The 53,296-nt window shown below is 37.8% G+C and carries 48 protein-coding genes; 27 read left to right on the top strand and 21 right to left on the bottom strand.

The window, feature by feature from the left end; all coding sequences use genetic code 11:
- Window positions 1-199: 199 nt before the first annotated feature.
- Together FXW07_RS18340 and FXW07_RS18335 are read left to right on the top strand one after the other, a co-directional pair.
- The gene (locus FXW07_RS18340; RefSeq protein WP_229397054.1) at window positions 200-805 is read left to right on the top strand and encodes a hypothetical protein; all 606 of its coding nucleotides are present in this window, start codon (window positions 200-202) and stop codon (window positions 803-805) included.
- 700 nt (window positions 806-1,505) lie between these two features.
- The gene (locus FXW07_RS18335; protein WP_229397053.1) at window positions 1,506-2,231 is read left to right on the top strand and encodes an RAD55 family ATPase; all 726 of its coding nucleotides are present in this window, start codon (window positions 1,506-1,508) and stop codon (window positions 2,229-2,231) included.
- Window positions 2,232-2,343: 112 nt separating this feature from the next.
- Here the strand turns inward: FXW07_RS18335 and FXW07_RS18330 are convergent, their stop codons facing one another.
- Window positions 2,344-4,266: a PINc/VapC family ATPase gene (locus FXW07_RS18330; protein WP_229397052.1), complete on the bottom strand. Its 1,923-nt coding sequence runs from the start codon at window positions 4,264-4,266 to the stop codon at window positions 2,344-2,346.
- A gap of 742 nt (window positions 4,267-5,008) precedes the next feature.
- Here FXW07_RS18330 and FXW07_RS18325 point away from each other — a divergent pair.
- On the top strand, window positions 5,009-5,464 hold the full coding sequence (locus tag FXW07_RS18325) for a hypothetical protein (protein ID WP_229397051.1): 456 nt from the start codon (window positions 5,009-5,011) through the stop codon (window positions 5,462-5,464).
- Between the two features lie 286 nt (window positions 5,465-5,750).
- Here the strand turns inward: FXW07_RS18325 and FXW07_RS18320 are convergent, their stop codons facing one another.
- From FXW07_RS18320 to FXW07_RS18310, 3 genes are all read right to left on the bottom strand, one after another.
- Window positions 5,751-6,059, bottom strand: a complete 309-nt coding sequence (locus tag FXW07_RS18320) for a hypothetical protein (RefSeq protein WP_229397050.1) — start codon at window positions 6,057-6,059, stop codon at window positions 5,751-5,753.
- On the bottom strand, window positions 6,031-6,399 hold the full coding sequence (hisI, locus tag FXW07_RS18315; RefSeq protein ID WP_229397049.1) for a phosphoribosyl-AMP cyclohydrolase: 369 nt from the start codon (window positions 6,397-6,399) through the stop codon (window positions 6,031-6,033). The genes FXW07_RS18320 and hisI overlap by 29 nt, the downstream gene beginning before the upstream one ends.
- Before the next feature lie 91 nt (window positions 6,400-6,490).
- Window positions 6,491-8,470, bottom strand: a complete 1,980-nt coding sequence (locus FXW07_RS18310) for an amylo-alpha-1,6-glucosidase (protein ID WP_229397056.1) — start codon at window positions 8,468-8,470, stop codon at window positions 6,491-6,493.
- 183 nt (window positions 8,471-8,653) lie between these two features.
- On the opposite strand from FXW07_RS18310, the gene FXW07_RS18305 reads away from it, so the two are divergent.
- The 3 genes from FXW07_RS18305 to FXW07_RS18295 all read left to right on the top strand — a co-directional run bounded on the left by FXW07_RS18305 (window position 8,654) and on the right by FXW07_RS18295 (window position 10,855).
- Entirely contained in the window at window positions 8,654-9,808 is a 1,155-nt protein-coding gene (locus FXW07_RS18305; protein ID WP_229397048.1) for a hypothetical protein, read from the top strand.
- 294 nt (window positions 9,809-10,102) lie between these two features.
- A complete protein-coding gene (locus tag FXW07_RS18300) occupies window positions 10,103-10,423 on the top strand; it encodes an iron-sulfur cluster assembly accessory protein (protein WP_229397047.1) in 321 nt (106 codons plus the stop codon).
- A gap of 69 nt (window positions 10,424-10,492) precedes the next feature.
- Window positions 10,493-10,855 carry a nascent polypeptide-associated complex protein gene (locus tag FXW07_RS18295; RefSeq protein WP_048120564.1) on the top strand — a complete coding sequence of 121 codons (363 nt, stop codon included), beginning with the start codon at window positions 10,493-10,495 and terminating at the stop codon, window positions 10,853-10,855.
- A 761-nt stretch (window positions 10,856-11,616) separates the two neighbouring features.
- Here FXW07_RS18295 and FXW07_RS18290 read toward each other — a convergent pair.
- From FXW07_RS18290 to FXW07_RS18280, 3 genes are all read right to left on the bottom strand, one after another.
- Window positions 11,617-12,048 (bottom strand): response regulator, encoded by a 432-nt coding sequence (locus FXW07_RS18290; RefSeq protein WP_048155682.1) that lies wholly within the window; start codon window positions 12,046-12,048, stop codon window positions 11,617-11,619.
- A 38-nt stretch (window positions 12,049-12,086) separates the two neighbouring features.
- The gene (locus FXW07_RS18285) at window positions 12,087-12,236 is read right to left on the bottom strand and encodes a hypothetical protein (RefSeq protein ID WP_229397046.1); all 150 of its coding nucleotides are present in this window, start codon (window positions 12,234-12,236) and stop codon (window positions 12,087-12,089) included.
- Between the two features lie 521 nt (window positions 12,237-12,757).
- Window positions 12,758-13,432, bottom strand: coding sequence for a class I SAM-dependent methyltransferase (locus tag FXW07_RS18280; RefSeq protein WP_229397045.1), 675 nt, complete (start codon window positions 13,430-13,432; stop codon window positions 12,758-12,760).
- A 562-nt stretch (window positions 13,433-13,994) separates the two neighbouring features.
- Here FXW07_RS18280 and FXW07_RS18275 point away from each other — a divergent pair.
- The 3 genes from FXW07_RS18275 (at window position 13,995) to FXW07_RS18265 (ending at window position 19,074) form a co-directional block, all read left to right on the top strand.
- Window positions 13,995-14,957 carry a glycosidase gene (locus FXW07_RS18275; protein WP_229397044.1) on the top strand — a complete coding sequence of 321 codons (963 nt, stop codon included), beginning with the start codon at window positions 13,995-13,997 and terminating at the stop codon, window positions 14,955-14,957.
- Window positions 14,958-15,419: 462 nt separating this feature from the next.
- Complete coding sequence (locus FXW07_RS18270; protein WP_229397043.1) at window positions 15,420-17,846, top strand: plasma-membrane proton-efflux P-type ATPase; 2,427 nt, start codon at window positions 15,420-15,422, stop codon at window positions 17,844-17,846.
- Between the two features lie 328 nt (window positions 17,847-18,174).
- Window positions 18,175-19,074 carry a mechanosensitive ion channel family protein gene (locus FXW07_RS18265; protein ID WP_229397042.1) on the top strand — a complete coding sequence of 300 codons (900 nt, stop codon included), beginning with the start codon at window positions 18,175-18,177 and terminating at the stop codon, window positions 19,072-19,074.
- 174 nt (window positions 19,075-19,248) lie between these two features.
- On the opposite strand, the gene FXW07_RS18260 is transcribed toward FXW07_RS18265, so the two are convergent.
- Entirely contained in the window at window positions 19,249-20,166 is a 918-nt protein-coding gene (locus FXW07_RS18260; RefSeq protein ID WP_229397041.1) for a mechanosensitive ion channel domain-containing protein, read from the bottom strand.
- Window positions 20,167-21,225, bottom strand: coding sequence for a hypothetical protein (locus FXW07_RS18255; protein WP_229397040.1), 1,059 nt, complete (start codon window positions 21,223-21,225; stop codon window positions 20,167-20,169).
- Window positions 21,226-21,643: 418 nt separating this feature from the next.
- Here FXW07_RS18255 and FXW07_RS18250 point away from each other — a divergent pair, with 418 nt between their 5' ends.
- A complete protein-coding gene (locus FXW07_RS18250) occupies window positions 21,644-22,948 on the top strand; it encodes an ISNCY family transposase (RefSeq protein ID WP_229397039.1) in 1,305 nt (434 codons plus the stop codon).
- Between the two features lie 544 nt (window positions 22,949-23,492).
- Here the strand turns inward: FXW07_RS18250 and FXW07_RS18245 are convergent.
- A complete protein-coding gene (locus FXW07_RS18245) occupies window positions 23,493-23,852 on the bottom strand; it encodes a metalloregulator ArsR/SmtB family transcription factor (protein WP_229397038.1) in 360 nt (119 codons plus the stop codon).
- A gap of 285 nt (window positions 23,853-24,137) precedes the next feature.
- The gene (locus FXW07_RS18240) at window positions 24,138-24,338 is read right to left on the bottom strand and encodes a hypothetical protein (RefSeq protein ID WP_229397037.1); all 201 of its coding nucleotides are present in this window, start codon (window positions 24,336-24,338) and stop codon (window positions 24,138-24,140) included.
- Window positions 24,339-24,478: 140 nt separating this feature from the next.
- On the opposite strand from FXW07_RS18240, the gene FXW07_RS18235 reads away from it, so the two are divergent.
- Complete coding sequence (locus FXW07_RS18235) at window positions 24,479-25,060, top strand: thioredoxin family protein (protein ID WP_229397036.1); 582 nt, start codon at window positions 24,479-24,481, stop codon at window positions 25,058-25,060.
- 3 nt (window positions 25,061-25,063) lie between these two features.
- Window positions 25,064-25,699, top strand: coding sequence for a cytochrome c biogenesis CcdA family protein (locus tag FXW07_RS18230; protein WP_229397035.1), 636 nt, complete (start codon window positions 25,064-25,066; stop codon window positions 25,697-25,699).
- Window positions 25,700-25,973: 274 nt separating this feature from the next.
- Here FXW07_RS18230 and FXW07_RS18225 read toward each other — a convergent pair whose 3' ends face one another.
- Window positions 25,974-26,417 (bottom strand): universal stress protein, encoded by a 444-nt coding sequence (locus FXW07_RS18225; RefSeq protein WP_255679157.1) that lies wholly within the window; start codon window positions 26,415-26,417, stop codon window positions 25,974-25,976.
- Between the two features lie 702 nt (window positions 26,418-27,119).
- Window positions 27,120-27,266, bottom strand: a complete 147-nt coding sequence (locus tag FXW07_RS18220) for a hypothetical protein (RefSeq protein WP_229397034.1) — start codon at window positions 27,264-27,266, stop codon at window positions 27,120-27,122.
- Between the two features lie 436 nt (window positions 27,267-27,702).
- Here FXW07_RS18220 and FXW07_RS18215 point away from each other — a divergent pair, with 436 nt between their 5' ends.
- The 8 genes from FXW07_RS18215 (at window position 27,703) to FXW07_RS18180 (ending at window position 37,753) form a co-directional block, all read left to right on the top strand.
- Window positions 27,703-29,181, top strand: a complete 1,479-nt coding sequence (locus FXW07_RS18215; RefSeq protein WP_229397033.1) for a flippase — start codon at window positions 27,703-27,705, stop codon at window positions 29,179-29,181.
- 122 nt (window positions 29,182-29,303) lie between these two features.
- Complete coding sequence (locus FXW07_RS18210; RefSeq protein WP_229397032.1) at window positions 29,304-29,642, top strand: metalloregulator ArsR/SmtB family transcription factor; 339 nt, start codon at window positions 29,304-29,306, stop codon at window positions 29,640-29,642.
- 249 nt (window positions 29,643-29,891) lie between these two features.
- Window positions 29,892-30,956, top strand: coding sequence for an ACR3 family arsenite efflux transporter (arsB, locus tag FXW07_RS18205; RefSeq protein WP_346655677.1), 1,065 nt, complete (start codon window positions 29,892-29,894; stop codon window positions 30,954-30,956).
- Window positions 30,957-32,007: 1,051 nt separating this feature from the next.
- Entirely contained in the window at window positions 32,008-32,712 is a 705-nt protein-coding gene (locus tag FXW07_RS18200; protein WP_229397028.1) for a methyltransferase domain-containing protein, read from the top strand.
- A 126-nt stretch (window positions 32,713-32,838) separates the two neighbouring features.
- Window positions 32,839-34,581 carry a hypothetical protein gene (locus FXW07_RS18195; RefSeq protein WP_229397026.1) on the top strand — a complete coding sequence of 581 codons (1,743 nt, stop codon included), beginning with the start codon at window positions 32,839-32,841 and terminating at the stop codon, window positions 34,579-34,581.
- Between the two features lie 420 nt (window positions 34,582-35,001).
- Window positions 35,002-35,466, top strand: coding sequence for an N-acetyltransferase (locus FXW07_RS18190; protein WP_346655676.1), 465 nt, complete (start codon window positions 35,002-35,004; stop codon window positions 35,464-35,466).
- Window positions 35,467-35,845: 379 nt separating this feature from the next.
- A complete protein-coding gene (locus FXW07_RS18185) occupies window positions 35,846-36,178 on the top strand; it encodes a carboxymuconolactone decarboxylase family protein (RefSeq protein WP_048117413.1) in 333 nt (110 codons plus the stop codon).
- Between the two features lie 105 nt (window positions 36,179-36,283).
- Window positions 36,284-37,753, top strand: a complete 1,470-nt coding sequence (locus FXW07_RS18180) for a right-handed parallel beta-helix repeat-containing protein (RefSeq protein ID WP_229397022.1) — start codon at window positions 36,284-36,286, stop codon at window positions 37,751-37,753.
- A 200-nt stretch (window positions 37,754-37,953) separates the two neighbouring features.
- Here the strand turns inward: FXW07_RS18180 and FXW07_RS18175 are convergent, their stop codons facing one another.
- Both FXW07_RS18175 and FXW07_RS18170 read right to left on the bottom strand, forming a co-directional pair.
- Complete coding sequence (locus tag FXW07_RS18175) at window positions 37,954-38,934, bottom strand: radical SAM protein (protein WP_229397020.1); 981 nt, start codon at window positions 38,932-38,934, stop codon at window positions 37,954-37,956.
- A gap of 256 nt (window positions 38,935-39,190) precedes the next feature.
- Complete coding sequence (locus FXW07_RS18170) at window positions 39,191-40,021, bottom strand: hypothetical protein (protein WP_229397019.1); 831 nt, start codon at window positions 40,019-40,021, stop codon at window positions 39,191-39,193.
- 257 nt (window positions 40,022-40,278) lie between these two features.
- Here FXW07_RS18170 and FXW07_RS18165 point away from each other — a divergent pair, with 257 nt between their 5' ends.
- The 4 genes from FXW07_RS18165 to FXW07_RS18150 all read left to right on the top strand — a co-directional run bounded on the left by FXW07_RS18165 (window position 40,279) and on the right by FXW07_RS18150 (window position 43,674).
- Window positions 40,279-40,518, top strand: coding sequence for a hypothetical protein (locus FXW07_RS18165; protein WP_229397017.1), 240 nt, complete (start codon window positions 40,279-40,281; stop codon window positions 40,516-40,518).
- An 18-nt stretch (window positions 40,519-40,536) separates the two neighbouring features.
- A complete protein-coding gene (locus tag FXW07_RS19565; RefSeq protein ID WP_346655679.1) occupies window positions 40,537-41,421 on the top strand; it encodes a radical SAM protein in 885 nt (294 codons plus the stop codon).
- A gap of 217 nt (window positions 41,422-41,638) precedes the next feature.
- Window positions 41,639-42,664: an L-histidine N(alpha)-methyltransferase gene (locus FXW07_RS18155; protein WP_229397014.1), complete on the top strand. Its 1,026-nt coding sequence runs from the start codon at window positions 41,639-41,641 to the stop codon at window positions 42,662-42,664.
- 32 nt (window positions 42,665-42,696) lie between these two features.
- Window positions 42,697-43,674: a dimethylarginine dimethylaminohydrolase family protein gene (locus tag FXW07_RS18150; protein WP_229397012.1), complete on the top strand. Its 978-nt coding sequence runs from the start codon at window positions 42,697-42,699 to the stop codon at window positions 43,672-43,674.
- A 530-nt stretch (window positions 43,675-44,204) separates the two neighbouring features.
- Here FXW07_RS18150 and FXW07_RS18145 read toward each other — a convergent pair.
- Window positions 44,205-44,564 carry a hypothetical protein gene (locus FXW07_RS18145; protein ID WP_229397010.1) on the bottom strand — a complete coding sequence of 120 codons (360 nt, stop codon included), beginning with the start codon at window positions 44,562-44,564 and terminating at the stop codon, window positions 44,205-44,207.
- Window positions 44,565-44,962: 398 nt separating this feature from the next.
- Between FXW07_RS18145 and FXW07_RS18140 the strand changes: the two genes are divergently transcribed.
- Window positions 44,963-45,565 (top strand): YigZ family protein, encoded by a 603-nt coding sequence (locus FXW07_RS18140; protein WP_255679154.1) that lies wholly within the window; start codon window positions 44,963-44,965, stop codon window positions 45,563-45,565.
- Between the two features lie 203 nt (window positions 45,566-45,768).
- On the opposite strand, the gene FXW07_RS18135 is transcribed toward FXW07_RS18140, so the two are convergent.
- From FXW07_RS18135 to FXW07_RS18120, 4 genes are all read right to left on the bottom strand, one after another.
- Window positions 45,769-46,479 carry a cupin domain-containing protein gene (locus FXW07_RS18135; protein WP_229397006.1) on the bottom strand — a complete coding sequence of 237 codons (711 nt, stop codon included), beginning with the start codon at window positions 46,477-46,479 and terminating at the stop codon, window positions 45,769-45,771.
- Between the two features lie 95 nt (window positions 46,480-46,574).
- Complete coding sequence (mtaA, locus tag FXW07_RS18130) at window positions 46,575-47,600, bottom strand: methylcobamide:CoM methyltransferase MtaA (RefSeq protein WP_229397004.1); 1,026 nt, start codon at window positions 47,598-47,600, stop codon at window positions 46,575-46,577.
- A 393-nt stretch (window positions 47,601-47,993) separates the two neighbouring features.
- Window positions 47,994-49,691, bottom strand: a complete 1,698-nt coding sequence (locus tag FXW07_RS18125) for a histidine kinase N-terminal 7TM domain-containing protein (protein WP_255679151.1) — start codon at window positions 49,689-49,691, stop codon at window positions 47,994-47,996.
- A gap of 661 nt (window positions 49,692-50,352) precedes the next feature.
- The gene (locus tag FXW07_RS18120) at window positions 50,353-51,429 is read right to left on the bottom strand and encodes a hypothetical protein (RefSeq protein ID WP_229397001.1); all 1,077 of its coding nucleotides are present in this window, start codon (window positions 51,427-51,429) and stop codon (window positions 50,353-50,355) included.
- Between the two features lie 343 nt (window positions 51,430-51,772).
- Here FXW07_RS18120 and FXW07_RS18115 point away from each other — a divergent pair, with 343 nt between their 5' ends.
- The gene (locus FXW07_RS18115) at window positions 51,773-52,306 is read left to right on the top strand and encodes a GNAT family N-acetyltransferase (RefSeq protein ID WP_229396999.1); all 534 of its coding nucleotides are present in this window, start codon (window positions 51,773-51,775) and stop codon (window positions 52,304-52,306) included.
- Window positions 52,307-52,536: 230 nt separating this feature from the next.
- Window positions 52,537-52,854, top strand: a complete 318-nt coding sequence (locus FXW07_RS18110) for a hypothetical protein (protein ID WP_229396997.1) — start codon at window positions 52,537-52,539, stop codon at window positions 52,852-52,854.
- A gap of 22 nt (window positions 52,855-52,876) precedes the next feature.
- Here the strand turns inward: FXW07_RS18110 and FXW07_RS18105 are convergent.
- Window positions 52,877-53,296 (bottom strand): transposase (locus FXW07_RS18105; protein WP_229396995.1); only part of this gene is annotated, 420 nt, incomplete at its 5' end.

Raw genomic sequence — 53,296 nt, 5'->3', positions numbered from 1 at the left:
GTATATTCATAATCGTTTCCAAAACAACCAAAAACATCTAAGAGAGCAGGGAGCTCCGAAAAGTTATTAAGAGTAAGGTTTATAGTTACCATTGTTTTTGCCGTAACATCATTACATAATTATAGAATTATAATTTTGTGTAGTGATGTTACACTTACTTTTATCACTAGATTTTGGGACTGAGTCCAACATAAAGCTCGTGAAATCAAAAAGAACAAAACTTGTTCTCGGGTTTCGGTCTGTGTTTCTTTTGCTTGGTTTATTTATTTCTCCGTCAGCAGCTAAGACTGACTGGCAGATTTCTCCCTCCAATCCGACTGTGGGAGATACTCTGAAAATAAAAGGTACGGCTTCTCCGGGAGCGGAACTTGGAGCTCAAGTTTCTTTTGTAAAGGAACTCTCTGTTACCGATGGCAGATACCAGTATTCGCTTGATAAGATAAAGATCCCGAAAGGTAAAAATGCCCGCTTTACGGTCACGACCGAGGAAGTAAAGAACCTGAACATACACATAAAAAAACTATTCTGGATCGAGCGGTCTTCTGATGCATCACCCGAAGGAATTGCAGTTATTTCTAAGAGACATATTCCGCCCTTTACTTACAAGGTTCTTATTGATGGCGATGCTGTCCCGAGCGTAGACTCTGTAAACCTTAAAGTTGAGGCATCTCAGACCCTGAAAGCTAATTCAAAAGGGAAATTCGAATTCAATTACCACACTTCCGGGATGCCGGCAGGCAAGTACACCATAAAGATCGGAGATTTGGAAAAAACAATCGAACTGAAGCCTGGAAATAAGAAATAACCCTTCTGAAATCCGACTTCATGAAAAACACTATTAAAAATTGAATTTGCTAATAAAAGTCCTGTGACGCTATTAACATGCAATAGAATGAATAAATAAGCAAAAATAAGCAGAAAATAAGCAGAAAATTAGAAATACAAGGATTTATTCTCCCTGAGTTTCATCTTGCCTGAATTTTTCTCGGGAAGGAAAAATCCTTGTTTTTTTAGTTGCGATGCAATTGTAATAGTAAACAGTTAATCTCACTTCCACAAGTCCTCAGATTCGAAATAATCAAGTTTTTGATCGTGAAAAATAGCTCTGAAATTCTTATTGATAAACTCTTACTGATAAACTTTTATTGATAAACTCTTATTGATAAACTCTTATTGATAAACTCTTATTGATAAACTCTTATTGATTAAAAATGAATCAAAGTTGCTCTGGTGCACCCTTCGCGCCCTCATTATGGTTATAATGATTTCTTGAAATCGATTATTTTCATTTGGTAATATGATTTTTTTCCTTCCGTTTTTCCTGATTTTCAACATAGCTTTTGATTACATTGGAATTTGCATTCACATAACTTGTCATGTTATCTCAAGCATTGCTTTTTCCTTTGATGATCCAAACCAACTTATAAACTTTTTAAAGGAAGAGTATATTACTTAAAACACCTTAAAATAACTAAGAAATATACCTGAGTTTAAGATGTGATAGTATGGAAAGTTTATCTACAGGGATTGAAGGGTTGGATACGCTAATGGACGGAGGTTTTCCTAAAGGAAAAAGCATTCTGGTTACGGGTCCTCCAGGCGCCGGAAAAACAATTCTTGGAATTCATTTCCTGCACAGAAGCTGCAATGAAGGCAAGAAGTGCATACTAATTCTTACAAGAGAGCTTACGGAAGATATCCTCAGCCAATCCCAAAGCATTAACCTTGACCTCAAGCCTTTCGTTGAAAGTAAACACCTCAGTATCAAGAATATCTTTGAAGATAAAATGAACAAAATCAAAAGCGCTTCGAAATTTGGTAAAGGGCTATGTGCTGTGGATATTGATATAATCGAGTATTTAAGTTCCATGTCTTCGGAAGTTGATGTCATGGTTATCGACAACATAGGGGTAATGGCCATAAACCATGACATAAGAGAATTTGCCGATGAATTCAGTTCGATAAGCATTATACTTCTAAAAAACGGGTGCACAAGTCTTTTTGTTATGGATGAGGATTCCTATAATCTCACCCACAGGCTTACTGGCTACATGGTTTTCGGGTTAATCAGGCTTACTTCACAGGAGAATTTCAACTACGGAAAGACAAAGAAATATCTTTACATTGAGAAAATGCGGGACAAGGCTGTCCCGATCAAGTATTCCCTATTTGATATTACCCCAGAAGGGATAAAAATTATTAAAGGGATGAATGACCTATTGGAGGTGTGAAGGGCCTATTAGAAACATGAAGAACCTTATACTTTACTTTCAAAGATGAGTGATTTTCCGTTATCTTGCGGCTTTATCTGTGTTGCCTAATTTATCTTTCGGCAGTTACTTTTCAGATCATTCTGATTTCAATTGTTTCTCCTTTATCCTGAGCATCCAGAATCTCAGATGCAAGATCCGAGTTCGCCCTGAGTTTCACATCTCCATGTCGGCTTACGGTTGCACTGAACAGATACTGGTCTTCAAGATATATTTCCACATCCTTTCCTGCAAGCTCCGGTGCTCCAAGAATAAGGTGCTTTTTATCTCTTTCTATGAAAGGATGAACAGAAGAAACACTGGGCTCTTCCTCAAAGCTGGTTGTCTTTAGTTTCCCTCGGAGAGCTTTACTTTCAGCTCCATACTTCCGGCCTTTTGCAGCCCCTGAGGCTCCGATTTCCAGTTCTCTTACGTCAATATGCAGGCCAAGAACATTTTCGATCCGGTCAATGACATTCCCACCTTTGCCAATAACTTTTCGTACCTCGTCTTCCCGGACCTTTACGAGTGCACTGTCGTCTGAAGTCACTTCAACTTCAACCGGGCCGGAGGCGTACCTGCCAATAACATTTCTTATTTCCTCTTCTGCAAGCTTCCAGGCAGGTTTCCTTAGCTCGGTAGGAGGCCCTACTGGCATAACAACAACCTGTTCCCCATAGGTATATATTTCATATTCTGTTTTTCGGGTCTCAAAATCGGCAATGACGATTACCGGCCTTGCAAGATCCTGTTCGGTCATTCCATGAGGGACCTTGACGGTAAACTCAAGTACCAGAACCTTTGCCACTTCTCCTTTATCAATGAAAATAACGGTATCGACTACCTGAGGGATCACGCCCAGTTCAACCCTTCCTATCAGGCGTTGAATTGCGTCCACTGCCCTGGTTGCATGTACTACCCCGATCATTCCCACGCCCGCAAGCCGCATATCCGCAAAAATAAGAAAATCGCCGGTCTTGCGGACTTCATCATAGATTGTATAATCCGGCCTGACCAGAAGCAAAAGGTCTGCAGTATTTTCCATCCTGCCGTTCAAAGGTGAATACTGGGTGATTTCAGGAGGCACCTGGAGGTCTCTTGGAGACTCCATTGTTTTAACTACTTGCCCGCGGTCATTCAGGTATCGAGCAACTCCGGCGGCAAAAGTAGACTTTCCAGCTCCGGGCGGGCCGGCAATAAGAATACCACGCTGGCTTACAATCCGCTCTTTGAGTTTATCGCTCAGCCGGTAGTGTTCAAGGTCCACAACCACAGTTGGCCTTACAACCGTTATCTCCATATCATCGGAAAAAGGCGGGTGAGCAATTGCAATTCGCATATTCCGGATTTGCAGGACAGTAGCTCCACTTGAAGACATCTCAATAAAAGATTCGGGGTCCAGCCTGGCCCTTTCAATAAGTTCTCTTGAGATACTGGAAAGTTCCGCAGAAGTAACAGGCTCATCACGAATTTTTACATAGCGTATATTCCCTACAGGCCCCTTTTTGGCCATAGGAGATACCCCATTTTTAAGATGTACGGACATCGTATCGTCAGTAAAAAAATGTTCTACTTTAAGAGGCGGAAGTTCGGATGGTTCCAGGACTTTAGGATGCATATACTCGACATTAAGCCCTTTTGCTTTAGCTATAAGAGACTGTACCCTATCTTCGCTTAAAAACAGTCCTCCTACCTCAATAGCCGTACCTCGGATAAGAGCATCTATCCTGCCTTCTTTAGAGAACTTAATCTCCTCAAGAGTGGGCTGAACCCCGCTGAACTGAAGGAGAATTTCTTTCTTCTCTGCCAGCCTGCGGAGTTCCAGAAGCTCTTCAAGTCCTTTAAATCCTATTTCTCTGCCCTTATTTGCCTGGGCTTCAAGTTCCGAGACCACAGCTTCGGGAATAATGATCTCAGCACCTCTGAAATCCCCGCTTCTAATGCGGGACGAAAGTCTCCCGTCAATAATCACGCTTGTGTCCGGAACGATTCTCCTTATCCGCTTCTCATCAGCCATATAAATGGATATAGAGCCGGGAAGTATATAATAAAACTTCTGGCAATTTTATTTAGAAGAACGAAGCTAAAAAGTGGTTTTTGTGATTTTTATTCTTTATGTGTGAATAAATTTTTGGAACTATGAAGCTAATTCTAAGTTGTTGATTCTTAAGTTGTTGATTTTTAAGTTGTTGATTTTTAAGTTGTTGATTTTTAAGTTGTTGATTCTTAAGTCGTTATTATTGTATTCAGGGCTATAATTTATTACAATTAGATTTATTCCAATTAGGCATTTTTATTGAACAAGAACGATATATATGACAGATGAATTCTGAAGAGTAATATATACCATATTATAATGGCTGTAGAATAATTAAAGTTAAATACGTTAAATCAAATTTTATAGTAATTATATTATGAAGCAAATAATAATTATTAAACCTTCTTTTTTAAATATATGAGTATAATGCATATTTAAAACGATTTTGAATATCAAAAATCGGATTATAATTAATATCGGTTTCTAATTTATATTTCTACAATTATTATATGCGCTGGATAATAATAAACTAGCGATACAATAAAAAATCACTTTTAGCGGCAAATAATGAAGCAACATAGTTTACTCATTAGATAGTCTTCCAGAAATGTAAGCAGATTACTGATTCTTAAATTAAGTAGATTTGCCCATAAAAAGTGAATTGTGGAACCAGTAAAGGTGAAATTGTATCGAACCTCACAGAATGATGGAGATGATATAGATGAGAGAACAAAGATATAACAAAATAAAGAAAACAGTCTTTATTTTGTTAGCTGTCTTTTTAGTATTATCATTGACAGCTGCATCAGCAAGTGCATGGTATTCAAAGACTAGCGATGGCAAATGTAAAGAGGTATCTAAAGAAAAGGGAGTTAAAGAAAAAGTCGCTAAAGAGAAACCGGTTAAAGAGGCAGTTAAAGAAAAAGCTGTTAAAAAGGTAGCTAAAGAAAAGGTGGTTAAAGAGGTAGCTAAAGAAAAAGTGGTTAAAAAGGCAGCTAGAGAAAGAGTCTTTGATCGAAAGGTAGTAGATAATGATAAAGTGGGCACTAACTTGTTAGACTTCGTAGAAAATAGCTGGTTCGGTACCGGCCGGGGATGCGGTTGTGACAATGGAGAGGGATGCGGTTGTGACAACGGATGGTTCGGCGACGATTGGGATGACTGTTGGGACTGTTAATTGTTGACAATCCTAACAATAGATTAAACTGTAGATAAATTATACTAATACGGTTCATTTGTACACTCCGCATCGGATTGCAGAAATAGTGAAACAGTGTAACTCTAAAAGTATATTGAGTCTTTTATGGATAGGACTATACGCAGTAAATGAGCTAAAATGAAGTGCGAATAATTCTGTAACAAGTATTGTAATAAGTATATTTCAGATTGCATACCGCTGTTTTTTGATTTAACCGCGTAAGTCCTCTCCATAAAATATAAAAATGAAAAAAGAAACAAATAACTTAATATTTTTTTAGTTTTTTAATTTTAGTTTTTTTAATTTTAGTTTCTTTAATTCTAGTTTCTTTAATTCTAGTTTCTTTAATTCTAGTTTCTTTAATTCTAGTTTCTTTAATTCTAGTTTCTTTAATTCTAGTTTCTTTAATTCTAGTTTCTTTAATTCTAGTTTCTGTAATTTTAGTTTTTTTAATTTTATTTTCTTTAATTCTAGTTTCTTTAATTTTATTTTCTTTAATTCTAGTTTCTTTAATTCTAGTTTCTTTAATTTTAGTTTCTTTAATTTTAAGGTTTATATACCTCATCAGGCTCAAAGACCTTTTCTCCCACAACCTCTCCTTCAAGGTTTCGATAAAAACAGGATCTGTATCCCATATGGCAGGCTCCCCCGACCTGTTCCACTAGCAGGAGAAGAGAATCCATGTCACAGTCGACCCTGATTTCTTTCACTTTCTGTACATGCCCCGAAGTCTCTCCTTTTTTCCATAACTGCTGTCTGCTTCTGCTCCAGAAGTGTGCGATCCCGGTCTCCACGGTCTTCTCAAGAGCTTCTCGATTCATATAGGCGCACATAAGCACCTCCCTGCTAAGCTGGTCCTGAACCACTGCAAGGATAAGACCCTTTTCGGATTTCAAAGAATCAAAATCAATCATGGGAGATAGATTGCAGAACAAGTATAAAAAAGAGAGGGCATTAGGTCTTAAGGGAAGCACAATAGAGACGAAATTAAACCTGGCTCTTTTTTCAGGGTTTGATTCCGAGCACATCCTCAACATATGCCCTTAAAATTTCCGCCACACTCCAGGCCTGGGCAATGCAGCCTCCTGGAGTGTAAGGATAATCCCCATCAAATACTTCGGAAATTGTGCCTATGCCTGCAGTTTCAAGGTTTATATCAAAACCCTGCAGAAGAGCCCGCATATTTTCAAGGCTTTCTTTAGAATAGTTGTGAACCTTCCGGTAAGCTTTTACATAAGCGCCAAGGAGCCAGGGCCAGACTGTCCCGTTATGATAAGCGGCATCTCTGGCTGCGGCATCTCCTTGATAGTGTCCTTTATAAGCGGGATGATCGCTTGAAAGAGTTCTAAGTCCAAAAGGAGTCAGGAGATCTTTTTCAACTCTGTCCATTATTGCTTTTTCTTTTTCAGGTGAAAGGATAGTATAAGGCAGGGCTACTGCGAAGATTTGATTGGGGCGGATCGCAGGGTCTTTAACCTCATTTCCTGCTTTGTCCTGAGACACGAGGTCAAAGAGGCAATTGGTCTCAGAGTTCCAGAAAACACTCTCAAAATTTGAAGCCACTCCAGCTGCAAGAATTTCATATGAGGAAATGTTTTTTCCTAAATAGGTGCCCAGATTGGAGGCTGTTTTCAGGGCATTATACCACAGAGCATTAATTTCACAGGCTTTACCTGCTCTTGGGGTCACTGCTTGTTCCCCTATTTTAGCATCCATCCAGGTTAGCTGAGGGCCCTGTCGGATAAGATAATCGGAGTCCATGCCGATCCCAAAGTCCGTACCTTTGCGGTAATTCTCTATGATATTCTCCACGGTATCCCATACATCCGAGAGGAAAAGGAAATCTTTCGTATATGCGAAGTATCGGCCCACAGTGTGAATAAACCAGAGAGAGGCGTCCACAGTGTTATAAATTGGGTCCCCTCCAAGTGCCAGGAAAGCATTCGGGATCAGTCCTTTTTTACAATTCCTGGAGAAGTTTTTGAGAATAAATTTTGCCTCCTCAAAACGACGGGGAATTAAAAGCAAGCCAGGCATAGAGATCATGGTGTCCCGCCCCCAGTCAGAAAACCAGTGATATCCTGCAATCACCGTACTTTCACCTGAAGAAGGATTCTTCACTATAAAAGGGTCCGTTGCCCTGAGAAGCTTAAGAGCAAAAGGTTCGGTAAGCCTTGAATTGAAGGCAAGAAGATTCTGTCGGTAAGTTTCCCTTGTATAGAATTCTTCGACCTGTTCGAGAGTAAGAGAAGAAATATCTTCGGTTGAAGCAGCAATGAAAAAATGGGAAGTACCCAGTTTGAGTTTGCTTTCGAAGTAACCCGGATTGAAATTATCTTCCTGGAAGTTGAGTCCCCTTTGCTTCTCAGCATCATACTCAAAGTTATAATACCATTTTGGATCGGAATGATACTGGAGATTGGATGAAAGCGAGAAGTTAAAGCCGTTTGAGCTTTGCAATTTTACTCCTTCAGGGTCGGTTTTCTGAGTAAAAGAAAGTTCTCCTGAGTGAACAGTGTAATGGAAATTTCTGGAATTTACCAGTGGAAAAATCCTTAGCAGAGCTCCTTCTCTCCTGGACTTGATGTCATAGAGAATGCAGGTTGTGTTGCTATTGTGAGTCATGAAGACCTTTTTCTTTATGGTAAAATCGCCGGGCTGGTAAACCCAGAGAGGAAAAGGAACAAGGATGAATTTGGAGAGGTAACTAAAGCCTGAAGGAAAAATAGTGCCAGGATACTTATGGGTTGCAAGCCGATAAACTTCCTTGTTAATTGAAATTTCCTCATCAAGGGAAGAAAGCAATACAAACCTCCCTGGGGAGTTTTCTGGAGCTGCCACAAGCAGTCCATGATAAGTCCTTGTGCCTGCCCCTATTACTGTAGATGAGGCATATCCCCCGAGTCCGTTTCCTACGATCCACTCTTTCTTAATCCCTTCCTCGTATGTGGAAAAGGAATCTGCTCCAAACCTGATTCCACTCATAATTCCACTCATAATATATGTGGTTAGGATTTAATTTCTTAAATATTTGTATCCCTGGAAATAAAAGTTGAGGAGATATAAGAAGGGAAAAAAATCAAGTTATAATAAAATATGCCAGGTTATTAAATTTCGAATGTAATCATAAACTATTTTAGCTGTGCAGGATATAAGAAAGTGAGAATCATGAAGCAAGACCTTTTAGAAATCCTTGTTGATATCTTCAAATCCTCTGGATACAATGCCACAATATCCAGCCAGTATGACATTTTTGTGGAGAAAAACAGGCATAAAGCTTATGTCAAATGTGCCCTACAGCCAGGTCGCGAGGAAATAAAAGCTTTTTCAGAAAAGATAGTGGACTGTACAGGAATCTATGTGATGACCCAGAAAGGGCCTGAAGAATTAATTGATTATGCAGCTGAACTTGGGATCCATGTTTGGAATAGGGATGAACTGGCTCTTCAAATTGGAAGATCGGTTCTTGTAAATCTGGAGCAGAAATCAAAGATTTCGTATCCTGAACCGGAGGATAAAACATCAAATGATTCACGAGATCAGCGCAGGCAAACAATTTTCGAATTGCCTGTCGAAAACTGGAAGTTAAAAAAAGAATCCAGAGAGAAACCTTACTTTAAAGAAGATCTCTTGCCTCTGCAGAACCAGCAATCAGAGGCCGAAAAAATTCATTTTGAAAATCAACCTCTGAGACGGAGCTTGGAAGAGAAAAAAGAGTTAAGGAAGCCGGAACAGGTTGAGGCCCCGGAAACTGAATCGTATGAAATGCTGAATATACGGTCTGTAGAACCAAGGATTTCTAAAAATCAGGCTATTATTATTGCAAAACTCTATATATACAACCCTATGGATTCAGTTTTAAAGTTTGTACCTTTCTGGAAATATAGATACAATGTTGAAGCAGAAAAACGCTTCAGGTCAAAAGTCCTGAGTATTGCCGGAAAGGGAAAGGGTTTTCTTAATGCTTTAAATAAGTCAAAGGAAGAGATGGAGATAGAAGGGTTTGGCACACCTACAAGGGTTCCTGCCGTGCATTACGAGTTAAAAAGACCTAATGTGGACAAAAAACAGGCAGAAAGGATTCTTCTGGACTATATTAAAGAGGAAAATACACGCGAGATACGTTTTAACAATACAGAAGGACAGGCTGTTATATATGAGCACAGGAATATCGGCCCCAGGTCTGATGAAATACAGCTCGATATGGAGCTTGTGTATATCCCTGTCTGGGAAGTGAAGGGAAAACGTAACTCCGTGGAGATTAATGCTTATACTGCAAAGGTTCTTGAGGAGCCTGTTGATGAAGATGCTGAATTTCTGTGAATCAGGAATCTGAAAAAAGTATTAGAAGAAAAATATATAAAATAGAAAATAGATTTATATATACTGGCAGAATAGAAAGGATTTCTTGAAAAAGAATCCAGACCCTATCTTCCAAGATTCCTGTGAAAAAGTCTTTTTCAGAAAAAAGCGCAATTTTACGATAAATGTTATATTTGACCTATGCAAGAGTATATAAAGTTTGGAAATTATCCTTGAGCTGTAACGGATGGCATCTTATAGGAAATAAAACCACAACTATGTTATAAGTATGAAAAATAAAAAAGAGGTGCGTAAATGATAGAAGTAACAGACAGAGCTGCTGCAGAATTGAAAATACTGATTGAACAGGAAGAGAAGCCTGAGCTTGCTCTCAGAATTTTTGTTGCCGGGGTTGCCTGCAGTGGAATACAGTATGGCTTAGCCTTTGATGATGAAACAAAGGAAGATGACGTGACTATGGAAAGTAACGGGATTAAACTCGTTATGGCAAAAGATATAGAGAAGAACTTTTCTGAGGGCAGTATTGACTTTATTGAGGACGAAAACGGAAAGGGATTCCTTATCCGCAATCCAAGTGCCGGCGCTGGATGCGGCACCTGTGGTGGATGCCATTAAATAAGTAAAATTGCGCTGATATTGAACCTAAATCTGAAAAATAAACGAAAATAAAGGAGAAGTAAGCCTATGTTCCCAGGAATGGGAGGTATGGGAGGCCGGGGAATGAACCCGGCCAAAATGAAGCAGATGATGAAACAGATGGGGATTGATGTTAAAGAACTCAAGGACGTTCAGGAAGTAGTAATAAAGACTGCAGACTCTAATATCATTATAGAGAATGCAAATGTCACTATCATGAAAGTCCAGGGTTCGGAAACATACCAGATCGTAGGTGACGTAAAAGAAGTCCCGAAAGAACTGGAAATTCCCTCTGAAGATATAAAACTTGTAATGGAGCAGACCGGTGTCTCTGAAGATGAAGCCCGGAAAGCCCTGAAGAACTCAAACGGAGATCTGGCAGAAGCCATTGTGGCACTTTCTTCTGCCTGACTTATTTTTTTGTGGGTTTTTATCATTCTTGCCCGAGTCCCGTCTCGGGAGGACGGTGCACTTTTCGTTCACTTCGTTCGCTCAAGAGGGCTGAATTATGGGCTTGAGACACTGATTTTCAATTTGTTCATGGGTCTATTTACCCAAGTTATCCAAATTTTGTTTGGACTACCAATAAGCGTAATCACACTTTTTTAAAAAAAGCTTGACTGCAACCCTTTTCAAAAAAGGCTTGACCGCAACCCTTTTCAAAAAAGGCTTGACCGAAAACCCCAAGAAACGTTTGAGTTTGATAACCTTATCCCCAAACCCTATCGGCGTGATAAACCGGCGCAACGGTTTGTGATAAACCGGCGCAACGGTTGTGGGTCAACGGTTGTGGGTCAACGGTTGTGGGTCAACGTTTGCGGGTCAATAGTTGCTAGACGATACATTCTAAAGAATGAGTGCTGGGATACTTTCAGCTTTTAGTGGGTCTCATTGATTCAAAATGGAGATAGATAAGATGTTTTTAGGGAAAGAAACCGTTTTGAAGAAAAAACTTTCTTAGTTTCAATTTTACAGGTGAATCAAAATAGTGTTTTGTCTTTTATACAAGGGGGTCAGAGGATCCTTTTACCATTGGATGAGATTATTCTCTCTGCTTATTTTCTCCAATTTCAATTTTACTTTTTTCTGGTTTTCAAATCCTCTGTATCCAGTAAGAATTTCGTCTAAAGTTTTTATCGAGATCTGACAGGTCCCTGTATGCAGTAAAACATTTACTCAGGAGTCTTTTCATTTTCTTTGCCAGCTTCTTTTTCAGCTTCTTTTTTTTCGGCTCTGTGCTTGTGAAGTGCCATTTCGATATTGCTGTGCAGGTCCTCTTCCTTAAAAGGTTTTGAGATATATCCTGCAGGCTCTGTCGTTTTTGCCCTCTCAAGAGTTTCATCATCAGTATAGGCGGTAAGATATAATACTGGAATTCGGAGCCGGTTTTTAATTTCACGGGCGGCCTCAATTCCGTCCATTTCACCTTTTAACATGATATCCATCAAAACAAGGTCTGCATTCGTCAATTCCGCTTTTCTTATTGCTTCCTCTCCTGTGGATGCAGTACCCGGCACAGTATAACCTAGATTTTTCAGTTTGTTTCTGATATTAAGAGCCACTATATTCTGGTCTTCGACAACCAGAATTTTTGCTTTTTTCATTGTATCTCCCCTTTGATATCGGATAAGCCTCCGGATAATCAGTTGTTTTCCCTAAATAATATTTTGAAGGTAGTCCCTGAATCTTTTTGAAGTTCAATTGTGCCTTCCAGTTGTTCAACAAGAATGTTTGCAAGCTGTAGACCCAAAGAACCAGCGTTCCTGAAATCAAGACCTTCCGGAAAACCCAACCCATTGTCCGAAACTACCAGTAAATATTGACTACTTTTATTAATTGAGCTCTTTGCACCAATATTATTGGTGATATTACTTATACTTTTATTCTTTACATTCTCGTCAGCTAGTTTTATTCGGATTTCTCTTTTCTATTCTGATGTTTTATCCCGGTTATTTCACGTTAATTATATTCAATAGTTTCGATTTTGATAACTAAAATATTACATATTATGAATCTTCTATCAAAAATATTTATTTTTTTTGAATTTTGTTCTTTGCAGGTTGCCTCAAAACTCGACTCATTTCTACAATTGGATAATTGGAATTGTTGACTTTAAATTCATATCGAAAATTATTCTGAAATTCAGGTATGTATTTGCCTTGAAATATAGCACATTATCCTGCTTATAGAATCAAATGTAGTTTTGAGACCGCTTGTTTGAGTTAATTTTATACTGACGTTTTTATACTGACATTGCAAATCCAAACGTTAGTGAAAAATAAAATATAAATAACAGTTAAGATAATCCCGAAACTATACCTTTTTCCCAAACATCACTGCAAATTGGTAGAATTTATACATACAGCTAACATCACAAAATCCTGCTTCTTTAAGCCAGTTGATTTGTTGATCTAATGTTGAGTCCTTGTCAAGCTTAGTTCTTTCATAACCAGCGAGGAGTTCTTCTTCGGGCAGACCACTATTCTCTATATAGTGTTTCCAGATATTTTTGTTGAAGTTTTCTATGAAAGGAGTTTCTCCATGTACCTGATCGGCATTAATAATAATCCCGTTTTGTTTAAGTAGAGAGTAACTTTTTTTGTAAATTTCCTTCTTCTCTTCGTCTTCCAGATGATGGATAGATAGAGCAGACACTACCATATCATAATCTTCGACGAAAGAATACTTTGAATAATCTGCTACAATATATTTTACGTTTGAGTTACCTCTAAACCGGTCTTTTGCTATATCCAGCATCTTCTCCGAGATATCAATAAGAGTAAATGAGGCATCTGGATATCTTTCCATCAAAAACGCTGATAAAAGTCCTGTTCCAGCCCCCATATCCAGTATTTTTGGATTTTCCATGTTTACGGATGCCACGGACACTGATACTCTATAAAAATCGTCGAAACAAGGAATAAACTTCTTTCTCTGCTCATCATATTTTTTTGAAATTTCATCAAACTTTCTTTTAATTTCGCTCATTTTTTTCTCCAAAATTTTATATTTTTGCTTAACTTTGTTCGCATCATTCAGCCAGGGGCTCTATTAGTTTTTTATTACTAAGAAAGCGCACAGGGTCACGAATGCCCTGTCCTTTAAAATCTATCCGACAATTACCTCAGGTAATAAACGAATTATTTCACTTTTTAGACAATTAATTGATGTAAAAGGCTTTGTATTCTATGACCTTTTATTTATTTGGTTCTTCGCTGTTTTGTATGTGTTAAAATAATTAAAAATAATTGATCAGTTACAAAATATTCAAATTTAATTGAGAGACATCAAGCTTGAATGTGATTTTCAACAGAGACTGCTTACATATTTTGAGTATGTATCTCTCACATATAGAAAGTGGGTATAAATTATCCACTCGAAACAGAGAAGAGCCGAATAACAGATTTAGGAAGATCAAAAAAGTTTAGTAACTTTCAGCAATAGAATAACTGTTACTGATATTGCGGAATAAAAAAGCCTGCTTTTTTACCTATCTAATGCTTATCTAAAACCTAGAGCTTATCCGAAATCAGAAGGAGTGGGGAATAATATGATCTGGAAAGATGAAGGAGAATTATTTGTAAGATATAAGAAGAATCCGATACTTACAGTTGATTATTGGCCGTATAAGGTCAGTTCGGTATTTAACCCTGCAGCGATTATGGTCAACAATACAACTATATTACTGGTACGGGTTGAAGACCACAGAGGTTTTTCCCATCTTACCGTAGCTAGAAGCAAAAATGGAATTGACGGTTGGGAAATTGATCCCAAACCAACCTTTTCCTCGGATCCAACATACTATTCTGAAGAGATATATGGTATTGAAGATCCACGTATAACTTACATTGATGAGATGGAAAAATGGGCTATAGCTTATACGGCTTTTTCGGACTCTGGTCCATTAACGTCGCTTGCCTATACCGATGATTTCACTAATTTTGAGAGAGTAGGGCCTATAATGCCACCTGAAAATAAAGATGCTGCTATTTTTCCTACAAGACTTAATGGCAAATGGGCAATGTTACACAGGCCCGTATCTAACATTGCGGGTGCAAAGGCAAATATCTGGATATCTTTTTCGCCTGACATGAAATACTGGGGAGAACATGAGGTTCTTCTGTATGCCAGGGAAGGTGGATGGTGGGATGCACGTAAAATTGGATTAGCCCCTCCGCCAATGAAAACATCTGACGGGTGGTTAATTATGTATTATGGGGTACGTCAGACAACATCTAAAAAGAGCTATCGTCTCGGACTTGCTCTTCTTGACCTTGAAGATCCCACAAAAGTGCTCCATAGGTCAGAAGGCTGGGTTTTCGGACCTCGTGAAATGTATGAGCGGACTGGAGACGTTAATGATGTTGTTTTCCCGTGTGGATGGATCCTTGTGGGCGATGAACTCCGCATTTATTACGGAAGTGCAGATATGTCTGTAGCCATGGCCAGTGCAAAAATGAGCGACATTATGCAGTATATCAATGAATGTCCAGGGATGCAATGTCCTGAATAATACTGCAGATAGTTTAAAAAACATTGCAAAGGACTTGAAAAATAGTGTAAACAGCTTGAAAAATAGTGTAAACAGCTTGAAAAAACAGAATACAGGAACAACTCTATTTTTTCGTTAGCATTAGCTTGCTGCATGTAAAATCCATATATCATTTGGAGATACTGGGCTCACTGCCAAAAATTGCTATTATATATGAGGTCCCAGGGTTTCCGGGTCAATAATAAATTATAAGTTATGTCATATATTTTTATTTTTTCTGCTTCTATGTTCTAAATGGGAATTTTATCGGGTTTATGATACAGGTTTACAACTGCGAAAAATGACAGGTTCAGAAGAAGAAGTTCAAAAGAAGAGATCCAAAAGAAGAGGTCCAAGAGAAAAGATCAACAGGACAAATAAGTCTGAATTTTGGACATTTTTATTGGGAAAACGCGGATTGGGGGCTTATTTATAGGGGAAAATGTGAAGCTCAAAATCGATGAAATAAAGGATTTGCCTGCAGATGAAGTCCTGAAAAAACTTGATTCCAGTAATAAAGGACTTTCTTCATCGGAAGCTGAAAATCGGATAAAGCAGTATGGTTATAATGAAATTTCCGAAAAGAAGGTCAACCCACTTAGAAAATTTTTAGGTTATTTCTGGGGTCCAATTCCCTGGATGATCGAAGTGGCAGCTGCAATTTCAGGTATTATCCAGCGATGGGAAGACTTTGTGATCATCTCCTTGCTCCTTATCTTAAACGGGGTTGTGGGGTTCTGGCAGGAACATAAGGCTGACAATGCGATTGAACTTCTTAAGAAGAAAATGGCCCTTAATGCCAGAGTACTCAGAGAAGGACAATGGACTCAAAAACCTGCACGGGAACTGGTCCCTGGAGATGTTGTACGTGTACGTTCAGGGGATATTGTTCCTGCTGACCTTAAACTCCTCGAAGGAGAATATCTGCAGATAGACGAATCAGCCCTAACGGGAGAATCCCTGCCTGTAGAGAAAAAATCTGATGGCATTGCCTATTCAGGATCCGTTATCCAGAAAGGGGAAATGAATGCTCTGGTTGTGGCTACAGGCATGAATACCTATTTTGGAGAAACAACAAAACTGGTGGCCGAAATCCGGACCAGGAGCCACTTTCAAAAAGCTGTCCTCAAAATCGGAAACTACCTGATTGTCCTTGCAGGCTGTATTGTTGCAATTGTTTTAGTTGTAGAAGAACTTTTCAGGCACACTCCTTTTCTGGAAACCCTTCAGTTTGCTCTTGTGCTGATAGTCGCTGCAATTCCTGCAGCTCTTCCAGCAGTAATGTCTGTTTCAATGGCTGTAGGAGCTACCGAACTTGCAAACAAAGGAGCTATTGTCAGTAAACTGGTCTCCATAGAAGAAATGGCAGGAATGGACATTCTATGTTCGGATAAAACCGGTACAATTACCCAGAACAAGCTAAAATTATCCGAGTTAGTGCCTTTCGGAAACTTTAAAGAAAACGACCTTCTGATCTACGGGTCTCTTGCTTCAAGAGAAGAGGATAATGACCCGATTGATAATGCGATCCTCCAGAAGGCAAAGGACACAGAATCCCTTGCAGACAAAATAAAAACTTATGATGTAACAAAATTCACTCCATTTGACCCTGTAATAAAGCACACTGAAGCTACGGTTAAAGGACTCGAAGGAGAGTTTAAAATTGCCAAAGGCGCACCCCAGGTTATTCTGGGCATGTCAAGCAATAAAGAAGAAGTAAGGCAGAAGGTAGAAGAAAAAGTAAATTATATGGCTTCAAAAGGATACCGTGCCCTGGGAGTTTGTGTGGAAGAAGAAGGAAAATACAGGTTTGCAGGACTTTTTGGACTTTATGACCCACCGCATGAAGATTCCGCTGAGACAATAAAGACGGCAAACTCCCTTAAAGTAGACGTGAAAATGGTAACCGGAGACCACCTTGCCATTGCTAAAGAGATAGCAAGCCAGGTAGGCCTGGGTACGAACATAGTTACAGCTGATGATTTCGTAGAAAAATCCGATTCCGAAGCCCAGGAAATTGTAGAGAAGGCTGACGGTTTTTCCCAGGTATTTCCCGAACACAAATACAGGATTGTTGAACTCCTTCAGAAAAAAGAACATATTGTTGGCATGACGGGCGATGGGGTTAACGACGTCCCTGCCCTTAAAATGGCTGATGCTGGAATTGCTGTTGCGGGGGCTACAGATGCTGCAAAATCCGCTGCAGATATAGTGTTTACAATTTCAGGGCTCTCGACCATTATTAACGCGATAAAAGAAAGCCGTAAGATATTTCAGAGGATGAAGAGCTATTCTATCTATAGAATCGCTGAGACTGTAAGGGTGCTTTTTTTTATTGCCACTTCAATAATTGTGTTTAATTTTTATCCTGTAACTGCTATAATGATTGTTTTGCTTGCTATTCTCAATGATGCTCCTATAATGGCTATTGCGTATGACAATGTAAAATATTCCTTAATACCAGAAAAATGGAATATGCGTGAAGTCCTGAGAATGTCCACATTTCTGGGAATCGTAGGTGTGGTTTTTTCTTTTGCAATATACTATATCGGAGCCAGAGTTCTTTATCTCAGTCCGGGTGTACTGCAGTCTTTTATATTCCTGAAACTTGCAATAGCCGGACACCTGACCATATTCGTTGCCCGCAACAGGGGGCACTTCTGGTCTCCTCCTCCGGGAAAACTCCTTTTTTGGGCTGCAGTGGTTACAAAAGTACTGGCAACGCTCGTTGCGGTATATGGATTCTATATATCTCCAATTGGATGGAAACTGGCAGGTTTTGTCTGGATTTACGCACTTGTGGCTTTTGTTATAACCGATTTTATGAAAGTGAAACTTTATGAGATTATGGACCGCAGAAGGTGGTTTTGAAAAGATGAAGTGAAATAAGTGAAATAGATGTGTCTCTGGTTAAGAGCCTCTCCAAAAAATCAGTAACGCATGTTGAAAAATCACAATAGAGCTATAATATCCAGGTATCTGTTCCGGTTTTACATATTGCCTAATTGTTAAAGGTACAGCAGGCAACCATTTTGGATAAACTCCTAGTCCAAAGCTAACATTGACCGAATCAAGCATCAAGGAGTCTCGGCCACTGCAGCCAGGGTCTCGGCCACCGCAGCCATATTGATATATAAAAGACATTATATTTATCTACATGAGGGTTATCAGGAGACTGAATATTTTTATTTTGCTAATTTTGATCCTTTTTATCGCATATATCCGATACCTGACTAACTTCTACATCTTCGAGGACCGGTCTCTCCTGGATGCTCTTCTTATCTCTTTGATTGTGATTTTTCTGGCTTATATAATAAATTCCATTACCGGAAATCTAATTCTTAGAAGAGTATCGGCTGCCAAAGACAGGTATACTCTAAGGAAAACTGCATCTATTCTTATCACAGTACTTGCTTTTGCCGCACTTTTTGCAATCTGGTTCAAGAGAACCAGCACCCTGCTTATTGCCTATGGGATTCTCAGCGCCGGAGTCGCAATTGCGCTTCAAGACCTTTTGCGAAACATAGCAGGAGGAATTCTCCTCATTTTGTATCACCCTTTTAAAGCAGGAGATAGGATTCAAGTTGAAGATAACGTAGGCGATGTGCTTGACATAGGGAGCATAAGCACCACAATAATGGAAATCAGGGAATGGGTGGATGCAGATCAATATACTGGCAGAATTCTCCATATACCTAACAGCTTTGCCATTAATAAGACGATAAAAAACTATACCAGGGATTATTCCTTTATCTGGGATGAAGTTCGGTTTCTACTTATTTATGGGAGCAACTGGAAAAAAGCTGAAGGGATTGCTCTCAATGTTGCAGGCTCAATTTTAGGAGAGTTCGAAGACCTGGCACAGAAAGAACTCCGTCAAATGGGACAAAAATATTTTATTACTACCTATGATGTACAGACAAAGCTCTATATGAAAATGCAGGAAAATTGGATCGAAATGCGGTTAAGATATGTAGTTGAACCCAGGAAAAGGAGAGCAATCAGCCACCTTTTGGTCTCAAATATTCTTGAAGCCCTGGAAAAAGAAAAAGACATAATGGTTGGAACTGCGACAAGTATCGACCTTATGGGGCGATAATTCTCTGGATGTAGCGATTTCTCTGGATGTAGCGATTCAGCCTGAACAAAACAAATACAATCGCCATCGTCATTTATGAATTTTCTGGATGTATTGATTCATACTGAACATAACAAAAACAATTGCTATCGTCATCAAGACTCAAAGAAAAAACTTTTGTGAATTTACTCTCTTTTATTTGGAATCTTTAAGACCTCCTGCATTTGGCCTCAAATTTGACCCCATATTTCTCCGAGTTGTAGTGTCTGATTCATACTTTTCTTCTATTGAAGGAATATTCAAAATATGGAGCTGGGGAGCCCTGATCCCATTCTTCTGGAATTCTATCCAGGCCCTCGTGTGAACATCGGATTCAAACTTGAACTGGTCTCTAAGGTCATTGACATAAGCTTTGGCCCTTAACCTCGTGTAGAATGGAAGGGCTTTATGCAGCAGAATAACAGGCCTTTCTCTGGAGATATAAACATATTTAGAGCTCACAACTGCTTCCCATAAAATTCTCATTGCAGTTTCTACATGTGACTCTCCTGCAATATACAGGTCTATTACAACCATCATTTCCGAGACCCCATAATTTGCACTGGCAACGGTTTCTTTGAAAATCAGGCTGTTTGGGGCTGTAACGACATTAGCATCAGGTGTGAACAGTTTCGTTGCTCTTAGACCTATATCAGTGACTTCACCATAATAATTCCCAATTGAAATTTTATCCCCTATCTGGTAAGGTTTTTCAAATGTAATTACCAGCCCTCCGACAATATCTGAAAAAAGGTCTTTAAGCCCAAATCCAATGGCTGCACCCAGAAGTCCAGCCAGTAGAAAGATTTCCGGTCCGAAAATCTTGAATATTTCTCTAAAGATGAAATAAAAAGCTATGAGGTAGATTACAAATTTTATGATAGGGATAACTACTTCTACTTTTATTCTGCCAGTATGGCTCAATTTTTCTGTAAGTTTTAATAAGATAATGGTAATGACCCTGCCAAGAACATATGCAATTAAAAAAATCAGGGCCATAGTTATGAGGGTTTGCGTATCAACTGACTTGAAAATTTCTAATAATTGCTCCCTGCTCGTGTTTCCGTCTACCACTTACCACACCAGCCTCAGTTTTTCCATATATGTAGTAACACTGCTCAGGGCTTCAGGCCTGACACGATAAGAGTCATTTTCATCTTTTAAAATAAGTTCCTGGCTTAAGAGCTGGTAGAGAATTTTGTCCACGCTCGACATGGAGCCCATTATTTCAGTGATTTCAGATTTTGTAAGACCCTGATAAGAAAGAATAAGGCTCAAAGTAAAAGCCTCTTCATATTCAAGGTCTACTTCATACGAAAATTGGCCTATATTTTTAGGCTTCATAACAGGATAGTCAAGACCAAGCTCCCAGATTCTCAAAGCAATTCCGGGGTTGCCTTTTGATTCCAGGTAAAGCTTTTCAAATACCTGGTCTTCAGCAGCTTCTATTTTTTGTTTTTTCAGAAGGCGATTCTTGAGATAAGAGATATTTATTTTAGGAACAAGAATGAAAATTTTTTTGCCCAATAATGCTAGCTCTAAAGGATATTTCATTATATAGAAGAAGGGTTCTTCTTCGGATTCTTCGTCTTTAGCAAATTTTATCTCATCTTTTTCATATCTGTTGAGAATAAAAAGTCTGAGATTTTCCTTTTCAAAAGCAGGGATGAAGATCTGTACCGGAAAGTATTTCCCAAGCCCGAAAGCTTCGTTTAAGAATTTCCAGGAATAAATGTTCCAGGTAGTGATAAATATCCTGTTCTGAAAACTAATCATATCCAAAAACTCATAAAAGATATCAAAACCACCTGGCTTTCTCATATACAGGAAATGACAGTTATCAAGAATTACAATTTTTTTTGTATCATCCGGGAGGGAAATTTCGTTTTTATTCTGTACAATTTTAGAAAAAGTGATTTTTGCTGCCCTGTTTAAATTTATTCTCTCTATTTTGTCGCTCAGGGTAGTTTTTCCTTTAAGAGGCTCGGCTACAATGGCTATATTCAGCTTTTTTCCCATCTCAAAATCAGCAATTGTTGACTGGATTTTCTCGATCTCCTTCCTTAATCCGAGAACTTCCACAAAGTCCTTTTCCCTGGAACTGCTATGCTGAATACCCACCATATTCTCCATATTATATTTTGCTTATTGCACTTAATGATGTGTCTCTTCACTGTTTCATATGGGTCGAAAATAATTATATCCTTAGTTCCGCGTTTTTGGATACATAGCCTTCTATTGACACCGAATTGTGTTCTTAAGTTTACTCACGAGTTCATGTTTCTGTCTCTTCGCTGTTTTGTATGGATATTCTCATAATATTCTCATAAAAACCAATGCTGTCTTGAATTGAAAATCATTTTATCCATTGGGAATGACGAAGAACCCCATTCTCATATCTAAACCGTGATCTTCCAACATAACATATTTGGAATTTTATTCTTTTAGGCACGAGCAGACTCAGTCCCAAAATCTAGTGATAAAAGTAAGTGTAACATCACTACACAAAATTATAATTCTATAATTATGTAATGATGTTACGGCAAAAACAATGGTAACTATAAACCTTACTCTTAATAACTTTTCGGAGCTCCCTGCTCTCTTAGACGTTTTTGGTTGTTTTGGAAACGATTATGAATATACCACACGAGGAATTTTTCGTAGAAAAATTCCTCCAGTCTGTTCAATTTGTAGTACTCCAATGGTTCATAATGGCTATAATCCTCATACTAAAGAAGGTCTTGGAGAAATCAACATTGGTCGATATAAATGCTCAAATTGTGGTAATACACACGAAGAAGATCATAGTTTTTGGGAAGATCTGAAGACTTTACTTTTTAATTCATTCAATGATTTCTTCCAGTTACTCAGATACCATAACGTTTCATACGATGGAATTTCTGATATAATGGACTTCATCTATCCGAGATCAAAAAGCACTATTTTAAGAGCATTCTACGAAGAAATGGAACAGAAAACTGTTCCATTTTCAGAAAATATACATATGGTGCACTATGACGAACAACATCCAAAAGAAGGAAGATGTCAGAAATACCGTTTAACTTTACTGGATGCAAAAACTCAAAGAACGATAGCAGATGAACTTTTTGAAGATAAGAGTTCAGAAACCATCAAGGGATTTTTACAGAAAAATCTGGATGCATCAGAGCCTGTGTTTATCGTTACGGACTTTGATAAGAGATACCCTGATATATTAAAGGAAATTTTTGGGGATAAGTTAGTCCATCAATATTGTTTAATGCACTTAAACAAGCTTATTGTTAGTGATTTCCCAAAAAATACAACAATTGAACAGGAATTATTGAAGTACAGGTTATTGAATATATTTTACAATCGAGAGAATGAAATTAAATTTCTGGAAGAACTTCTATCTGAAGAACCTAATCTAGTTAATAAAGAAGAAAAACATCAGGAATGGAGTAAAAACGCAAAAAAGAAATTTTACAAGTATAGAAATGAATTAAAGCTTGAAAGAAGACGRAAAAAGGAAAATCTTCCAYTTAATAGTCTTGAAAAAGCAAAATATAACTTCAATAAATTAATGGAAAATATAAGAACATATGATGAATTGGTTCAAAAACGATTGTGGATGATCAATAAACACTGGCTAAATCTTACTTTGTTCCATTATCTTCCAGGAGCGCCGGCGACAAATAATCCTATTGAAAGTTATTATTCAAAAAGTCTAAAAACGGATAACAAGAAGCAGTTCAGGACTGATAAAGGAATTGAGAATCAGATCAAACTTGCTCAAATGAGAAGATTAAATTTGCTCAAGAAACCACAAAAGTCATTTCTGGAATTGTTCAGATTATTTACTCCATTTAAGCTTTAGTAAAAGATATTTTTGAGAGCTGAGTTAAGGATTAAGTAGCGGAGCGTATCGATTTTAGTCAAAAAATTCAGTGAAACAATTAACGGAGTAAAATAATTCTTTGGCATTCCTGCCAAAGAAATCATTTCTCAAGGATTATTACAGTTTATTTGAGCAGTTAGCAGAGAAAAGTGAAGTTTTAAGGACGGAAAAAATGAGAAATCACTAAATTATGAAACTGAGTCATACATAGACAGAAAAAATAAAAAAGATACATAGACAGAAAAAATAAAAAAGATACATAGACAGAAAAAATAAAAAAGATACATAGACAGAAGAAAATAAAAAAGATATATAGACAGAAAAAATACAAAAGATACATAGACGGAAGAAAATACAAAAGATACATAGACAGAAGAAAATACAAATAAATGAGAAGAAGACTGTTGTTGCTTCTGTAAGGACTGAAAACCCAGTCATTTTCATTTTTAAATCTTTTTCTTTCCAGATTTAATTAAGACCTGTTCTGATTTTCATTCAGGTTCATTCAACTTCTCTTTCAGGTTTATTCGGATTTTTTGTTTTGTAACTGCTTAATAATTTCAAAAATATCTTCAAATTCAGGATTCAACCTGTAAAAATGCCATTTTGAACTGCTGTAGGCTTCGACGATCCCGCAGTTTTTCATGATTGCAAGGTGATGAGAAACAAGGTTCTGCCTTTCGTTCAATTTAAATATCAATTCGCAAACGCAGTGATCTCGTTGAGAGAGAAAATAAGCAATTTTCAGTCTGATAGGATGTCCGAGAGCGCTGAAGATCTCACTGGCTTTTTTTATGTCGTTGTCCAGAAAATCGATTTCCTGGAGCATTTTCTCTTCCCATTCCTTCTTTTTCTCAGGGTCAGCAGGACAACAATAGCTCATAAATAAAAGAAGTTAAGCCTTCTAAATAAGGGTTTTCATATCAATTATTTTAGATATCTAACATATTGTTATTTATACTCCATATTTTTCGGGATTTTTGAAATCTTAAATTACAATATATCAACATTTTTTGATATATACGTCGCGGTTTTTTATAACTTAGGATTTCTAAATCAATTTGAGGGATTAAGCTGCTCTTTTAGAATAAAGTATTACCAAAAGTTCCTGAAATCTTTGTAAATATATGCCGCACTATCTTTATGGAGAAGGCATTTGATCTTAAAATCAAAGAGGTAGTTGCTGTTGTACCTTCTGCCCGTATAACGTGCCAGTTCTGTGTAGATGAATATTCTCGGCGAGCACTGAATCAAAAACAAGCAGAGAAGAGGCAAACGAGGGAAAATAGATTGATTTCTCACTGGACTGATCAATTACAGAATATTTCCTCTTGTCAATCGAGTTAATCACTACAAGGATCTCCCTCATATTTTTGATACTCACAAGTAATTTGACAAAATACTTATAATATTTGTTACATTTGAGTATATCAACATATCTTGATATTTTATAATAAGTTTCTACTTCTTGACTATAAAATAGAATATGAAAATTTTTGGAGAACTATAATGAAGCGATTGCATAGAATACAAGGTAAGAAACAAATTCATTTTTCATTACCTACTTTAATAAAATCGCTCTCAACTTTAGCGGTTTTTTGTTTCCTGGTCTTCAGCTCTGGTTGCATAGATTCTGACAGCTCCGATAATGAAACAGACCTTGCTGAAATTACGGAGAACGTTAGTGACTCAGGCAATGGAATGAAATTGATTGAAGTTACGAACTTGAGCCAGATTGATGAAGCCCTCAAAAAAGGTCCTGTTGTACTGAAACTTGGCTCAAAGGGTTGTATTCCCTGTGGAGAACAGGAAGAAATATTCTCAGAGCTACTTCCAAAATATCAGGATTCTGCCTCATTCATGCTTATTGATATCAAGCAGAATCCCGAGTTTGCAACAGAATTTGGAGTAAGAGTTATTCCGGATACCTGTATTATTATGGGCATCGAAAACGGAAAATACATATATATGCGGCAGGACGGCAGCAAAAGCCAAGAAAGAACAAGCGCAAGGTTCCTAGGTGTTACCGACAAAGAAATCCTTTCAGAGACTCTTGAGAAAGCTATTGAATCCAGGAAAACAGAGGAATAAACTATGTTTTCCGATTTTTTTCCAATTGCAGCTTTTTTTGCAGGGGTAGTCAGTGTACTTTCTCCGTGTATCCTGCCCGTAATTCCGGCAGTTTTTGCTTACTCAACTGAGAAAGGAAAGTTCAGACCGCTTGCGATTGTGTTAGGTTTGTCCCTTTCTTTCACCTGCATGGGGATCATTACTTCCATTTTAGGGGCTACGTTCACGGCTTATCTCGGTTACCTTAACATCTTCGCCGAAATTCTTCTTATAACTATGGGCGTTGCTCTGATCTTTGATCTCAATATTTTCAATGTTTTTGGAAACTTTTCATCCCTTGCGAACTCCAAACGAGAGGGCCTTTTAGGAGGGCTTTTACTTGGTCTCTCTCTCGGGATTGTCTGGCTTCCGTGTGTCGGCTCAGTACTTGGTTCAATCCTCACCATGGTTGCTGTTTCAGGTAAGATTGTTTATGGAGCGTTGATGCTTTTCATATATTCCCTCGGCTTTTCCGTTCCAATGCTTCTTGTTGCTTATTCTGCAAGCTTTTCTTCCTCAAGGCTTAAGAAAGTTTCAAAATATGGTTTCCCTTTAAAAAAAGTTGCAGGCCTTGTAATTATGGGAGTCGGCTTTTATATGGTTTATCGAAACCATTTCTGACCTATAGTATCAAGAAAACCCCATTTTGCAAAGAAGAGATGTATGTGGTTTAAATGAAAAAAAAGAGACAAGGTTCACTTCACCACAACCTAAAAGACAGAGGATTCTTAATCTTCTGTTCTTCCCATGTAATAAAATGAATTTTTACGTTAACCTATCAAAAGCAGTCTTAGCACGAAAATAATGGAACCTCAAAAGTTGTCTGCAAAGTAAGCAACTGCGTAAGCTCTATACAGGTGACATTAAGTATTCCAATAATGGACCTTTTATATCCTTAATTCTGTTTTTGTTTTTTAACAACAAGAACTGGAACCTTTGAATGCCTTACAACCTTATCTGTTACACTTCCAAGCAAAAATCTTTCTAATCCTCCTTTACCAAGGGTTCCCATTATTATAATATCTGCTTTGTTCTGCTCTGCAAACTCCAGAATTGCACTCGCAGGATCGCCTTCTACAACCACACCTTCATAGTCTATTCCCTTATCCTTTGCAACCTTCTTAGCATACTGGATAGCATCATTTCCTTCTTGACGCAACATTTCCTCCATGACGTTCCAGCTAGAACCCAGATGAATCGGTGTTTCCAGTACAGACGGTACATATGCGTCTTTATTAAGCACATAGAGAGCATAGACCTTCGCACCCATAATTTTTGCAAGTTCCATTCCTTGAAGTACGGCAGTTTGACTATATTTAGACCCGTCTGTTGCAATCAGTATTCTTCGAAAAGTACCTTTAAGATTTATTTTCCTCCCCCCGTTCCAGAATAGTATTGAGTTGCTTTGATGCCTCAGCTAAATGCAAACAAAAGTATTATAGTACTATTTATGATAAAAGCAAATAAAGATATGCGTGAATATTCAGCCTGGACAAAGCAAGATCAACCGTTATCTTATTAGATTCAATAGAAAAAATTTATATGAAGAGGACTTCGATAAACCCTACTTTTTAGCTACCTGCTTATAAAGGGTATTTAAGTAATTTGTTGGGATCAGAGGTTTATCGAAGTTCTCTGGACTAATTCTTGATAGCTGTTGGCTATTAATTATCTTTTTGTAACTGTAGTTATTAATTTTGATAAACTTTAAGACCCACGAAGCAGGGAAGACAGTAAAACATCATTAAATTCAACACTAATACTGCCCGCCTTTTTTGCCAGAGATTTTGCAATGAGTCCACTATCAAGTCTACAGAGGTTGAGTACTGCACAGGGTACTAAGAGCCTATCCGAAAATTCAGTAATACATATCGAAAAGTTACAATAGGTCTAAATATCCGGGCGTCCGTTCTGATTTTGCATATTGCATATTGTAAAAGTTATAGCAGGCAACCACTTTTCGAATAGGCTCTAAGCAGTTTGAGCAGCATTTAACTTCTTGTGCTTTATCAATCACGTAGTTATCTTTGATGTCCATAATTTATTTCATGGGAATTTCCATGTGAGAAAACTTCTTTATCTTTTCATATGGAGTTTCGATGTCAACAACAATTTTGTTTCCTTTTCTGCTTCCATGGACTTTGTGAACAAAGCCACAAATAGTAGAATTTACTGCAATCACGGTCAATACACAACCTTTATTTTTCCAATTATTCTCGGCATGATTTGATGAATCCTAAATAAGATTACCTCAGCATTAACCAGAAGAATTATAATTAGTAGTGGAATATAAATCAACATATTTAAGTAATATATGAGTATAAGTCCATATACTCATATATAAGTGAGGATCCCCGCAGATATTGTTTTCCATATTTAAGGCTCTGGCTGATGAGAACAGGATAAGGGGATGGGATTTTTTTAAAAAATGAGGGATTGCGTGTCTGTGATATAAGGCGGTTTTAGGCATTAAGCAATCTAACACTTCTAGATATTTAATTAGGCTGAAGGTAGCAGGACAACAAACCGCTTTGATGATTGTATTTTTAGAGCAATTCATCTCAAAATTACTTCTATTAGTCTCCAGTCAGAGAGTTAAACAAGACTAAGTTTTAGGTGTTATAGTGTCATATCAAAAATTTGCAAGAGAAGTCGGCCTTATCGGAATAGTTCAGGTACTTACAAACTTAAGTACCTTCCTTCTAATCCCGATAATCACAAAAAGCCTTGGGACGTATGATTACGGTCTCTGGGCGCAGATAAACATTTCAGTATCTTTAATCTCTCCTCTTGCACTTATGGGCCTTTCAATGGGTCTTGTCAGATTTTTATCTTCTGAAACAGAGAAGGAAGTGATAAAGGAGGCTGTCTATTCCATTCTTTTTTTCGTGACTATTTCTGGCCTTCTGGCCTCCCTTTCACTGTATATGCTTGCCGAACCTCTAGCAACGTTTGGTTTCAAGGATCCAGATGCGGCCTATTTCATCAAAGCAGGCTCCCTTTTGATTCTCGTGAATGTAATCGAGCCTGTGTCTCTTTATTATTTCAGAGTGTTCAGGCAGATTAAGGAATTTTCTTACTTTACTCTTTTTGAAGCACTTGGAAAATTACTTTTTATTCTCTTTCTTCTCAAAATTGGATATGGGCTACTTGGTGTAATAGTAGCCACATTAGTGGTACAGGGCGTCATTACTTTAATCGCTATTCTGATCATTATTAAACAGATAGGACTTGTTATCCCTCGATTTACTTATTTAAAGGAGTACCTGCGATTCTCTTTACCTTTAACCCCAAATACTCTTGTAAGATGGATTACAGAATCAAGTGACAGATATTTAGTTACTTATTTTCTCGGTCTCAATAGTGTAGGCATATATTCGGCAGCCTGCTCCTTCGGGAACCTTATACAACTTCTTATAAACCCTCTTCAGCTTATTCTTTTCCCAGAGCTCTCAAAACTGTTTGATGAAAATAAAATTGATGAATTAACAGTTTATATGTCTTATTCCTTGCGATATTTCCTTATTATTTCTATTCCTGCAGTCTTTGGGCTTTCAGCTTTTGCAAAACCTTTGCTTGGAATATTTACAACAGAGAACTTTGTTTCAGGTTGGTTTGTGATCCCAGTTATAGCTTCTTCTGGCCTTCTAGCAGGAATCGCTCAAATTTTTATCAATACACTATTAATTGTCAAAAAAACGAAAGTACCAACTTATATTAATTTTGCTGTGGCGGTTTTGAACGTGTTACTTAACCTCCTTCTAGTACCCTGGGTAGGCATTGTCGGAGCTGCTCTATCAACCTTATTCTCATACTTTTTTATGGCTATTCTTTGCACACATATGTCTCTAAAACATTTCAAACATAACTTTTATTTTTATGATATCATAAAATGTATTTTATCCTCAACAGCTATGTACTTCTTTGTTTCCCGTTTTGAGATATTGACCACCTATAAGCTTCTCGTGGCTGCAGGAATAGGCGTTCTTGTTTATCTATCTGTGATGTTTCTGTTGGGAGGTTTCAACGATCACGAGCTCTCTTTAATAAAAAAACATTTATTTAGAATCAGAAGTAACCTCACCAAAATAATTGAGGCTTAAACAGTTGATTATATAATGTTACTGATAGAATTTTAAGTAGAATTCACAATTAAAAATAAGACCGTACTTTTAAATATTATATGAGTATAATTGCATATACTCATTTAGAGTTGGTGGTGCCCGTGGATATTGTTTACATATTTAAGGCGTTGGCTGATGAAAACAGGATAAGGATACTGAATCTTTTAAAAAACCAAGAACTATGTGTCTGTGATATTGAAGCAGTTTTAGGCATTAAGCAATCTAACACTTCCAGACATCTGAATAAACTGAAAGTGGCAGGAATTATTGTTTCTGTAAAAAAATCCCAGTGGGTCTATTACCAACTCAACGATTCTACTTTTCAAAAATTTCCCTTCCTCTCGATTATTATTGGTTACGAAGTTGAGAAAATAAACGTTTGTAAAGACGATTTAGTTTTATTAGAAAAGCTTAAAGCAGGTGATAGATGTTGCGAGTGATCAAAAAATAGTTATTTTTATGTAACTATTCAGCCTATATAAAACAGAATCAATAGCCATCTTTGTTAAAATTAAATAGACAAATTTCTGCAAATTGATTTTATGGAACTGTTGGCAACTGACTGCGTTTCGTCCTCTTTTACAGGTTATTTCTTTGATTTCTTACTTTCACTAGAATCAATATCAATAGACATGTTTTGATAGGCTGGATAGTTACATTTTTATAAAATATTTATTGAAAAATAGAGGGTGTTCGTTCTGGAAGAAACTGCTGTATCAAGATTATCGTTTTTAAATCGTTATTTAACCCTGTGGATATTTCTGGCTATGTTTATCGGCGTGGCTCTGGGTTTTGTCTTCCCGGGCTTTGCAGACTTATTACAGAGTTTGTCTATTGGCACCACGTCCATTCCCATCGCTATCGGATTAATAGTTATGATGTACCCGCCACTGGCGCGGGTCAAATATGAAGAGCTAGGCAAGGTCTTCAGAAATCATAAGGTATTGGGTTTATCCTTACTCCAGAACTGGATAATCGGCCCGATTTTAATGTTTATCCTGGCAATTGTATTTCTCAGAGAATATCCAGAATATATGGTAGGTGTTATTCTAATCGGTCTGGCCAGGTGCATTGCCATGGTGATTGTCTGGAACAGTCTGGCAGATGGGGATAATGAATATGCGGCTGCACTTGTTGCTTTCAATTCAGTCTTTCAGTTGGTCTTCTACTCCGTCTTTGCTTATTTCTTTATAACCATACTGCCTGAATGGCTGGGACTTAGTGGTATGGAAATATATGTATCCATGGGAGAGGTCGCTCAAAGTGTTGCGATCTATCTGGGAATTCCTTTCATTGCTGGTTTTTTAACCCGTTATTTCCTGCGCCCCTCAAAAGGAGCCGAATGGTATGATAACAAACTCATTCCAACAATAGGCCCGATTTCACTTTATGCTCTATTGTTCACGATTATTGTTATGTTCTCGTTAAAAGGCGAATACATTGTTGCACTACCAATGGACGTTGTAAGGATTGCAATACCCCTCTTAATATATTTTGTAACTATGTTTGGGGTCTCTTTCCTTATATGTAAACAAATGGGGATTAGTTACGAACAGACAACTTCTCTCGCCTTTACGGCAGCAAGTAACAACTTTGAACTTGCAATTGCCGTAGCAGTAGCGGTTTTTGGTATCAATTCAGGTCAGGCGTTTGCAGCTGTAGTAGGCCCTCTAATTGAAGTGCCCGTAATGATCGGACTTGTAAATGTTGCACTCCACTGGAGAAGGAAATACTTTACAAAAAAACGCATATGAAATTCTTCTAATCACAGGCACAAAGAAACGAAAGGACTTGAAAAAACTTTCATGCCAAATAACTTGGAAATGGCAAAGAAACCTTGTAGTTTGCTTTACAGCCAATCAACTTTGCATTTACAGCCTATAAACTCTACATTTACAGGGCAGTGATAAAAGAATCTTAATTAGATTGTGGGCTACCAAAATTTACCTTAGTTGTTGCTGATAAGATTAGAACATAAAGTATGTTATTCTTTGATTTCATATCTTTGCAAGAGATTTTGAATAATCTTATCCAGCTAAAGAACTTTTTTATTGTGATTTTCTTTTTGAAATTGACCCAGGTCCACTTTTATTGGCTATCTTCTTTTTTTAGGTGTGGAGAAATATCTTTCCACTTACAACCTTGTGTAACTACATATAAGATTCCGTTTATTAATTTTCATAAGTCTGCATAAGGTTTTTTGTATTTGGTTTTGCGGCAGGTGATAATGTTCTATGGATTCCCATAAAACATCACCGATGTAATGAAGACATAATGTCAAATTTATAATTTATACAAATTAGTTGTTTTGGGAGAATATCTAACTTATTTTAGGCAAATAACTGATTATAAGCAAATAACTTATTTTCGGCAAATAACTGATTTTAGCAATAGGCAGCCTTTAATATAAAATGGACAAATAGATTATGTATATTATTTAAATTTAAAATTAACTGAAATTTTTTAATATTTATTTCAAATATATATTAAACTTGAATTATATAGCATATTAAAAGCCTTTAAATTAATGTTAATAAATATGCACTTCAGGAGCAGAGGGGACTAATTTCAAATTTATTATGGGTAAAGATAATACTTTAGTTATCTTGACAACTCGTGATACAGACCTTGAAATTTGATTAGAAAAGTATATATAATTATGCGCATATGTGTAAAATCAGAAAAATTATTAATTTCTTTTATAGCTCGAATCAGTCAATAAATAGTTAAAAAACGGTAATCTGGAAGTTACAGATTGCCTGGAAAAAGATATCGAAAAGAACAAGATATTGGGGTCCGAAAAGCATGTCAAAATCAAAAAATGTCTGGAAAGATTTTTTCAAAGATAAGAAACATGGAGGGCACAGATACTCATCTGAGGAGTTTCTTTCTATGGAAGCCAGGGAAAAACTGTTCCACCTTGAAGGGGGCAGAACACTTCTTGATTTTGGATGCGGTGCCGCAGAACTTTTGACGTACTATGCTCCAGAGTATGAACAGCTTTTAGGGGTGGATTTTTCCGAATCCATGTTAAAAGAAGCAAGTAAAAGGATTGAGAAAAAAAAGTGTCAAAACATAGATCTGCTTCTTGCTGACCATGAAACACTCTGGGATAAACTGAATTTCAACTTTGATAGAATAACTGCAGCTGGTGTAATTCAGTACCTGACATTTCAGGAAATTGATAAATTCATCTCTGATGCGTCAAAGCATCTAAATAAAGATGGTAAAATAGTATTTTTTGACATCCTGGACTCCCGCCTATATCCACTATGGAAGATAGGTCTATTCTCACAAAACACGAACGGCTTGAGAATTTTATGCAAAACAGGCTTCGAGTTTCGGACTGCAGTATCGGCACGCCTGAAAAATAGTCCAAAAGATATTCTTGGATTTGCCCACAACCCCTACACAATCGAAAAAATTGCAAATAAGCATGGCTTTAAAATGATTTGTGTACGTTCAATGTATTACGAGTACAAATATCATACAATAATGTTTCAGACTTGAAAGGCTGTCCACATGATTATTGAATTAGAAGAAGCAAGTCGGATAAAAAATAGAATATAAAATTTATGTGGTGGTTTAGTGAACAGCCGTAATCGCCTAAAAATGTTTTTTCTAATACCGTTTGTAATGGGTAGTTTATTTATTGGAGGAGCTGAAGCTTTTCCCTGTAAGGAGACTACAAAAACTCGTGAGAATATTGATCAAGGCATTCTTACCTTATTTTCACAAAACTACTCCAAATCTAACAGCGTTCCGAAAAATGTTTTTATTGCAAAACTTCAGGGTAATAAGATTTATGACAAATTATATTCTGCAATTTACGGGATGCTTAAGTCAGAGATTTCTTTCAAGACCTCAAAAGTACTGCAGTATAAAGTAAGAAGAGGCTCCTGTTCATGCCCGTACAGTTTGTTTCCAGTTGCAGACACTGTTTTAGAATCCGGAATAAATGGATATACGGCAGATTTAGTTAAATCTTCAGAAACTTATCGGTTCTGTGAAGTCGCTTCCATCCCACTAATTCACTATATGGAGCAGCCAAGGCAGATTGGATCATTTTACATCTGCAGGCTTATACCGATGGTTAAATGCACTTACCAGATCTCAATAGATTTAGAGATGGATGACCCTCAAAGCTTTGTTGAGCTTAATACCCCTGGTTCAAAGTTGATTCTCCAAAAAGTAAATAATAATATTATATTAGAAAGCTATTTTAAAGATTCTTCAGAGAATATCAGATGTGAATCCATATCCATCGGGAATGCGGCAGAAAAATCTGATTTTGAGATTATTTTTGATGGATATAACAAAACAAACACTATTCTTGTAAAAGATGGAAACTGTATCGTGACTCCATTTTATAACACCGATAGGCAGAGATTACCTTATGTGGATGTTTCAAATGGGTACATTAAGTTCACTTCTTTTGTACTTGGAAAAGGAACGCACCTTGATTTAAATATATACAGTATAAGCCAGACCTCAGAAAGAAAGCTCATAACTGCGATTGGGAGTAACAGAATACTGGCTTTCGGAATTGATGGCCCGCATGTCAGAAACACAACCGAGCAGGGAATACGTTACCTTAACAGCAAAAAAAATAGAGGAACAATATGGTTTGACATAGAACTCCTTGAGCAGTACAATGAAGAGGATATTGAATACTTGCGTGGGCTGGCCATCAATGATTCATGGGATGTGGGTGTACATTACTCAAAAGAATTAAACAGCTTCCCACTGGAACAGGCGTATAGGATAATGGATGAAGGACATTTGTATGTGTATGAAAAAATCGGGCGAAAACCGACAAGCTGGTGCTCCATGAGAAACAGAGATAGTATTATGCACGCTCTTTATGCATACGAAACCTTAGGGATGATCTGGAGAAATGGAGACTCGGGAATCCATACGGAAAAATATATTGGAAGTCTGGAAGATGATACCTGGGAATGGTGGGAAACAGCATCTAAAGCAGGTATGGTACACCCGGTTTTTACCCATGAACTTGATAAGGACCCAGCCATAAAATACTCAATTAGCCGCTCAAAATTTCATAACTGGGTAGAGAATTATGAGTCAAACAATATGTCTATAGTGTCTTTTCACGAGTACAGCCAAATAAGTCGAAATACATATGATGCCACATTTGATAATCTGCAATATACTAAAAACTCTGTCGTGTTTAATGTACACACAAATGGTGGCATTGCCCTTGTAAATGTAAACATAAACGCTGGAAGAGATACTCAGGTTTACGACAACACATCCGGAGAATTTCTTGATTATGACATAAAACAGGATAATTCAATTACTTTCTGGGTTGAAAACAACCATAACTATATTGTATACTTGAACAGCAGTGAACAGTGATTGAATGGTGTTCTACACAGATATTTTTGTGATCTAAACTTTATTTATCTGTAATGCTTAGAAATGATTCAAGTATAATATCGAGGATATCAAGATATTTATTGCCAAGAATCATTATCGTGAGAATGAAATTAGGATCAATTCCGGAACTGCAAATTTGAAGTTATATTTTTATTATTCCTTATTATGGCTAATTCAACTAAATTTAGATAAAAATTGAAGTATAATTAAAGATAGATTTATCACAATTCAGAAACAATTATAATTATCTTTGAGAATTACACCAACAGCATTATTCACCATATAAGTGATTTCATGAGCCTCTCTAAAATCTACACTAAACCCATTGCATATTTAACGAGTTTTAAGAGACTCATACGTGATACTATCGGATCTTTTCTTATAAGGAACTGGAAACAGATGGAAAAGGAAAACATTATGCCTATAGAGGGCGTTATGCTTCCTGAAGTACTTAGAATCCAAGGAGAAGGGTTTGAAAATCAAAGACAGGATATGCTTATAAGATATTCAACAAAACTTAAGAAAATATTTTATGTAATAAAGAGTCAGAACCACGTAGTAGGTTACTCAGTATACTACATAATACTAATACCTACCTTTAAAGGCTTCAAGAAAAAATCAGTAGTTTGTTCGATTTCAATTGACAGAAACTTCAGAAAACAGGGGTTTGGCGAGAAATTATTAGAAGAGAGTATTCAGGAAATGAAGTTAAACAAGATAGCTTCGGTATTATTGTATGTAAGTGTAAATAATGCTTCTGCTATAAAATTATATGAAAAAGTGGGCTTTCGAATAATAAGGGAAACAACAAATATTTGTGGTGAGAACGAAAGATGTTATGAAATGGAATTGAGTCTTGTTTAATGGTTATTTGGTCTAACGATTATTTGGTCTAACGGTTATTTGGTTCATCTATTCTTTTTTTGACTACTTTCAGGTGTTAACTGCTCACCGGATTATATAGAAGTTGTTTTTGTCAATGTACTTGTATCTGACATATGCAGTGTCTCAAATTTGCTGTAAATTTGAAGTCAAGTTTTTGCGTACGATGGAGAAAATTGATCTTCCGCTATGGAATTTTTTACTTAATAACTTTTGGAGATTTGTGGTTTTACAGAATAATTGGCACCTTGCCGATTAGTTCAAAATGATTTGAACCAATCCATAAATATAAAATTATCATATTACAAATTACCTTAGCAGCTTGAAATCAAAGCCACATTGATAAAAAGGAGACATAGAAATGAGAATGCTTGAAGAATTTTTCCCGGAGTTTACCCAGAAACTGGACGAAATTGATCAGCTTTACGCCGAAAAAAGGATGATTGATGAAAAGACCTATCAGTTCATTTGCTTTGCTCTCTCCATCAAAGCCAGGTCAAAACCCTGCGTTCTGAAGCATTTTAAAGGCGCCCTTGAAGCAGGAGCTACAGTCAAGGAACTTTCGTATATCTTTGCCCTGGTCATGCGAGAAGCCGCAGGTGCCGATGACTGCTGGACCCATGATGTACTTGGGGACTGGAAAGAAATCCTGAAAGGTAATATTTCCTGCAGTTGCGCAGGAGATGAGAAGTAAGATTGCAATAACAACTTTTTCAAGTTTATTTTTCAAACCCGGTCCAAGAATTCGCTTTTAAGAATTTTTCAAGACTGAGGTTTATAATTAAGAGTAAGGAATAAAATGGACGAAAAATATCTGACGTACTTAAAGCAAAACCGGAAAAAAATAGGACTCTCCATTGTAATTCTTATATTCCTGGTCGCATTGGGAATATTCATTTTCTCTACTATGGAGTCCAACATTCCCCCTAAGTCGTCAAACAATACTGTGTACGTAGCTGGCGACGGAAGTGGAAACTTTACCTGCGATGGAATTGATGATCAGGTAGAGATAAATCAAGCTCTTGAATATGTTGCAAAAAATCCACAGTTCTCAACCGTTCATTTGAAAGGCCCAAATACATACGTCATCTCTGACAGTATTCTAATTGGAAATAATACAATCTTAGAAGGAGACGACACGGCTGTAGTAAAACTCCAGGATAACGCAAACTGGCCAGTGGGTAAGCCCATGATAACACAGATGGGCAGCGATGGAGTCTATGGAGTCACTATAAAAGGATTTGAAATAGATGGAAATCATGACAAGAATGAAGATAGGCAAAGAGGACAAGGATATTACAACATGATCAAGTTCCTTGACGCTAAAAACGTAGACGTTAATGATATGTATATGCACGACGGGCATGGAGACGGGTTAAGAGTAGAGAGAGGCTCTAATATCACGTATTATGATAATAAAGTGTATAAATTGGGACATGATGGCCTTTTTGCCATCGATTGCCTGAATGTAGAAGCCTGGAACAATAGAATCACCTGCAGGACCAACAGCGGCCTTAGAGTCTGGAACTCAAACCATGTAAAATTCCATGATAACGTAATAGATTCCTTTTATCACTGGAGTGCAGGTGGCTCTGGAATTCAGATTGAGAAAACAACAGGTATCGTCAACGATGTTGAGGTATATAATAATACTATCAATAATACCTATGGCCCCGGAATCTGGCTGATAGGTTATGGAGAGACTTATCCCGAAGAAGAGGCGCAGAATGTCCACATTTATAAGAATACCCTCTATAACACCGGTACTAATCCCAGTATTGACTGGGTAGGAGGGGTTGTAACCAGCGGGTTTTATGACACCCTGATTGAGAGGAATGTGTTTGACGGAGTATATCATGCAGCTATTGTCCAGATATATCCTCCTTCTTCCGAAGACACAGACAATTCAGTTGATCTTTCACCTCAGGGTACAGGGTACAAAACGATTGTCCGTAATAACATAATCATTGATACCCAGAAGCGTAAAAAAGACCCTGATGGGACAGGATACGCAGTGATTAATTATCTGCCTGAAACGCATTCCGTTGTGCTGGAAAACAACTGTCTGTACAATAATACAGGTGGAAATTATAAAAATGCAAGTTCAACTACTGACATATATGCAAATCCTCTCTTTGTAAACCATAATAAGCATGATTATCATCTGAAATCAAACTCCCCTTGTATTGGTGCGGGATACGTGCCATCAAATTCATCAAAAGAGCTAGATGAGAATGAAAACAAGATAAACATAGGAAGGTATGACTGATACTTGTGGTACTTGCACTTGTAGTACTTACTAAAAAATAAGACATGTAGTACTTGCACTTGTAGTACTTACTAAAAAACCAGACATGTAGTACTTGCACTTGTAGTACTTACTAAAAAACCAGACATGTAGTACTTGCACTTGTAGTACTTACTAAAAAACCAGACATGTAGTACTTGCACTTGTAGTGCTTACTAAAATCAAGAATCATTTTCTGAGAAATCTGTTAACGTAAGCTGCTTCGAACGGGAAAATTTTGCCTGCATGGGTTTCATGTAGTCTCCAGACAAATGATATCTTTCCATAAGAGAGCTGAGCATTTCATAAAGTTTGGCCTTATAGGCCATATCAGCTCCTCCTTTTGCATACAATTTGCGGTAAGGATCCACAAGTTCGGGAAAGTTAAGTTCAAGAAAACCGAAGAAATGCTTTCTGGTTTCGCCCCTGAGGTTCAGAACTCCAGGCAGAGCGTAATCCACGCCACATTCGGTTGCAAGAGACATAATTTGTTTGAGATTCTGAGGGTTGTCAGTAAGAAAAGGAAGAATTGGCATCATATGGATTCCAGTAACAGCAGATGTGTTTTGAAAAGCCCGCAGGACTGAAAACCGCTTTTCAGGTAACGAAGCCAGGGGTTCCAGTAGAGCACTTAATTTTTTATCCACCGTTGTAACCGTAACTGCAATATTTACAGATGTTAGTTCAGCAAGTTCTGAAAGAAGGTCATAGTCTCTGAGGATAAGGTCCGATTTTGTAGATATAGTGACCGGATTTCGGTATTTAATCATCAGCGCCAGAACCTCGCGCATCAATCCGTACTTTGCTTCTACAGGCTGATAACTATCGCAGACTCCGCCTATATTAATTACTTCCTTTTTCCAGCTTCGTGTTGCAAGCTGCTTTTCAAGAGCTTCTGCAACATTCGTTTTTACGTAAATTTTTTGAAAAAAAGCACATTTTTTATCCACTGCAGAAGAACAGATCTCTCTCCCGAATCCTGGCTCTGCACAAGCAGACTTCTTCTTTTCTTCCAGATAGCTATGAGAATACATTGCATAACAGTAATTACAACCGTGTTCACAGCCCCTGTAAATATTCAAATCCCAATGAAATGGTAGATTAATCCTGCTGGATTTATTTATCCGATTCAGAGCTTTTTTAACCTTGATTTCTTCGAACATCCCAAAATAAGATAGGGTTGAGAACTATAATAAACTTAAGAAAGGAGAAACTAAGAAGAACTTAGAGAAACTCAAAAAAGAGAACCTAAAAAGAACTTTGTAGCAGGAAACATATTTCCAAAAAGTAGAAAAGGAGAACATTACTCTCAGTAGTTATTCTCTAGAGTTATCTCTAGAATTATTCTCTGGAATTATTCTCTAGAGTTAGTCTCTGAAATTAGTCTCTAGAGTTAGTCTCTGGAATTAGTCTCTAGAGTTAGTCTTTGTAAACTCCATCTCCTGTAATAAGTTTTCCTTCAGCCTTTACCCAGCCTTCCTGAGGGCCTGAAAGTCGGATAGAAATCCTATCACTGTAACCATTAGATTGCCAGCCGTAAATCCACCATTCGTTTCGGCCATCCATCTGAACAAAAATCTGAACCTCGGTATCCGGAGACGCATCATAGTGCGCATATACCAGGCTTTCATAATCAAAATATTCGGGGTTGATATGTTCAGGTAGAGGAATTTCCGAACCTTCTTCGGATTCTCGGAGATTATTTTTGGGCAGGAGCACGGACTCATTACCTACAGGGAATCTGGTATTAATCATATGGTCAGCCCTTACGTTAGTCCCGAAATCAAAAGATGTCAAAACTGGGGTTTCTTCTGAATATTCATTGGACTCAACTATCTGTTCTTCTTCCTGAACTTCATCTTCAATATTCTCGGACCCAGGTTCAGGCTCAGGTACGGCTACAGGAAGGGAATGATAAACCGGTTTAATCTCGGCAGCTTCGATTTTGAACATTGGTCCATGCTCAGTATCTGTAAGGCTAAGATTCCAATTTGAAGGCTTATTGTAATAATCACCATTCACCATTTCCAGTCCTACCTCGGATTCATTCTCAAAAACAGGAACCGGCAAATATAAAGTTACATTTTGCAGCGTGCTGTTGCTTTCTATAATTATATTGTATTCATAATTACTCATAAGACTGTCATTATACATTTCCTCGTTTTGATTCTCCAGATAGATTGAACCCAGCACAAGCAAAAGAAGAATAAATAATACAATCACTCCAAAAATTGTTACCGTTCTGTTCATTGTCAGTCATTCTCCCCTAAAGATTGAAAACAAATATGTGAGAGAGATAGTTAAACCTTGCTAAATTTAACAAGAAGAATAATCATGGATTTGTTACGGATTTGTCGCACTGTATGAATTAACTACAAAAAGGACCGAAGTAACCGGAATACACTATTTACTGGCAACAACTTACTTTTTATAAATTAAAAGATTAGACTCAAAAAAACACTTAGTTTCTTGTAATTTGATAAGGAACGTTAAATATATATTTTAACATGTGGGAGGAAGAACCGAAGAATCTGGATACGTTAAACTTGTTTTCACCACCTCCGATACTGAAAGGGTACATGTACGGGGCACAGGAAGCCCATCAGGCACGGAACTCAAATAGTCTTTTAGCCATACGCCTTGAAACGAACAAATCCTGCAATCTCCGCTGTCGCTACTGCTATGCACAGAGTGGTGAGGACTCGGCAAAAATAGCCGAATTTAATAATCTCAAGCGTATTATTTAGGAGGCAAAAGAACTCGGGATCAGGTCTGTGGTCGTAATTGGGGGAGGAGAACCGACTCTGTACCCGAGTTTCAGGGATTTAATAACCTATATTGATTCCCTGGAAATAATCCCGGTGATTTTTTCGAATACGGTTCTGATGACAGAAGAACTTGCAGGATTCCTGTACAAACACAATGCCTCAGTAATGGGAAAGTTAGATTCCCTTAAGCCTGAGGTGCAGGACTACCTGGCAGGAAGAGCAGGAGCCTTCGAAGATATCAGGAAGGGACTTCGGAATCTTCTCAAATCAGGATTTTCAAAACCGACAGGACCTGGAGAACTCCGTCTGGGAGTTTCTTTCGTCAGTAACAAAATGAATCTGGAAGAAATTGAGGATATCTGGCATTTCTGCAGGCAAAACAATATTTTTCCCAATATGGAAATTCTAACGCCTACGGGCAGGGCAAATGACGAACTTGAGGATAAGCTACTCACGGCTGACGAGATAAAGGAATATAAATTAAAACTGCTGGAAATTGACCGGAAATATTACGGGTATGACTGGCTGCCCTACACGCCAATTACCGCAAGCGGTTGCCTTCAACACCTTTACAGCCTGTATATCAATATCGAAGGAAATGTCCGGCCCTGTGCGCCTACAAAGCTGGACGAACATCCTGCGCTCAGAGTTGGGGGGGAATATCCCTATAATGTAAATAAAATGAGCCTTCGGGAAATCTATAATTCCGATCTTTTCACATACGTCCGAAACATCGATAAAATGCTAGAGGGAAGGTGCAGGAAATGTGAACATAATGAAGAGTGCATAGGCTGCAGGGGATATGCTTACAGCGTAGGAATCAAACATGGAATCGACCCTCTTAAAGCCCTCAGGATGGAGTGCCAGCAGTGTTTCAAATAAATGGCCAATTGGTAATTGAATTGTAAAAGAACGGTAAGAGAACGGTAAAAGGACGGCAAAAGAACGATAAAAGAACGATAAAAGAACGATAAAAGAACGATAAAAGAACGATAAAAGAACGGTAAAAAATGGTAAAAACAAACCTCAGGCAATAAATAAGTTAAAAGAAATAAATAAAGAAATGTACTGTTGAATAATTTGAGGAGAAGGTGAGAAATTGAACAGTACAGGAAGAGTGGAGTTTGGACAGGTTTCGGAAAATAATGAAAAGATAGTAATGACCAGTAAGGAGGACATCGAAAAAAGACTCTGTCAATGCCTGAAAAACCATGAACTGCCTGATTACCTTCTATATATGGGCACTGGAGGAGCAAAAAACTGGCTGAAACTTGATGAGGCTAAGACATTTCCTGTATCCAGGCAACTCAAAGTCCTTCTGGAAAAAAATCTGGACTCAATCGTAAGATTTATTCCGACAGGCATGAGTCTCGTAAGTGTGGGAGTGGGAAACGGAGATAAGGAAAAAATTTTTCTCGAAGCGCTAGTGAGAAAGAATCTGGCTGAAAACCCTTCCTCAGGAAAAGTGTCGATGCGCTATTACCCCATCGATATAAACAGTGAATTTGTAGACATCGCTCTTGAAAAGGTCGAGAACCTGCCTGTTGAAAAGAAGGGAATAGTTGGTTTCATAGAGGATATAGCCACTCTTAAAGAAAATTGGCGCCTTCCTATTCTGTTCTGTATTTTAGGAAATACCTTTTGCAATTACGAGCCAGAGTTCATTCTTCAGCTTGTGCATGAAAACCTTGAGCAGGGAGACCTTTTTTTCTTTGATGCCAACCTGCTACCTACTGAAGGTACAGAGGGACAATCTGTAAGGAGGTCCGTACTGGGCACATATGCCTCAAGAGAGAATGCCCTCTTCAATATGTATCCCCTGCTTGAGTACGGAATGGCTCCTGAGGATTTTGATTTTGAACTCTTGCTTGCGCATGTAAACTCAAAGATAGGGGGAGTATACAGGACAAGGAAGAGTTTGTATATCCTGAAGGATACCGAACTCAAAATAGGGACAGAAACCATAGGCTTAAGGGAAGGAGACATCATCCGTATGGGTTTTACTTATAAATATACATATGACCAGATTACAGCTTTCCTGGAAATTTGCGGATTTGAAATCCTCAGGGCTTTCCTGAGTGAAGACAAGGCAAATGCCATAATCCTTGCAAAAAAATGTATATGAGGATGAAACGGATCAAAAGGTAGGTTCAGGGTATGGGTTGCGAGATAAATGGACCGGGTAGAGCTAGGAAAACGAGATCAGGTATCGATTATGGGTGCGAGGAACTTGGGAGGCTGAAAAGCGTATTGATGCATACGCCTGGGGAAGAACTTTCTCTACTCAACGAATTGAATTATAAACACTGGCTATACGATAAGGTTCCTGAAATTTCCGAGTATATTAAAGAGCATAGAAATTATCAGGAGCTACTGGAATCAAACGGGGTCAGGGTCTATGAACTTGAAGATTATGTGGACGAAAACACCGGTCTAATTAAGAAGATGCCAAATCTAACTTTCTTGCATGATACCGCAGTTATCTCCGGAAAAGGGGCTATTCTCTCAAGAATGCGTCCGCCTGCAAGAGAGAAGGAAGAAGTTGTTGTAAAGGAAGCCCTGAATAATCTGGGAATTCCCATTCTCAGCGAATTCAATGGAGATGAAGGGTTTTTCGAAGGCTGCCTCCTGCTCTCAAAAGAAACAGTCTTTGTAGCTGATACGGAAAGACACACTTATCCATTTATAAGAGAATTTGTTTCAAACATTCTCAAAGAGTTCAGTGAAGTTATTTACGTCCGGGTTCCGAAAGCCAGGAGGTACATGCACCCTGATACTGTCTTCAACAGGATAAGGGAAGACCTTGCTCTTGCTTATCTGCCTGCATTTGAAGAAAGCTGCCTGTTTACGGAAGATTCAGGAGAAAAAATCGATTTTAAAGCTTTCATGCGTGAGAAAGGGATGGAAATCATTTCTGTTTCGGATTCCGAACAAAGCCGCCTGGCCTGTTCTTTTGTTCCTCTAGAGAGCGGAACTATTTTTCACTACGATACCGCACTTGATCAGAAAACCAGGAAAGACCTTGAAAATGAAGGTATTGAGATTATTTCTTTTCACCCTGATGCCTTGCTTGCAGGAGGAGGGAGCCTGCGCTGCCATACTCTGAGGCTTTGCAGAAGGAAAATTAAGAATTAATGTGTCCTCTTCAAATTCAATGGAGAATTTTCCAACTCAATAAATATGCCACAATTTTATCATCTAGTTATAAAGTTGGATGCATCGCTTGATGTTGTTTTTCATACTTGATAAAATTCATAAATTTTCAGAAAATACATGAAATTTACTTTTACCCATACAATTTGAAGAGGACACCAAATCAGGATAAAACAAATCAGGATAAAACAAATCAGGATAAAACAAATCAGGATAAAACAAATCAGGATAAAACAAATCAGGATAAAACAAGAAACAAAAGGATCTTCAGATTGACTTCAGTGAACTCGAAGCTATTGTTATAAGATAAGATTGCTAAATATATGTTAATGTAGTCTCTGATAGCAGCAGTAAAAAAATTGCAGATTACTGTATTGAGAAAATTTTCTAGGAAATTTTCGATGTGAAGAGATATAAAATCAGAGTCGATTTATATCAAGTCGTTTTAAAAAAACTAAAATTGTAGCCTATTAGAAAGGCTACTTGGATAATTCCTTTTTTATTCTGTCAAATTAAAGACTAGAATTATTGCCAATTATAGAGTCATTGTCATCAGACATGTTGTCGACAGACACGTTGTCATCAGACATGTTGTCATCAGACATGTTGTCGACAGACATGTTGTCATCAGACATGTTGTCGACAGACATGTTGTCAGAGTCGTTTCCAAATGTACCGTTCTCGGCTGGTGGAACTTCTGCATTTACATTGTCGGATGGAGTTCCATTGTCTGCTACTGGAGTCTGGTCAGTCACTTCTTCTTGAGATCCATTTTCTGCTGTTGTGTCAGCCGTCTTATCAGAGCAGCCGGCTGCAAAGACAACAGCACTAATAACAAGGAGCATTGCCATAATCTTTAACATTTTTTTCATTAATAATACCTCTAAAGTTCTCTTCCTTTTTACACCCAGCTCATATAAAATTATGGGATTTTTCATATGAGATATTTATGCATGACCAGTCAATAACATTAAAACTTTTCGATTTGATAAAAGAATAATACTGCAAAATGGGCTCTTTAGTTAGGATATATACACCAAAAGGAGCAAATTCCGAATTTTTTAAGTTAGTATAAACTATTTAGATAATTAATATTAATTTTTTTTGAAATAAACTCTAAAAAGAGAATAAATTGATAGAACGTTATAATAAAAGAACCGCCTGGTGGGAGAAAAGTATTTTAATTTGATGTAATATTCCTCCGTTGAGAAAGCTCAAACCCGTTAACAACCGGTTTGGACAAGATCTGAAAGCATCCTGAGGATAAAATCTGAAAAATTACAAAACTCTTAAACGCTGTGGTAAGGCTCAGAAGGAATTCAAAAATTCCCTGTTCATAGGTTATGCCAGACCTGTGGAAAGTGAAGCTGAGGCAAAAGCTTTCATAAAAGGTATAAAGGAATTGCACCACGATGCAAACCATAATGTTTCGGCTTATTTTATAAAAGAAAAAAGCTCTTTTGCGCTCAAATACGATGACAACGGGGAGCCTGCGGGCAGCTCAGGAAAGCCTGTTTTTAAAATACTCGAATCAAAAGAAATTATGAATGCAGTTGTGGTCGTGACCCGGTATTTTGGAGGAATAAAACTGGGTTTCGGAGGACTCTCAAGAGCATACAGGGATACGGCGCTCTCTGCTATTGAAGAAGCAGAAGTTATTGAAGTCTTTGAACAGGTCAGACTAAGAATACACCTGGGATATGCAGAAAGTCAGAAAGTAAGAAATCTGATAGAAAAATATGCAGTAATCCAGGAAGAAACGTACTCGGATACCGTGGAATTCATCCTCCTTGTAAGAGAGGATCTTGAAGATGAATTCATTAAAAAAATAATAGATCAGACAAAAAATCAGTTAGCAATTGAAAAACTTTAACTTTATCAATCAATTTTGCACTCTTGTCAGATGCCTCAGGAATAAAAGAACCTTAGACCGACAAGAAAAAAGTTGAAGCCACAGAGAAGTCAGCCCATAATATAAAACCACAGAGAAGTCAGCTTTTAATATTTTTCTGCGGCGTCGACCCTTCTTGCGGCATTATCCTGGTGTAACTGTAACGCTGAGACGAATTTACACCTTCACAATTCAAGATCTCTTATGTGGCGCTCGTACTGTTCTTCCCAGGCTGGGGCAGTTATGCAGACCTGCTTGAGATTTCCACGGAACCAGAACCTTTTTCCTGCAGGCACGACAACTACATCTCCGGCCTGGGCCTCAAATTCTCTGTCCTCAACTATCCAGACCCCTCTGCCTTCAAGGATATAATATATAAAATCGCTTTTTTCATGCAGGAACTCCTCTGTGTGCCCTTTCTGCGTTTCCTGATAGAGTACACCGGCATTTTCGGATTCGGCTTTAGTGGTGTAGATTCTCATTTTCACTCCTTTTTTCTCAATTACTGCCGCATCCTCAGGCTTGAAAACCACACGTTTGGACTCGGTAGGGCCAGCAGAGCATAACTCCGGATGAGAGTTTTCTTCGAGAGGACTAACAAGGAGAAGGTTTTTCTCAAATCCACCTTTTTCGCGTTTTTTTCGCTGTCTAATTGTCTCAAGTTCCGCTTTTGAAGAGCCCCTCAGTTCTGCTACTCGATAAATTACCTCAAGCAGGTCTGCAAGCTCTTCAAGCTCTTTGCTTTCGAGGTACTCCTTCAGTTCTTCCTCAAGCTTATTTTCAAGTTCAGGAAGAAAACTGGAGTCTGAAAGCTCACGGATTATGCATTCCCTGCCTGAAAGTCTGAGAATTTCCGGTATAAGATCCCGAACTGCTTTTGAATTATTTTCGGTCATAATTTTGCCCGGTTACAGGAACTTTTGTTTAAGATTAGCCGATTAGCGATTGAAATTCAAATAAAAACAACGGAAGTTTAGTGTAAGAAGAAGATTTACTGTGAAAAGTAATTATCTCTTGCCCTGACAAGTGCCTTTATATTTTCAAGTGGGGTATTTGGGGCAAGCCCGCAGCCTGGTGCAAGGATATCAATTCCATCTTCAAGGCAGGCAGTAGCTTCAATGAGAACTGCTTCAGGCCCTTTTGCGAGCAGAGTATCAGAAGGAGAAACATTTCCTATAAGCCTTGTCCGGCCGCCTATAGTCGTTTTTGCGCAACTTACACTTACTTTTTCTTCAATACTTATTCCGTCAAAACCTGCATCTCCAAGAGAATTGAGAACGGCTGTGGCGTCGCCACACATGTGAAGGACTTTCAAGCCTTTTACTTTCCTGCAAAATTTTTTGTAAAGGGGAAAGACCGATTCTTCGAACATGTTGGGGGAAATAATATCAGGCCCGGCTTCGGAATCTATAAGGGTTATGGCATGTGCACCTCTTTCAAGCAGGCCATTGGCATATTCTATGCAGGCGTCGTTAAGAACTCCCATTAGTTCCTCAACAACTTCAGTATCCTTCACAAACCATGTAATATAATTTTGTATTCCGGCAAGCATGAAGGCAAGTCCGGCAGGGCCAACAACCCCTGCAACAACAGGTACCGTCTCTCCTACTTTTTCATTCAGAATTTCAACTGCTTCCAGGACTACCGAGGTCCTCTTGCTCTCAAGAAGCAAATCAGGAACCGTTATATCCTTCACATCTTTCCTGTTTTTGCAGGGGAAATCCGTGATGTAAGGCTGCATATCTATACTTCCTTCGTCTACTGTGCAGCCAAGGGTCTCTGCAAGTACGGTAATGTCGAAAGGGCAGCGCACATTCTCAAATCCTGCAATCTCATACCCTGCAAGTGCAAGCGCAGCCATCTTATCGGCGTTGAAATTTGCCTGGGGCCAGTATGCTCCAGTCATCTCCATTAGTTCTACAGTGCCTGTCTGAGTTACGGAACAGACAGGGATAATGTCTACAGCCTCTCCTTTGAGTGCCTTTTCAAACCTCTCTCTCAGGGTAAATTGACTCATTTTTATCACCAGAATGTAATTATCGGCTAAAGAATATGCTTTTGAGAGAATCAATTCAGAGAAACAATGTATTGAAACAAAGATATAAAAATATATGAATGAAAAGAACTCACCGAGACAATAAAAACAATGTATTGAGTCAAAAATGGTAGGAAGTAAAGATAGGTTCCAGTGAAAAACAGTATTGGAATTTAAATAATGTGGGCACGATCTGGAAATTGTAATAATGTGAGTATAATCTGAAAATATGAGTAACGTTGGATATAATGCAAAAAGTTTGAATGATGCCGAATATGATGTAAAAAATCAGATTAATGTTGATATGATGCGAAAAATTGGGTTTCAACTTAATAAAAATTCAAAATTAGTTTATTGAGAGTCTTATTGAGAAGCTTATTGAGAAGCTTTTTCTCGCCAGTTCCCGGGTGGTACTATAATTTCAAATCTCGCACCTGTCCCTTCATTTCCGGTTTCTTTAATCTCCAGGCCTGTAATGGAAAGAATGCCTTTTACAAGGAAAAGCCCAAGCCCTGTATTTTTCCCGATGGATTTTTGAAAAATCAGCTCTTTCATTTCAGAAGAAACTCCTATACCATCATCTTTTACTTCAATTACAAGATTGTCATCAACCCTGCATGAACTAACACTGATTTCAGTAACATGTTCTCCATGTGACCTTGCGTTGTCAAACAGATTGTAAAAGGCTTTTTTCAGCAGTGGATCAGCATAGATCTCAGCTCGACTTTCCTCGATAGAAAACTTCAAGTTCTGACCGGAGAAGGGAAAGGCTGCTTCTTTTGCTGTATTACTTACGGATTGCCAGATCGGAGAAACTACTCCGAGTTCCTGGTAGTCTTTGGTGAAAACAATCTGGCTGTGGATTGTTTCAATACCTTTATTGAGATTTTTCAGATACTTCACTATTCGGGGATCATTCTTGATATTTTCAGGAAGAGTTTCCGAAATTAGTTCGGTGTACCCGGAAAGTACATTCACCTGGTTAAGAATATCATGTCTGGTAATGTTGCTCATGAGGTTTATCTTCTTGTTAGCCTGTTTTAGAGCCTCTTGATACCTATAAGTTTCAGTAGTGTCATGCATCATCAGTAGCCTGCCTTCTTCATTATCTTTTGTTAGAAGGGAGCTGACACTAAGAGTAAAAAGTTTTGTTTCAAGTCCGCTCTTCAAGAAAATTTCTTTGTTGAAATTGCCCTCATGAGCTTCACTCTGAGGCATTTGTACTTCATTCCCAAAAAGCTCATTTAAGTTTTTCCCGAGAACCTCCTTTTTTGTTTTCCCTGCCAGTTCAAGAGCAGCCTTGTTGATATCTACTATGGAATCTGCAAGGTTTATTACGATATATCCGTCATTCATGGATTCGATTACATTTTCTCTTGCAATCGGAATAATGTTAAGAAATTCATGCTGCATGATACCCCAGAAGAGAATCAAACCTGTAATTGTAAATGCAAAAGGAGTCGGGTCGAGGAATGCAAAAGGACCTACATCTGCGATATGGAGAATATTCCCCAGGACTGGAATACATGCTGCAGTTAGAGCAATTGCTGCCTGAGCCCTGTAGGGTACAGTTAGATGGACAAACTGATTGAAGAAGAAGAAAATTCCAAGAAAAATTAGCGTAAAAGAATATATATAAAACACCCAGAAAAAAGGCCCGTGTATGAGCACAAGAAGAGGAAAACCCCTTGAGCCGTCCAGGTAATAACCTAAAAAATACATCCCATGAAAGCTATTTGTAAGCATCAGAAGGATTATGAGCAAAGGCATTATGAAAAATGCTTTTTGATGTTCCCTTACGAATTCTTTACATACCCCTGAGTATTCCGATGCAAATAAAAACCACGCTACAGGAGCAAAGGCCATCCCGATATACTCGAGGCGAGCAAAGAGATACTTTAGCTCAATGTCCATGAATCCGACCTCAAAGGCATAATTAACGGACCAGAGAGACATGCTTAGCATAATAAGTATGAAATATTTTGAGAAATACATCCTGCGGTACTTGAAAGCTTTGTAGGCTTTGATTGCAAGCAAAGTCGACATAACTCCTGAAAAAATTAATGCTCCCATATAGGGAAGCGCAACGGCGGGGATTTGCAGGCTGATAAGACTACCTTCTTTTATTAATTAATGTCCGGCGGAGAATTGGGAGAACGAAGTTAAAAAAAAATTAAATGTTCTAATAATTACACAAAGCCCAAATATATAAATTTATGTATTAAGTGAGAAAGTCCACAAACTGTTATTACTAAAACATTACGTTTTAAAGGAAATGAAAGATAACGGATCAGAACGACGAGAAAGAATAATAAAAATGAGAAAGATAAACATTGCCTGAAACAAAGAAATCCTGAAAATTCGAAATGCAGTTATAAAGTCAGAGCATCTTAATTTCCGCTCAATCAAGGTTAAAATTCTCTCAGGGGAAATCATTTCAAAATTTTCGAGCATTAATGAGGGAATAACCTGCTTGATTAGCTTCCAGGACTCCGTAGCATGGAGCTAGAATTCACTCATTGAAGCAGTAAAGGTGTCTTTCACTGTCTCAACCTTCTGCTGGAAAACTAACTTTTTGCTCTGGAGCACTTTTACTCTATGGTTCAGGGAGAGTTAAAGTGCATAAACATATTGATAAAAAGTTAAATGTAAATTATGAAAAATAAAAAAATTTCAGAATTTTGGTAAAAGTAAATTTGTCATTTTCTAAGATAAAAAATTTAAAAAGGGATTATTAGAATTCTTCACTGCTCGAAGGCAAATTGAGAATTTCAGGAAGTCCCAGATTAAATTTACATTTTTCAGAACTTGAAGCCTCAAGAATCTGCTGCTTTATATAGTACAGTGCATTCAGAATACTATCGCTGTCTTCAGAATTCATGTCTCCGGCATAGGGATGGATATTTTCTTCAAGGGCATTCAGAAGCCCTGGATCAAGGTCGTTTACGAAGTAAGTATCCAGAACCAGAAGACTCGAGATCTGCTCGTAGAATGATGTAAGTTCCCGAAGCCAGTCTGGAACTCCGTAATCTCTTGCATACTTTTCCCTGTTCAGGAATGCAAGGTAACTGGAGATAGTATCTATGAGATCTTCGGTTAGCCTGTTATCAGGAAACACGATTGGAAAACGTTTTATCACCGCAGGAGCTGTGTAGCTCGAATATGCCATTTTAGACTTACAGATTGAAGGAAAGAGCCTGGCAATCGGACTGTTAAGCACTGCAGTAATATAGGCATACCTGCCTGGATCTTTGAGGACAATGCCGCATCCGTTCTCAAATACATGTTTTCCTTCAGCATCATATGCAGCCTGCAGATGATAGCCTTCAGTAGCAATAATCTTAGGAGTATTGAAGTATTCCAGGAATTTCCTGCCTTTTATGCTATAGTCTGCAGATACAAGGGGAGTGGTATCGTGGAGGAACTTTCTTTTGAATTCCAGAATTCTCCCGTAAGCCATAGGGAATTTTGTCTTGAGTTCTTCGGGAGGAATTACATTGTATTCTTTCTTTTTTCCCGTTGTGGACAATTCATAAGGCAGCATGAAACGATAAGGTGAAGGGCGAAATGCAAATTTTTCGGAAAAGGCTCCTGATACATACGGGTAAATAATTTCGGGTTCTATGAATACAGGACTACAGAGACCTTCGCAAAGATAATATGAGTCGGAACCGCCTTCCTCAGGAAGGGCAAGCCTGTGAAGTAGACCGTTTTGTGTGTTAATACCCCCAAAGATGCTCTCGGAGATATCTCCAAGTGTTACCGGGATTTCACAGATCTGTTCTACAATTTTGTTTTGTTTAACAAACATCTATTTTTCACTTCTGTAAAAGTACATTGAGAAATGTGTTCTCTTGTGCTTTTTATTTTCAGGAAGAAATTCCTGAAGGAATCATACCAATTGTATGACGACTCAAGAATTTTGGACTTCTAGACCCCTATTTTAACATCAAAGTCCACCTGAAATATAGGGTAGATTTGGGTACTAATGCATTGGGTAATACAATAGCATAAGTATATAAATATAATCGTACTGATAATAAATTATAAATATAAATCATGACAAATAAGAAGTCCAGATAAAAGAGGATTTGATAGGATTCGTACTGGAACTGACTAAAAGAGATTAAATACTTACATTCCGATTATAGCTTATGCAGGAAAGAGATCAGCTCAAATCCCTTGTAATAAGAGAGGCTACGCCGCAAGATACTCAGGAAATGCTTGAAATCTTTAATTACTATATAGATAATAGTTTTGCAGCCTACCTCGAAACCCCTGTTGGGCCGGAATTTTTCAAGACTTCACACGATGAGGGAGAAACGAATAAAAGTGAACCTTACCCCTTTTATGTAATGGAAGAAGACAACAGAGTGATCGGCATCGGAGCCCTGAGGCCTTATCTCCCCTTCCCAAACTTCCAGCACACAGGAGTACTTTCATATTTTATCCTGCCAGAATACACAAGAAAAGGCCAGGGAACAAAGCTACTGGATTTCCTGTGCCAGGAAGCTAAAAAGAAGAATATGAAAAACCTCCTTGCAAACGTCTCCTCGAAAAACCAGGCCAGCCTGAACTTCCACCTTAAGCATGGGTTTGCAGAATGCGGCAGGTTTAAAGATGCAGGAACGAAGTTCGGAAAGTATTTTGATATTGTGTGGTTTCAGAAGTTCCTGGAAGAAGGGTAATTGAAGTTCAGACCTTTCTTTTTTTTCATTTTCGTATAATATAGACTAAGTTATATACTTCTAATTAATAAAAAATTTCGCTCTTATATGCGGAAGAATTACAGTATTGGTAAGTATGTCTCTTTTGTAATAAGGCAGAAAAAAATCAAAAAGTATATTTACATTCCTAACGCCTAATTAATTCGTGACGGAGCTTCTAGCTTCTATGTACCGAAGGGAAATGATGAAAATTGGAAATAATCACCGATGAACCATTAAAGATTCTATCACAGTTATTAATTCCTTTTTTTCTTGTTATTATAACAGGTCTTATACCAACAATAATTAAAATATATTTAAGTGTACGTGAAAAAAATCAGTACGTTAAACTTTTAAAAGCTGATTTTCCTGTTGTAGAAAAATTTTTCGATGAGATAAAAAGTTACAAGATAATTACTGTATATTGTTTTTCATACCTATTCTTTATTGCGGGTGTTGCAGGAGGCTTTTTGATTGAACTAATTTTTGGACAGATAATTACAAATATTTTTGTATCCTCTTCAAATTGAGTGGAAACCCCTCAATTTCCACTCACTGAGCTTTTTCTCTGATGATTTGAGCTAAAGATGGCATCTCACATATACTGCTGACTCTATCGCATATGTACTGATATGCACTTACCCCCAGTTTCTTTGCTGTCTGAATAATCGTCATAAATGTATCATTTGCTTTTGTTCCTTCCTCTGTTATGGTTTGAAGGCTCACATCTCTTTTTCTGACCTTTGCTCTTGCTGCCAGTTCCGCTGCATTGTTATGCAGCGGAATCTCTGGCAAAATCAGTACCTTTAACAACTGTTCCTTGTTCTCTTTCGTCTTAGCGATTCTTTCATCCAGCTGTTCATATCCTGTTTTGGTAGAAAACAACTGATCAAACTTAATGGATAATTGCTCCGCTACCTCTGAATCTGGTTTTATTCTAAACTTACAAAGCTCACCATAAAAGTCCCAGTA

Source organism: Methanosarcina sp. DH1 (assembly GCF_020804205.1).
In the GTDB taxonomy this organism is placed as follows: domain Archaea; phylum Halobacteriota; class Methanosarcinia; order Methanosarcinales; family Methanosarcinaceae; genus Methanosarcina; species Methanosarcina vacuolata.
The sequence above is the reverse complement of the archived record's forward strand: the minus strand, read 5'-3'. Positions and strand labels throughout refer to the sequence as shown.

Excerpts from the sequence above, each read along its gene's own strand:
- FXW07_RS18335 (WP_229397053.1), top strand. The coding sequence starts at position 1,506 with ATGGAAAGTTTATCTACAGGGATTGAAGGGTTGGATACGCTAATGGAC.
- FXW07_RS18330 (WP_229397052.1), bottom strand. The coding sequence starts at position 4,266 with ATGGCTGATGAGAAGCGGATAAGGAGAATCGTTCCGGACACAAGCGTG.
- FXW07_RS18325 (WP_229397051.1), top strand. The coding sequence starts at position 5,009 with ATGAGAGAACAAAGATATAACAAAATAAAGAAAACAGTCTTTATTTTG.
- hisI (WP_229397049.1), bottom strand. The coding sequence starts at position 6,399 with ATGATTGATTTTGATTCTTTGAAATCCGAAAAGGGTCTTATCCTTGCA.
- FXW07_RS18310 (WP_229397056.1), bottom strand. The coding sequence starts at position 8,470 with ATGAGTGGAATCAGGTTTGGAGCAGATTCCTTTTCCACATACGAGGAA.
- FXW07_RS18305 (WP_229397048.1), top strand. The coding sequence starts at position 8,654 with ATGAAGCAAGACCTTTTAGAAATCCTTGTTGATATCTTCAAATCCTCT.
- FXW07_RS18300 (WP_229397047.1), top strand. The coding sequence starts at position 10,103 with ATGATAGAAGTAACAGACAGAGCTGCTGCAGAATTGAAAATACTGATT.
- FXW07_RS18295 (WP_048120564.1), top strand. The coding sequence starts at position 10,493 with ATGTTCCCAGGAATGGGAGGTATGGGAGGCCGGGGAATGAACCCGGCC.
- FXW07_RS18290 (WP_048155682.1), bottom strand. The coding sequence starts at position 12,048 with ATGAAAAAAGCAAAAATTCTGGTTGTCGAAGACCAGAATATAGTGGCT.
- FXW07_RS18280 (WP_229397045.1), bottom strand. The coding sequence starts at position 13,432 with ATGAGCGAAATTAAAAGAAAGTTTGATGAAATTTCAAAAAAATATGAT.
- FXW07_RS18275 (WP_229397044.1), top strand. The coding sequence starts at position 13,995 with ATGATCTGGAAAGATGAAGGAGAATTATTTGTAAGATATAAGAAGAAT.
- FXW07_RS18255 (WP_229397040.1), bottom strand. The coding sequence starts at position 21,225 with ATGGAGAATATGGTGGGTATTCAGCATAGCAGTTCCAGGGAAAAGGAC.
- FXW07_RS18245 (WP_229397038.1), bottom strand. The coding sequence starts at position 23,852 with ATGAGCTATTGTTGTCCTGCTGACCCTGAGAAAAAGAAGGAATGGGAA.
- FXW07_RS18240 (WP_229397037.1), bottom strand. The coding sequence starts at position 24,338 with ATGAGGGAGATCCTTGTAGTGATTAACTCGATTGACAAGAGGAAATAT.
- FXW07_RS18235 (WP_229397036.1), top strand. The coding sequence starts at position 24,479 with ATGAAGCGATTGCATAGAATACAAGGTAAGAAACAAATTCATTTTTCA.
- FXW07_RS18230 (WP_229397035.1), top strand. The coding sequence starts at position 25,064 with ATGTTTTCCGATTTTTTTCCAATTGCAGCTTTTTTTGCAGGGGTAGTC.
- FXW07_RS18200 (WP_229397028.1), top strand. The coding sequence starts at position 32,008 with ATGTCAAAATCAAAAAATGTCTGGAAAGATTTTTTCAAAGATAAGAAA.
- FXW07_RS18195 (WP_229397026.1), top strand. The coding sequence starts at position 32,839 with ATGGGTAGTTTATTTATTGGAGGAGCTGAAGCTTTTCCCTGTAAGGAG.
- FXW07_RS18190 (WP_346655676.1), top strand. The coding sequence starts at position 35,002 with ATGGAAAAGGAAAACATTATGCCTATAGAGGGCGTTATGCTTCCTGAA.
- FXW07_RS18185 (WP_048117413.1), top strand. The coding sequence starts at position 35,846 with ATGAGAATGCTTGAAGAATTTTTCCCGGAGTTTACCCAGAAACTGGAC.
- FXW07_RS18180 (WP_229397022.1), top strand. The coding sequence starts at position 36,284 with ATGGACGAAAAATATCTGACGTACTTAAAGCAAAACCGGAAAAAAATA.
- FXW07_RS18175 (WP_229397020.1), bottom strand. The coding sequence starts at position 38,934 with ATGTTCGAAGAAATCAAGGTTAAAAAAGCTCTGAATCGGATAAATAAA.
- FXW07_RS18170 (WP_229397019.1), bottom strand. The coding sequence starts at position 40,021 with ATGAACAGAACGGTAACAATTTTTGGAGTGATTGTATTATTTATTCTT.
- FXW07_RS18165 (WP_229397017.1), top strand. The coding sequence starts at position 40,279 with ATGTGGGAGGAAGAACCGAAGAATCTGGATACGTTAAACTTGTTTTCA.
- FXW07_RS18150 (WP_229397012.1), top strand. The coding sequence starts at position 42,697 with ATGGGTTGCGAGATAAATGGACCGGGTAGAGCTAGGAAAACGAGATCA.
- FXW07_RS18145 (WP_229397010.1), bottom strand. The coding sequence starts at position 44,564 with ATGAAAAAAATGTTAAAGATTATGGCAATGCTCCTTGTTATTAGTGCT.
- FXW07_RS18135 (WP_229397006.1), bottom strand. The coding sequence starts at position 46,479 with ATGACCGAAAATAATTCAAAAGCAGTTCGGGATCTTATACCGGAAATT.
- mtaA (WP_229397004.1), bottom strand. The coding sequence starts at position 47,600 with ATGAGTCAATTTACCCTGAGAGAGAGGTTTGAAAAGGCACTCAAAGGA.
- FXW07_RS18125 (WP_255679151.1), bottom strand. The coding sequence starts at position 49,691 with ATGGGAGCATTAATTTTTTCAGGAGTTATGTCGACTTTGCTTGCAATC.
- FXW07_RS18120 (WP_229397001.1), bottom strand. The coding sequence starts at position 51,429 with ATGTTTGTTAAACAAAACAAAATTGTAGAACAGATCTGTGAAATCCCG.
- FXW07_RS18115 (WP_229396999.1), top strand. The coding sequence starts at position 51,773 with ATGCAGGAAAGAGATCAGCTCAAATCCCTTGTAATAAGAGAGGCTACG.